This window comes from Klebsiella sp. HMSC16A12, from assembly GCF_001808265.1.
GTDB classification, from domain to species: domain Bacteria; phylum Pseudomonadota; class Gammaproteobacteria; order Enterobacterales; family Enterobacteriaceae; genus Klebsiella; species Klebsiella pneumoniae.
On the sequence record NZ_KV792642.1, the window covers coordinates 168,384 to 223,876 of the forward strand.

Annotated in this window: 57 protein-coding genes, 1 tRNA gene, 1 pseudogene and 1 other annotated feature (2 of these 60 cut by a window edge); of the genes and pseudogenes, 32 read left to right on the forward strand and 27 right to left on the reverse strand. The window is 57.6% G+C overall.

The annotated features are described in order from the left end of the window. Positions 1-166, forward strand: partial view of a mechanosensitive channel MscK gene (gene mscK / locus HMPREF3140_RS22540; RefSeq protein WP_004177234.1) — the 3' end only. 3,182 nt of this gene lie to the left of the window's left edge; 166 of the gene's 3,348 nt are visible here — the last part of the coding sequence; its start codon lies beyond the left edge, outside the window; the stop codon is at positions 164-166. Between the two features lie 35 nt (positions 167-201). Here the strand turns inward: mscK and HMPREF3140_RS22545 are convergent, their stop codons facing one another. The 3 genes from HMPREF3140_RS22545 to priC all read right to left on the reverse strand — a co-directional run bounded on the left by HMPREF3140_RS22545 (position 202) and on the right by priC (position 1,894). Beyond that, positions 202-1,113, reverse strand: a complete 912-nt coding sequence (locus HMPREF3140_RS22545) for an Rpn family recombination-promoting nuclease/putative transposase (protein WP_032410936.1) — start codon at positions 1,111-1,113, stop codon at positions 202-204. Positions 1,114-1,180: 67 nt separating this feature from the next. After that, on the reverse strand, positions 1,181-1,354 hold the full coding sequence (rsmS, locus tag HMPREF3140_RS22550) for a pleiotropic regulatory protein RsmS (RefSeq protein WP_002892136.1): 174 nt from the start codon (positions 1,352-1,354) through the stop codon (positions 1,181-1,183). Between the two features lie 12 nt (positions 1,355-1,366). Next, positions 1,367-1,894 carry a primosomal replication protein N'' gene (priC, locus tag HMPREF3140_RS22555; protein WP_002892142.1) on the reverse strand — a complete coding sequence of 176 codons (528 nt, stop codon included), beginning with the start codon at positions 1,892-1,894 and terminating at the stop codon, positions 1,367-1,369. A 69-nt stretch (positions 1,895-1,963) separates the two neighbouring features. Here priC and HMPREF3140_RS22560 point away from each other — a divergent pair, with 69 nt between their 5' ends. The 9 genes from HMPREF3140_RS22560 to HMPREF3140_RS22600 all read left to right on the forward strand — a co-directional run bounded on the left by HMPREF3140_RS22560 (position 1,964) and on the right by HMPREF3140_RS22600 (position 11,350). Further along, positions 1,964-2,341, forward strand: a complete 378-nt coding sequence (locus HMPREF3140_RS22560) for a DUF454 family protein (RefSeq protein ID WP_002892144.1) — start codon at positions 1,964-1,966, stop codon at positions 2,339-2,341. A gap of 150 nt (positions 2,342-2,491) precedes the next feature. Next, positions 2,492-3,043, forward strand: coding sequence for an adenine phosphoribosyltransferase (apt, locus tag HMPREF3140_RS22565; RefSeq protein ID WP_004177230.1), 552 nt, complete (start codon positions 2,492-2,494; stop codon positions 3,041-3,043). A 92-nt stretch (positions 3,044-3,135) separates the two neighbouring features. Beyond that, on the forward strand, positions 3,136-5,043 hold the full coding sequence (gene dnaX / locus HMPREF3140_RS22570; RefSeq protein WP_004147381.1) for a DNA polymerase III subunit gamma/tau: 1,908 nt from the start codon (positions 3,136-3,138) through the stop codon (positions 5,041-5,043). Next, positions 4,376-4,440: a sequence feature (DnaX frameshifting element), on the forward strand. (Overlaps the previous gene by 65 nt.) A gap of 57 nt (positions 5,044-5,100) precedes the next feature. Then, positions 5,101-5,433, forward strand: a complete 333-nt coding sequence (locus HMPREF3140_RS22575) for a YbaB/EbfC family nucleoid-associated protein (RefSeq protein ID WP_002892173.1) — start codon at positions 5,101-5,103, stop codon at positions 5,431-5,433. After that, the gene (gene recR / locus HMPREF3140_RS22580; RefSeq protein ID WP_002892177.1) at positions 5,433-6,038 is read left to right on the forward strand and encodes a recombination mediator RecR; all 606 of its coding nucleotides are present in this window, start codon (positions 5,433-5,435) and stop codon (positions 6,036-6,038) included. The genes HMPREF3140_RS22575 and recR overlap by 1 nt, the downstream gene beginning before the upstream one ends. A 111-nt stretch (positions 6,039-6,149) precedes the next feature. Next, positions 6,150-8,024 carry a molecular chaperone HtpG gene (htpG, locus tag HMPREF3140_RS22585; protein ID WP_004177228.1) on the forward strand — a complete coding sequence of 625 codons (1,875 nt, stop codon included), beginning with the start codon at positions 6,150-6,152 and terminating at the stop codon, positions 8,022-8,024. 222 nt (positions 8,025-8,246) lie between these two features. Beyond that, positions 8,247-8,891 (forward strand): adenylate kinase, encoded by a 645-nt coding sequence (adk, locus tag HMPREF3140_RS22590; protein WP_002892184.1) that lies wholly within the window; start codon positions 8,247-8,249, stop codon positions 8,889-8,891. Between the two features lie 128 nt (positions 8,892-9,019). Beyond that, positions 9,020-9,982 (forward strand): ferrochelatase, encoded by a 963-nt coding sequence (hemH, locus tag HMPREF3140_RS22595; RefSeq protein WP_002892189.1) that lies wholly within the window; start codon positions 9,020-9,022, stop codon positions 9,980-9,982. A gap of 63 nt (positions 9,983-10,045) precedes the next feature. Beyond that, the gene (locus HMPREF3140_RS22600) at positions 10,046-11,350 is read left to right on the forward strand and encodes an inosine/guanosine kinase (RefSeq protein ID WP_002892192.1); all 1,305 of its coding nucleotides are present in this window, start codon (positions 10,046-10,048) and stop codon (positions 11,348-11,350) included. A gap of 35 nt (positions 11,351-11,385) precedes the next feature. On the opposite strand, the gene ybaL is transcribed toward HMPREF3140_RS22600, so the two are convergent. Together ybaL and HMPREF3140_RS22620 are read right to left on the reverse strand one after the other, a co-directional pair. Further along, a complete protein-coding gene (gene ybaL, locus HMPREF3140_RS22605; protein ID WP_002892195.1) occupies positions 11,386-13,062 on the reverse strand; it encodes a YbaL family putative K(+) efflux transporter in 1,677 nt (558 codons plus the stop codon). 225 nt (positions 13,063-13,287) lie between these two features. Next, a complete protein-coding gene (locus tag HMPREF3140_RS22620; RefSeq protein ID WP_004147385.1) occupies positions 13,288-14,508 on the reverse strand; it encodes an MFS transporter in 1,221 nt (406 codons plus the stop codon). A 269-nt stretch (positions 14,509-14,777) separates the two neighbouring features. On the opposite strand from HMPREF3140_RS22620, the gene ushA reads away from it, so the two are divergent. Then, positions 14,778-16,430: a bifunctional UDP-sugar hydrolase/5'-nucleotidase UshA gene (gene ushA / locus HMPREF3140_RS22625; protein WP_070553118.1), complete on the forward strand. Its 1,653-nt coding sequence runs from the start codon at positions 14,778-14,780 to the stop codon at positions 16,428-16,430. 105 nt (positions 16,431-16,535) lie between these two features. On the opposite strand, the gene ybaK is transcribed toward ushA, so the two are convergent. From ybaK to copA, 3 genes are all read right to left on the reverse strand, one after another. After that, positions 16,536-17,015, reverse strand: coding sequence for a Cys-tRNA(Pro)/Cys-tRNA(Cys) deacylase YbaK (gene ybaK, locus HMPREF3140_RS22630; RefSeq protein WP_002892205.1), 480 nt, complete (start codon positions 17,013-17,015; stop codon positions 16,536-16,538). Positions 17,016-17,216: 201 nt separating this feature from the next. Continuing rightward, on the reverse strand, positions 17,217-18,011 hold the full coding sequence (locus HMPREF3140_RS22635) for a TraB/GumN family protein (RefSeq protein ID WP_004178774.1): 795 nt from the start codon (positions 18,009-18,011) through the stop codon (positions 17,217-17,219). Between the two features lie 131 nt (positions 18,012-18,142). Continuing rightward, positions 18,143-20,644, reverse strand: coding sequence for a copper-exporting P-type ATPase CopA (gene copA / locus HMPREF3140_RS22640; protein WP_004178775.1), 2,502 nt, complete (start codon positions 20,642-20,644; stop codon positions 18,143-18,145). 106 nt (positions 20,645-20,750) lie between these two features. Between copA and cueR the strand changes: the two genes are divergently transcribed. After that, positions 20,751-21,161 carry a Cu(I)-responsive transcriptional regulator gene (cueR, locus tag HMPREF3140_RS22645; RefSeq protein ID WP_002892208.1) on the forward strand — a complete coding sequence of 137 codons (411 nt, stop codon included), beginning with the start codon at positions 20,751-20,753 and terminating at the stop codon, positions 21,159-21,161. Here the strand turns inward: cueR and HMPREF3140_RS22650 are convergent. After that, positions 21,158-21,616 (reverse strand): NfeD family protein, encoded by a 459-nt coding sequence (locus HMPREF3140_RS22650; protein ID WP_032410939.1) that lies wholly within the window; start codon positions 21,614-21,616, stop codon positions 21,158-21,160. The two genes, cueR and HMPREF3140_RS22650, sit on opposite strands and share 4 nt — an antisense overlap. Beyond that, complete coding sequence (locus HMPREF3140_RS22655; protein ID WP_002892258.1) at positions 21,613-22,530, reverse strand: SPFH domain-containing protein; 918 nt, start codon at positions 22,528-22,530, stop codon at positions 21,613-21,615. Before HMPREF3140_RS22655 ends, HMPREF3140_RS22650 begins: the two co-directional genes overlap by 4 nt. A 140-nt stretch (positions 22,531-22,670) precedes the next feature. Between HMPREF3140_RS22655 and fetA the strand changes: the two genes are divergently transcribed. Together fetA and fetB are read left to right on the forward strand one after the other, a co-directional pair. After that, a complete protein-coding gene (gene fetA / locus HMPREF3140_RS22660) occupies positions 22,671-23,348 on the forward strand; it encodes an iron efflux ABC transporter ATP-binding subunit FetA (RefSeq protein WP_004177224.1) in 678 nt (225 codons plus the stop codon). Continuing rightward, positions 23,335-24,117, forward strand: a complete 783-nt coding sequence (fetB, locus tag HMPREF3140_RS22665) for an iron efflux ABC transporter permease subunit FetB (protein ID WP_004177223.1) — start codon at positions 23,335-23,337, stop codon at positions 24,115-24,117. Before fetA ends, fetB begins: the two co-directional genes overlap by 14 nt. Positions 24,118-24,224: 107 nt before the next feature. On the opposite strand, the gene HMPREF3140_RS22670 is transcribed toward fetB, so the two are convergent. Genes HMPREF3140_RS22670 through tesA form a run of 3 tightly spaced genes read right to left on the reverse strand, consistent with a single transcriptional unit; the run spans position 24,225 to position 26,560 of the window. After that, complete coding sequence (locus tag HMPREF3140_RS22670) at positions 24,225-25,079, reverse strand: co-chaperone YbbN (protein WP_032410941.1); 855 nt, start codon at positions 25,077-25,079, stop codon at positions 24,225-24,227. Positions 25,080-25,137: 58 nt separating this feature from the next. Next, entirely contained in the window at positions 25,138-25,947 is an 810-nt protein-coding gene (locus HMPREF3140_RS22675; protein ID WP_004223104.1) for an SDR family oxidoreductase, read from the reverse strand. Continuing rightward, entirely contained in the window at positions 25,937-26,560 is a 624-nt protein-coding gene (tesA, locus tag HMPREF3140_RS22680; RefSeq protein WP_004196998.1) for a multifunctional acyl-CoA thioesterase I/protease I/lysophospholipase L1, read from the reverse strand. Before tesA ends, HMPREF3140_RS22675 begins: the two co-directional genes overlap by 11 nt. Here tesA and ybbA point away from each other — a divergent pair. Together ybbA and ybbP are read left to right on the forward strand one after the other, a co-directional pair. Further along, entirely contained in the window at positions 26,531-27,217 is a 687-nt protein-coding gene (gene ybbA, locus HMPREF3140_RS22685; protein ID WP_004151324.1) for a putative ABC transporter ATP-binding protein YbbA, read from the forward strand. The genes tesA and ybbA overlap by 30 nt on opposite strands. Beyond that, positions 27,214-29,628 carry a putative ABC transporter permease subunit YbbP gene (gene ybbP, locus HMPREF3140_RS22690; RefSeq protein ID WP_064185833.1) on the forward strand — a complete coding sequence of 805 codons (2,415 nt, stop codon included), beginning with the start codon at positions 27,214-27,216 and terminating at the stop codon, positions 29,626-29,628. The genes ybbA and ybbP overlap by 4 nt, the downstream gene beginning before the upstream one ends. On the opposite strand, the gene HMPREF3140_RS28965 is transcribed toward ybbP, so the two are convergent. Beyond that, complete coding sequence (locus HMPREF3140_RS28965; RefSeq protein ID WP_032410945.1) at positions 29,605-29,718, reverse strand: hypothetical protein; 114 nt, start codon at positions 29,716-29,718, stop codon at positions 29,605-29,607. The genes ybbP and HMPREF3140_RS28965 overlap by 24 nt on opposite strands. A 91-nt stretch (positions 29,719-29,809) precedes the next feature. On the opposite strand from HMPREF3140_RS28965, the gene HMPREF3140_RS22700 reads away from it, so the two are divergent. Further along, positions 29,810-30,955 carry a porin gene (locus HMPREF3140_RS22700; protein ID WP_004142997.1) on the forward strand — a complete coding sequence of 382 codons (1,146 nt, stop codon included), beginning with the start codon at positions 29,810-29,812 and terminating at the stop codon, positions 30,953-30,955. A gap of 107 nt (positions 30,956-31,062) precedes the next feature. Here HMPREF3140_RS22700 and mnmH read toward each other — a convergent pair whose 3' ends face one another. The 6 genes from mnmH to ppiB all read right to left on the reverse strand — a co-directional run bounded on the left by mnmH (position 31,063) and on the right by ppiB (position 35,587). Beyond that, positions 31,063-32,139: a tRNA 2-selenouridine(34) synthase MnmH gene (gene mnmH, locus HMPREF3140_RS22705; protein ID WP_032410946.1), complete on the reverse strand. Its 1,077-nt coding sequence runs from the start codon at positions 32,137-32,139 to the stop codon at positions 31,063-31,065. A gap of 111 nt (positions 32,140-32,250) precedes the next feature. Continuing rightward, entirely contained in the window at positions 32,251-33,318 is a 1,068-nt protein-coding gene (gene purK / locus HMPREF3140_RS22710) for a 5-(carboxyamino)imidazole ribonucleotide synthase (RefSeq protein WP_032410948.1), read from the reverse strand. Next, positions 33,315-33,824, reverse strand: coding sequence for a 5-(carboxyamino)imidazole ribonucleotide mutase (purE, locus tag HMPREF3140_RS22715; RefSeq protein WP_020802618.1), 510 nt, complete (start codon positions 33,822-33,824; stop codon positions 33,315-33,317). Before purE ends, purK begins: the two co-directional genes overlap by 4 nt. A 96-nt stretch (positions 33,825-33,920) precedes the next feature. Further along, positions 33,921-34,259, reverse strand: a complete 339-nt coding sequence (locus HMPREF3140_RS22720) for a hypothetical protein (RefSeq protein WP_004893771.1) — start codon at positions 34,257-34,259, stop codon at positions 33,921-33,923. A 107-nt stretch (positions 34,260-34,366) separates the two neighbouring features. Further along, positions 34,367-35,089, reverse strand: coding sequence for a UDP-2,3-diacylglucosamine diphosphatase (gene lpxH, locus HMPREF3140_RS22725; RefSeq protein ID WP_004151320.1), 723 nt, complete (start codon positions 35,087-35,089; stop codon positions 34,367-34,369). Positions 35,090-35,092: 3 nt separating this feature from the next. Next, positions 35,093-35,587: a peptidylprolyl isomerase B gene (gene ppiB / locus HMPREF3140_RS22730; protein WP_004151319.1), complete on the reverse strand. Its 495-nt coding sequence runs from the start codon at positions 35,585-35,587 to the stop codon at positions 35,093-35,095. Positions 35,588-35,762: 175 nt separating this feature from the next. Here ppiB and cysS point away from each other — a divergent pair, with 175 nt between their 5' ends. Beyond that, complete coding sequence (gene cysS / locus HMPREF3140_RS22735) at positions 35,763-37,148, forward strand: cysteine--tRNA ligase (protein WP_004143010.1); 1,386 nt, start codon at positions 35,763-35,765, stop codon at positions 37,146-37,148. 45 nt (positions 37,149-37,193) lie between these two features. Here the strand turns inward: cysS and ybcJ are convergent, their stop codons facing one another. Beyond that, a complete protein-coding gene (ybcJ, locus tag HMPREF3140_RS22740; protein WP_004143016.1) occupies positions 37,194-37,406 on the reverse strand; it encodes a ribosome-associated protein YbcJ in 213 nt (70 codons plus the stop codon). A gap of 1 nt (position 37,407) precedes the next feature. Then, a complete protein-coding gene (gene folD, locus HMPREF3140_RS22745; protein WP_004143017.1) occupies positions 37,408-38,274 on the reverse strand; it encodes a bifunctional methylenetetrahydrofolate dehydrogenase/methenyltetrahydrofolate cyclohydrolase FolD in 867 nt (288 codons plus the stop codon). A 339-nt stretch (positions 38,275-38,613) separates the two neighbouring features. Between folD and HMPREF3140_RS22750 the strand changes: the two genes are divergently transcribed. Next, a tRNA-Arg gene (locus HMPREF3140_RS22750) sits at positions 38,614-38,690 on the forward strand. A gap of 19 nt (positions 38,691-38,709) precedes the next feature. Here the strand turns inward: HMPREF3140_RS22750 and HMPREF3140_RS29420 are convergent. Then, a pseudogene (locus HMPREF3140_RS29420) lies at positions 38,710-38,854 on the reverse strand (integrase); the annotation flags it as partial. Positions 38,855-39,152: 298 nt separating this feature from the next. On the opposite strand from HMPREF3140_RS29420, the gene HMPREF3140_RS22755 reads away from it, so the two are divergent. Together HMPREF3140_RS22755 and uraH are read left to right on the forward strand one after the other, a co-directional pair. Continuing rightward, positions 39,153-39,446 (forward strand): hypothetical protein, encoded by a 294-nt coding sequence (locus tag HMPREF3140_RS22755; protein WP_002892360.1) that lies wholly within the window; start codon positions 39,153-39,155, stop codon positions 39,444-39,446. 393 nt (positions 39,447-39,839) lie between these two features. Beyond that, the gene (gene uraH, locus HMPREF3140_RS22760) at positions 39,840-40,241 is read left to right on the forward strand and encodes a hydroxyisourate hydrolase (protein WP_002892366.1); all 402 of its coding nucleotides are present in this window, start codon (positions 39,840-39,842) and stop codon (positions 40,239-40,241) included. Between the two features lie 78 nt (positions 40,242-40,319). On the opposite strand, the gene HMPREF3140_RS22765 is transcribed toward uraH, so the two are convergent. After that, positions 40,320-40,490 carry a hypothetical protein gene (locus HMPREF3140_RS22765; RefSeq protein ID WP_002892370.1) on the reverse strand — a complete coding sequence of 57 codons (171 nt, stop codon included), beginning with the start codon at positions 40,488-40,490 and terminating at the stop codon, positions 40,320-40,322. Positions 40,491-40,814: 324 nt separating this feature from the next. Between HMPREF3140_RS22765 and HMPREF3140_RS28970 the strand changes: the two genes are divergently transcribed. Next, positions 40,815-40,955, forward strand: coding sequence for a hypothetical protein (locus HMPREF3140_RS28970; protein ID WP_020316410.1), 141 nt, complete (start codon positions 40,815-40,817; stop codon positions 40,953-40,955). Positions 40,956-41,000: 45 nt separating this feature from the next. Beyond that, positions 41,001-42,305, forward strand: coding sequence for a citrate synthase (locus tag HMPREF3140_RS22775; RefSeq protein WP_025368381.1), 1,305 nt, complete (start codon positions 41,001-41,003; stop codon positions 42,303-42,305). Between the two features lie 52 nt (positions 42,306-42,357). Here the strand turns inward: HMPREF3140_RS22775 and HMPREF3140_RS22780 are convergent, their stop codons facing one another. Together HMPREF3140_RS22780 and HMPREF3140_RS22785 are read right to left on the reverse strand one after the other, a co-directional pair. Beyond that, the gene (locus tag HMPREF3140_RS22780; RefSeq protein ID WP_004191501.1) at positions 42,358-42,663 is read right to left on the reverse strand and encodes a hypothetical protein; all 306 of its coding nucleotides are present in this window, start codon (positions 42,661-42,663) and stop codon (positions 42,358-42,360) included. Beyond that, on the reverse strand, positions 42,641-43,303 hold the full coding sequence (locus tag HMPREF3140_RS22785; protein ID WP_002892378.1) for a LuxR C-terminal-related transcriptional regulator: 663 nt from the start codon (positions 43,301-43,303) through the stop codon (positions 42,641-42,643). Before HMPREF3140_RS22785 ends, HMPREF3140_RS22780 begins: the two co-directional genes overlap by 23 nt. A 471-nt stretch (positions 43,304-43,774) precedes the next feature. On the opposite strand from HMPREF3140_RS22785, the gene HMPREF3140_RS22790 reads away from it, so the two are divergent. Genes HMPREF3140_RS22790 through HMPREF3140_RS22805 form a run of 4 tightly spaced genes read left to right on the forward strand, consistent with a single transcriptional unit; the run spans position 43,775 to position 48,562 of the window. Next, positions 43,775-44,335: a fimbrial protein gene (locus tag HMPREF3140_RS22790; RefSeq protein ID WP_009308069.1), complete on the forward strand. Its 561-nt coding sequence runs from the start codon at positions 43,775-43,777 to the stop codon at positions 44,333-44,335. A gap of 58 nt (positions 44,336-44,393) precedes the next feature. Further along, positions 44,394-45,089, forward strand: coding sequence for a fimbrial biogenesis chaperone (locus HMPREF3140_RS22795; RefSeq protein ID WP_004893746.1), 696 nt, complete (start codon positions 44,394-44,396; stop codon positions 45,087-45,089). A 10-nt stretch (positions 45,090-45,099) separates the two neighbouring features. Next, positions 45,100-47,535: a fimbria/pilus outer membrane usher protein gene (locus HMPREF3140_RS22800; RefSeq protein WP_019705340.1), complete on the forward strand. Its 2,436-nt coding sequence runs from the start codon at positions 45,100-45,102 to the stop codon at positions 47,533-47,535. Position 47,536: 1 nt separating this feature from the next. Next, positions 47,537-48,562: a fimbrial protein gene (locus HMPREF3140_RS22805; RefSeq protein ID WP_032410952.1), complete on the forward strand. Its 1,026-nt coding sequence runs from the start codon at positions 47,537-47,539 to the stop codon at positions 48,560-48,562. Positions 48,563-48,584: 22 nt separating this feature from the next. On the opposite strand, the gene HMPREF3140_RS22810 is transcribed toward HMPREF3140_RS22805, so the two are convergent. Next, on the reverse strand, positions 48,585-49,451 hold the full coding sequence (locus tag HMPREF3140_RS22810; protein WP_023286109.1) for a GNAT family N-acetyltransferase: 867 nt from the start codon (positions 49,449-49,451) through the stop codon (positions 48,585-48,587). Between the two features lie 510 nt (positions 49,452-49,961). On the opposite strand from HMPREF3140_RS22810, the gene HMPREF3140_RS22815 reads away from it, so the two are divergent. The 5 genes from HMPREF3140_RS22815 to cadA all read left to right on the forward strand — a co-directional run. Further along, positions 49,962-50,882, forward strand: a complete 921-nt coding sequence (locus HMPREF3140_RS22815; protein WP_002892400.1) for a Kdo(2)-lipid IV(A) acyltransferase — start codon at positions 49,962-49,964, stop codon at positions 50,880-50,882. 100 nt (positions 50,883-50,982) lie between these two features. Beyond that, positions 50,983-51,255, forward strand: coding sequence for a YdgH/BhsA/McbA family protein (locus HMPREF3140_RS22820; protein WP_002892402.1), 273 nt, complete (start codon positions 50,983-50,985; stop codon positions 51,253-51,255). Between the two features lie 292 nt (positions 51,256-51,547). Beyond that, on the forward strand, positions 51,548-53,116 hold the full coding sequence (cadC, locus tag HMPREF3140_RS22825; RefSeq protein WP_004147422.1) for a lysine decarboxylation/transport transcriptional activator CadC: 1,569 nt from the start codon (positions 51,548-51,550) through the stop codon (positions 53,114-53,116). A 365-nt stretch (positions 53,117-53,481) separates the two neighbouring features. Then, positions 53,482-54,816 (forward strand): cadaverine/lysine antiporter, encoded by a 1,335-nt coding sequence (gene cadB, locus HMPREF3140_RS22830; RefSeq protein ID WP_002892484.1) that lies wholly within the window; start codon positions 53,482-53,484, stop codon positions 54,814-54,816. 82 nt (positions 54,817-54,898) lie between these two features. Next, a protein-coding gene (gene cadA / locus HMPREF3140_RS22835) for a lysine decarboxylase CadA (protein WP_002892486.1) crosses the window boundary here: on the forward strand, positions 54,899-55,493 show its beginning. Its footprint extends 1,553 nt past the window's final position; the window shows 595 of its 2,148 coding nt (coding positions 1-595); it begins with the start codon at positions 54,899-54,901; the stop codon falls past the right edge of the window.

The following is a 55,493-nucleotide window of genomic DNA, read 5'->3' on the forward strand; positions in this document are numbered from 1 at the left end:
GGTGGATGAGCTCAACCGCGCCATCGACCGCCTGTGCCGGGAGAATGACATCAACATTGCCTTTAACCAGCTGGAAGTTCATCTGCGCAATGAAAAAGGCGATGAAGTCACCGAAGTGAAACGGGACGGGAAAGGCGACGATCTGGCGCCCACCACCGCGTCCTGATCGAAGAGGGGCGGCGCAAAGCCGCCCCTGCTGTATCAGGGCGCCAGCGCGGCGAGTTCTTCATCGCTCAGCCCGGTGAGCTCCTGCACGGTTTGACGTTCGAGGCCGCGCGCCAGCATTCTGGCGGCGATGCTGCGAGTGGCGGCTTCTCGACCTTCCTGCTCACCCTCTTGCTGTCCCTGTTTACGGCCTTTCTCTTCCAGCCATTCGGCAATGGTCATCATCAGCTCCTTATGCCTGGGCGACTGCGCCGCCAGCGTGCGGATCAGCGCCCCCGGATGTTCCGTGGTTCCCGCCTGCAACATATAGCGCAGCAGCGTATTCATCTGCGCTTCTGTCAGATAGCCTTGCGTCATCAGCGCAATCAGCGGCACCTGCAGCTCGGCCAGATCGCGATGGCGGATATGCTTTTGCAGCAGCTCCAGCATGGCCATCCGCCGATGACGGGCGATCTGATTATCTGGCATTACGGTGAGGTCCACCAGCGGAAAATCATTGCTATAGAGCGCCTTCGCCAGCGCCGGATCGGCGAATAGCTGTTGCCAGTTGCGGGCCCAGGGCCAGGGGCTCACTTTGCCGTGATAAAACAGAATCGGCACCACCAGCGGCAGCTTGTCGTGGCCGGCGTCCAGATGACGCTGCATGGCGGCCAGCGCATAGCGCAGCAGGCGAAACGCCATCAGCTTGTCCGGGGTACTCTGGTGCTCAATCAGCGCGTACACATAGCCCGGTCCATGACGCGTGCGCAGTGAGTAAAGGATATCGGAATAGCTGGCGCGCAGGTCCTCTTCAACAAAGCTACCGGAGACCAGCTGCAGCGAATCCAGTTCGCAGATCGCCAGAAACGGCGCGGGGAGGTACAACTGCAAAAAATCCTTCGCGACCGCCTGATGCATGAGCATCTGGCGAAACACCGCGTCGTGTGGGGTTTGACTGACTTTTTCCATCAATATTGTCTCCAGTGGCGTCATGCGCAGAGGACCAGACTGCCAGCACACTGCCGGAGACAACATCCTACTTCTCTGGGTTTTGCGACCCGCTTTCCGCGTTTTTTAACTTGTTTGCATAATCCCGCCGGACAATTTCCAGCGCGCTCAGCACGGTTTGCGCCGGGATCTGATGCGATTCCAGCAACATGATTAAATCGACGGCCAGTTTGACCTCATCGGATGCATTTTCCAGCGACATCGGGCTCTCCTGTTAGCGCGTCAGCCGCGCCAGTACGTTTTCAATCTTGTCCAGCGCCTGTCGGCAGCGCGCCAACCGGCCGCTGTAGGCTTCAACTTCTTTCCCCAGCCGCTGCTGCTCGTCAAGGCTGGTCGCCTGCGCCAGCTGACGCTGGCGTTGGTCGCGCATCGCCAGCAGGCGGCGCTCATACTCCTGATGCTGCAGGCGACGGCGCTGCCAGCGGCTCAACGTTGGCGACGCGTGGTCCCAACTGCGCAAGGACCAGGTGGCGGTTTCACGGCGCAGCGCGGCGATTTGTGCCGCCAGACGCTCGGCAATCCAGACCACTTGCGGCAGCTGCTGGCGCTCGACGGCCTGGCGGAGCTGGTTAAAGTTGTGTTGGGCTTCCGCCAGATAGGCCTGCATCAGCGTGCTGCGGGTGTGGAAGAGCTGGCGGTCAAAGCGCGGGCTGAGGGTCGCGTGCTCCGCCAGCGGCGCCACCAGCGCGGCCAGCTCACTCAGCTGGTCGTTCAGCGTTTGTAAAAGTTGAGCAGTTTTCACCAACCCCCTCCATTTTCCGTCAGCCAACTGTGCTACAGTAGCCTCATCTGTTTGATAACGATTCGCATTATGCCACCTGTTATTTTAACCATTATCGGCTGGCTGGCGGTAGCGCTGGGTACGCTGGGCGTCTTCTTACCGTTGCTGCCGACGACGCCGTTTATTCTGCTCGCCGCCTGGTGCTTTGCCCGCTCATCGCCGCGCTTTCACCAGTGGCTGCTGTATCGCTCCTGGTTTGGCGGCTATCTTCGCCACTGGCAACAGTACCGCGCCATGCCTCGCGGCGCTAAACCGCGCGCCATTGCGATGATCGTGGTGACTTTTGCTATTTCGCTATGGCTGGTTAAGCTTACGTGGGTGCGCATCATGCTGTTGGTCATTCTGGCCTGTCTGCTGATCTTTATGTGGCGCATTCCGGTGGTTGACGCAAAGCAACAAAAGCACTGATGCGCAATAATGCCTGTTGCAATTGTTGCCGACAGCCAGTAAATTCTGGCGTTTTCGAGCGCGGGCAAGCCTGGTCAAAGGTTAAACAAATGTTTCTTTGGCCCCTTTTGCACGCCCGTGGGTAATACCGTTTCAATCAGGCATACACTTATGACCGCAACTGCACAGCAGCTTGAATATCTGAAGAACAGCATCCAGAGTATCGAGGATTATCCAAAACCTGGCATTCTTTTCCGCGATGTCACCAGCTTACTGGAAGACCCGAAGGCCTACGCGCTTAGCATTGAACTGCTGACCGAGCGCTACAAAGACGCGGGTATTACCAAAGTGGTAGGGACTGAGGCGCGTGGCTTCCTGTTCGGCGCACCGGTCGCGCTGGCGCTGGGCGTGGGCTTTGTTCCGGTACGCAAGCCGCGTAAGTTGCCGCGTGAAACCATTGCCGAGACCTATGAGCTGGAGTATGGCACCGATCAGCTGGAGATCCACGTTGACGCCATTAAACCGGGCGATAAAGTGCTGGTGGTTGACGATCTGCTGGCGACCGGCGGCACTATCGACGCCACGGTCAAACTGATCCGCCGCCTCGGCGGCGAAGTGCACGATGCCGCTTTCATTATCAATCTCTTCGATCTGGGCGGCGAACAGCGCCTGGAGAAGCTGGGGATCCACTGCTACTGTCTGGTGCCGTTCCCGGGCCACTAAGCAAATCCCTCCACATAGCCTCGCCGATCGGGCGGGGCTGTGATAGCATGACCCCTTCGTGATTTCACCTTCCAGCGTTTCAGAGCCAGCCCATGAGTTATCAGGTCTTAGCCCGTAAATGGCGCCCACAAACCTTTGCTGACGTCGTCGGCCAGGAACATGTGCTGACCGCACTGGCGAACGGCTTGTCGTTAGGGCGCATTCATCACGCTTATCTTTTTTCCGGTACCCGCGGGGTCGGGAAGACCTCCATCGCCCGTCTGCTGGCGAAAGGGTTAAACTGTGAAACCGGCATCACCGCCACCCCCTGCGGCGTGTGCGATAACTGCCGGGAAATTGAACAGGGGCGCTTTGTCGATCTGATTGAGATTGACGCCGCCTCGCGAACCAAAGTCGAAGATACCCGCGATCTGCTGGACAACGTCCAGTACGCGCCGGCCCGCGGCCGCTTTAAGGTCTATCTCATCGACGAAGTCCATATGCTGTCGCGTCACAGTTTCAACGCGTTGTTAAAAACGCTGGAGGAGCCGCCGGCGCACGTCAAATTCCTGCTGGCGACGACGGATCCGCAGAAGCTGCCGGTAACGATCTTATCCCGCTGCCTGCAGTTCCACCTGAAGGCGCTGGACGTTGAACAGATCCGCCATCAGCTGGAGCATATTCTTGGCGAAGAGCAGATTGCCTTTGAGCCCCGCGCGCTGCAGCTGTTGTCGCGGGCGGCCGATGGCAGCCTGCGCGATGCCTTAAGCCTGACCGATCAGGCGATTGCCAGTGGGGAAGGGCAGCTGACGGCCGCATCGGTGAGCACCATGCTCGGCACCCTTGATGACGATCAGGCGCTGTCGCTGATTGAAGCGCTGGTTGCTGCCGACGGCGAGCGGGTCATGGCGGGCGTCAATGACGCCGCCGCACGCGGCGTCGAGTGGGAGGCGCTGCTGGTCGAGATGCAGAGCCTGCTGCACCGCATCGCCATGGTTCAGCTGTCGCCTTCGGCGCTGGGCGCCGACATGGCCGCGGTCGAAGTGCGGATGCGCGAACTGGCGCGAACCGTACCGCCCGGCGACGTTCAGCTCTACTACCAAACGCTGCTGATTGGCCGCAAAGAGCTGCCTTACGCCCCGGACCGGCGGATGGGCGTCGAAATGACGCTGCTGCGCGCCCTGGCGTTTCATCCGCGTAAGCCGCTGCCGGAGCCGGAGGTGCAGCCGGCACAGGCCGCCGCGCCCGCGCCGCGTCAGCCGGTTGCCCCCGCCGCGCCGCCGCCACAGTCGCCGCAGAGTTTGCCGCCGACCACCAGCCAGGTGCTGGCGGCCCGCAGCCACCTGCAGCGCAGTCAGGGAGCAACCACCCCAAAAAAGAGTGAACCGGCAGCCGCTTCCCGCGCGCGGCCGGTGAATAACGCTGCGCTGGAGCGACTGAGTTCGATTACCGAGCGCGTCCAGGCTCGTCCGGCCGCGGCCGCGCTGGAGCAGGCCCCGGCGAAGAAAGAGGCCTATCGCTGGAAGGCGACGACGGTGGTGGAAGAGAGCAAAGTCGAAGTCGCCACGCCCAAAGCGCTGAAAAAGGCGCTGGAGCATGAGAAGACGCCGGAGCTGGCGGCCAAGCTCGCCGAAGAAGCGGTCGAGCGCGACAGCTGGGCGGCGGAAGTGAGCCAGCTGGCGGTACCGAAGCTGGTCGAGCAGGTGGCGCTCAACGCGTGGAAAGAGCAGGAGGGCAGCCGCGTCTGTCTGCATCTGCGTCCCAGCCAGCGCCACCTCAATTCCGCCAGCGCGCAGCAAAAGCTGGCTGAAGCGCTGGGGGTGTTGTACGGTACGCCGGTTGAATTGACCATCGTGGAAGACGATAATCCCGCGATGCGTACGCCGCTGGAGTGGCGGCAGGCTATTTATGAAGAGAAGCTCGCGCAGGCGCGCGAAGCCATTATCGCGGATAATAACATTCAGACCCTGCGTCGTTTCTTCGACGCCGATCTGGATGAAGAGAGTATTCGCCCCATTTGAATGCCAGTCTGACTGGCATTCAGTACCTTTAACGATGACTGACTGAGAGAGAAGCCTATGTTTGGTGGAAAAGGCGGCCTGGGTAACCTGATGAAGCAGGCCCAGCAGATGCAAGAGAAAATGCAGAAGATGCAGGAAGAGATCGCTCAGCTGGAAGTAACCGGCGAATCCGGCGCGGGTCTGGTGAAAGTGACCATTAACGGCGCGCACAACTGCCGCCGTGTGGAGATCGACCCAAGCCTGCTGGAAGACGACAAAGAGATGCTCGAAGATCTGGTGGCTGCCGCGTTCAACGACGCCGCGCGCCGTATCGAAGAGACCCAGAAAGAGAAGATGGCTTCCGTTTCTGCCGGTATGCAACTGCCGCCAGGCTTCAAGATGCCGTTCTGATGCAAACCAGCCCGCTGTTAACTCAGCTTATGGAAGCGCTGCGCTGTCTGCCGGGCGTCGGCCCGAAGTCAGCGCAGCGCATGGCGTTTACCCTGCTGCAGCGCGATCGCAGCGGCGGGATGCGCCTGGCGCAGGCGCTGACGCGTGCGATGTCGGAGATCGGCCACTGCGCCGATTGCCGCACCTTCACCGAGCAGGAGGTGTGCAATATCTGCAGCAACCCGCGTCGCCAGGAAAACGGCCAGATCTGTGTGGTAGAGAGTCCGGCGGACATCTATGCCATTGAGCAGACCGGGCAGTATTCCGGCCGCTACTTCGTGCTGATGGGGCACCTGTCGCCGCTCGACGGCATCGGGCCTGATGACATCGGGCTCGATCGCCTGGAGCAACGGCTGGAGGCGGAGTCGATCACCGAGGTGATCCTCGCCACCAACCCGACCGTTGAGGGCGAGGCGACGGCCAACTACATCGCAGAGCTGTGCGCGCAGTATGGCGTCGACGCCAGCCGAATCGCCCACGGCGTGCCGGTGGGCGGCGAGCTGGAGATGGTCGACGGCACCACGCTGTCCCACTCCCTGGCCGGTCGCCACAAGATTACTTTCTGAACAAATGGAGGCGGCCTTCGCCGCCTCCGCTTGAAAAATTTCCCCGCTGTCCCCATCTCCCACTCAACGGTTTTTTACCCATTTAAAATGGCATTGTTGAGGTTGAATCAGATGAAAGGACAAGAAACTCGTGGTTTTCAGTCAGAAGTAAAGCAGCTTCTGCACCTGATGATCCATTCCCTCTATTCCAACAAAGAAATCTTTCTGCGTGAGCTGATTTCCAACGCCTCTGATGCGGCCGATAAGCTGCGTTTCCGCGCGCTGTCGCAGCCGGATTTGTATGAGGGAGACGGCGAGCTGCGCGTGCGGGTTTCGTTTGATAAAGACAACCGCACCCTGACCATCGCCGATAACGGTATCGGAATGAACCGGGAAGAGGTTATCGACCATCTCGGCACCATCGCCAAATCCGGCACCAAAGCGTTCCTCGAATCGATGGGTTCCGACCAGGCGAAGGATAGCCAGCTGATCGGTCAGTTCGGCGTCGGCTTCTATTCGGCCTTCATCGTGGCGGACAAAGTGACCGTGCGTACCCGTGCGGCGGGCGACAAGCCGGAAAACGGCGTGTTCTGGGAATCCGCCGGCGAAGGCGAATATACCGTAGCTGATATCACCAAAGCCGATCGCGGCACCGAAATCACCCTGCATCTGCGCGAAGGCGAAGATGATTTCCTCAACGACTGGCGCGTGCGCTCTATCATCAGCAAGTATTCCGACCATATCGCGCTGCCGGTTGAGATTGAAAAACGGGAAGAGAAAGACGGCGAAACCGTGATTTCGTGGGAAAAAATCAACAAGGCGCAGGCCCTGTGGACCCGCAGCAAATCCGAAGTTAACGACGACGAATACAAAGAGTTTTATAAGCATATCGCTCACGACTACAGCGACCCGCTGACCTGGAGCCACAACCGCGTGGAAGGTAAGCAGGAGTACACCAGCCTGCTGTATATCCCGTCGCAGGCGCCGTGGGATATGTGGAACCGCGATCATAAACACGGCCTGAAGCTGTACGTCCAGCGTGTGTTCATCATGGACGACGCCGAGCAGTTTATGCCGAACTATCTGCGCTTCGTGCGCGGCCTGATCGATTCCAACGATCTGCCGCTGAACGTCTCCCGTGAAATCCTGCAGGACAGCAGCGTGACCCGCAACCTGCGCACCGCGCTGACCAAACGCGCGCTGCAGATGCTGGATAAGCTGGCGAAAGACGACGCTGAAAAATACCAAACCTTCTGGAAACAGTTCGGCCTGGTGCTGAAAGAGGGCCCGGCGGAAGATCCGAGCAACCAGGAAGCGATCGCCAAACTGCTGCGTTTCGCAACCACCCATACCGACTCCTCCGCGCAGACCGTGTCGCTGGAAGAGTATGTCTCGCGCATGAAAGAAGGCCAGGAGAAGATCTACTACATCACTGCCGACAGCTATGCGGCGGCGAAGAGCAGCCCGCACCTCGAACTGCTGCGTAAGAAAGGGATTGAAGTTCTGCTGCTCTCCGATCGCATCGACGAGTGGATGATGAGCTACCTGACCGAGTTCGACGGCAAAGCGTTCCAGTCTGTCGCTAAAGCCGACGAGTCGCTGGACAAGCTGGCGGATGAAGTGGACGAGTCCACCAAAGAAGCTGAAAAAGCGCTGGAGCCGTTCGTTGAGCGGGTGAAAAACCTGCTTGGCGACCGGGTGAAAGAGGTGCGTCTGACCCATCGTCTGACCGACACCCCGGCGATTGTCACTACCGATGCCGATGAGATGAGCACTCAGATGGCGAAGCTGTTCGCGGCAGCGGGCCAGGCGGCGCCGGAAGTGAAATACATCTTCGAACTGAACCCGGCGCATCAGCTGGTGAAACGCGCGGCCGATACCCAGGACGACGCGCAGTTCGGCGAATGGGTGGAACTGCTGCTGGATCAGGCGCTGCTGGCCGAGCGCGGCACGCTGGAAGATCCGAACCAGTTTATCCGCCGTATGAACCAGCTGCTGGCTTCCTGACGCGAACCTGAACGAGTAGCCCGGCCGAGCGACGCGACGCCGGGAACGGGATAAATGCCCCGTCTGAGCGATGTGCTCAGGCGGGGCATTTCACATTGGATTGCATAAAATATCTCACCATTAACCGTTTCAGCCGCACCGCCTTCCTTGAGCCATCGCCGTTCTGGTGGTATGGTTTAGCGTTTTTGAAAAATTGAATCGACTTTTGAGGGGATTTTCGTAATGCGTATTATTCTGCTTGGCGCTCCGGGCGCGGGTAAAGGAACTCAGGCTCAGTTCATCATGGAGAAATACGGTATTCCGCAAATCTCCACCGGCGATATGCTGCGCGCGGCGGTAAAATCCGGCTCTGAGCTCGGTAAGCAAGCGAAAGACATTATGGACGCAGGCAAGCTGGTGACCGATGAGCTGGTCATCGCGCTGGTGAAAGAGCGTATCGCCCAGGAAGATTGCCGTAACGGCTTCCTGCTGGACGGCTTCCCGCGGACCATTCCGCAGGCTGACGCCATGAAAGAGGCGGGCATTACCGTTGATTACGTGCTGGAATTCGACGTGCCGGACGAACTGATCGTCGACCGCATCGTTGGCCGTCGCGTCCACGCGGCATCCGGTCGCGTATACCACATCAAATTCAATCCGCCGAAGGTGGAAGGCAAAGACGACGTGACCGGCGAAGAGCTGACCACCCGTAAAGACGATCAGGAAGAGACCGTGCGTAAGCGTCTGGTAGAATACCATCAGATGACAGCGCCGCTGATCGGCTACTACACCAAAGAAGCGCAGGCGGGCAACACCAAATACGCCAAAGTCGACGGCACCAAAGCGGTAGCTGACGTGCGCGCCGAACTGGAAAAAATCCTCGGCTGATAAAGCCTTTTCTCATCCTGCTGCGGCAGGATGAGAACTCCTCTCATTTCTACCTTTTGCTATGATTGGTTCCGTTTAGCGCCATTTCAGCTACAATTGGCTGCGATTCAAATGGTTAAGAGGCGGTAATGCATCAGACGAAAACAGGTATCTTGCTGGCCAATTTAGGCACTCCCGATGCGCCCACCCCCGGGGCGGTGAAGCGCTATCTGCGACAATTCCTCAGCGACAAACGGGTGGTGGATACGTCTCGTCTGCTATGGTGGCCGCTGCTGCGCGGCGTCATACTGCCGATTCGCTCCCCGCGCGTGGCGAAGCTCTATCAGTCCGTGTGGATGGAAGAGGGATCGCCGCTGATGGTGTATAGTCGTCGCCAGCAGCAGGCGCTGGCTGCCAGGCTGCCGGATACCCCGGTGGCGCTGGGCATGAGCTATGGTTCACCGTCATTGGCCAGCGCGGTGGATGACTTACTGGCGCAGGGGGTGGAGCACATCGTGGTGCTGCCGCTGTATCCGCAATATTCCTGCTCGACGGTGGCCGCCGTCTGGGACGAACTGGCGCGGATTCTGGCGAAAAAGCGCGCCATTCCGGGTATCTCGTTTATTCGCGACTATGCCGAACATCCGGACTATATCCATGCGCTGGCGGCCAGCGTGCGCGCTTCCTTCGCGGTCCATGGGGAACCGGATCTGCTGCTGCTCTCCTATCATGGGATCCCGCAGCGCTATGCCAACCAGGGCGATGATTATCCTCAGCGCTGTCGCGATACGACGCGGGAACTGGTTTCCGCGCTGGGGCTGCCGCCGGAGCGGGTGATGATGACTTTCCAGTCGCGCTTTGGCCGGGAACCCTGGCTGACGCCGTACACCGATGAAACGCTAAAGATGCTCGGCGAGAAAGGGACGAAGCATATTCAGGTGCTGTGCCCGGGGTTTGCCGCCGACTGTCTCGAAACGCTGGAAGAAATCGCCGTCCAGAACCGGGAAATATTCCTCGAAGCAGGCGGCAAGCAATATGAATATATTCCGGCGCTTAATGCAGACGCAGCGCATATTGAGATGATGGTCAATCTGACGGCGCCTTATCGCTGATCGCGCGCAGGGCGGGGAATATGCTACTATTTCCCGCTTGTTCCCTGTTATTTAAGCGCCACTATGAAATTTCCCGGTAAACGCAAATCTAAACACTATTTTCCCGTTAACGCCCGCGATCCGCTGCTGCAGCAAATTCAGCCGGAGAATGAATCCAGCGTCTCCTGGGTGGTCGGTATCGACCAGACGCTGGTGGATATCGAAGCGAAAGTGGATGAGGCGTTTATCGTGCGCTACGGCCTGAGCGCGGGCCATTCGCTGGTGATTGAAGATGACGTCGCCGAGGCGCTGTACCAGGAGCTGGTGCGCAACAATCTCATTACCCATCAGTTTGCCGGCGGCACCATCGGCAATACCATGCACAACTACTCGGTGCTGGCGGACGATCGCTCGGTGCTGCTTGGCGTGATGTGCAGCAATATCGAAATCGGCGGCTATGCCTATCGTTACCTGTGCAATACCTCCAGCCGCACCGATCTGAACTATCTGCAGGGCGTCGACGGCGCCATTGGCCGCTGCTTTACCCTGATCGGTGACAGCGGCGAGCGCACCTTCGCCATCAGCCCGGGCCACATGAACAAGCTGCGTCCGGAAAGCATTCCGGAAGCGGTGATCGCCGGCGCCTCGGCGCTGGTGCTGACCTCTTACCTGGTCCGCTGCAAGCCGGGCGAGCCGATGCCGGACGCCACGATGAAGGCTATTGAGTATGCCAAAAAGCACGATGTGCCGGTGGTGTTAACCCTCGGAACCAAATACGTGATTGCCGATAACCCGGCGTGGTGGCAGGAGTTCCTGCAGGAGCATGTCTCTATTCTGGCAATGAACGAAGAGGAAGGGGAAGCGCTGACCGGCTTTGCCGATCCGCTGTCAGCGGCGAATAAGGCGCTGGACTGGGTCGACCTGGTGCTGTGCACCGCCGGCCCGGCGGGCCTGTATATGGCGGGCTTCACTGAAGAAGAGGCGAAGCGTAAAACCCAGCATCCGCTGCTGCCGGGGGCGATACCGGAGTTTAACCAGTTTGAATTCAGCCGCGCGATGCGTCACCAGGATTGCGTTAATCCGCTGCGCATATATTCCCATATCGCTCCCTATATGGGCGGCCCCGAGAAGATCATGAACACCAACGGCGCAGGCGACGGCGCGCTGGCGGCGCTGCTGCATGACATCACCGCCAATAACTACCACCGCAATAACGTCCCCAACTCCAGCAAGCACAAATGCAAATGGCTGACCTACTCCTCGCTGGCGCAGGTGTGTAAATATGCCAACCGCGTGAGCTATCAGGTGCTGAACCAGCACTCGCCGCGTTTAACCCGCGGCCTGCCGGAGCGTGAGGACAGCCTGGAAGAGGCGTACTGGGATCGGTAAGCGCGTCCCTCTCCCGGCGGGGAGAGGGCAGTACATCAGCCGGTGACCACTTCGCCGGCCGGTGGCGTTTCCAGAAGCCGCAGCATGGCGCGGGCAATTTCCCGTTCGCCCATCACCACCTGATTGGCTCCGCGATCGATAATGTAGTCCACTTCGTCATCATAATGGGCGCGGGCGATAATCTCGATATTCGGACATTTTTCCCGTGCGGAAGCGACAATCTCTCCGGCCTCGTAGCCGTTAGGGATTGTCAGCAGCAGCCAGCGGGCGCAATCGAGATGCGCCAGCTCCATGATCTCTTCATTGGCGGCATTGCCGAGCACCGCGCTGATCCCGCGCTCGCGTAGCTCATCCACGCGGGTGCGCGAGGTTTCAACCACCACCAGCGGGATCCCCTGGGCCATCAGCTTCTCGCCCAGCAGGCTGCCGACGCGGCCGAAGCCGACCAACAGCGCGTGGTTGCAGATATCGACCGGCACCTGCTTCTCGTCTTCCAGGACCTCTTCCAGCGTCTGCTCGTCGAGGGTTTCGGTTTTATCGAGATATTTTTCCAGCAGGGTAAACAGCACCGGGTTGAGCATAATTGAGATGATCGCCCCGGCCAGCACCAGATTTTGTCCGGCCTGCGGCAGCAGGTTAAGCGCCATTCCCAGGCCGGCGAGAATAAAGGCAAACTCGCCAATCTGCGCCAGGCTGGCGGCGATGGTCAGCGCGGTGCGCGGCGAGTGACCAAACATCCGCACAAGGAAAAAGGCGGCTGCGGATTTACCAAAGATAATAATCGCCAGCGTCGCCAGCACCGCCAGCGGCTGCTGGACCAGCACCATCGGGTCAAACAGCATGCCGACGGAGACGAAGAACAGCACCGCGAAGGCGTCGCGCAGCGGCAGGGTGTCATGGGCGGCGCGGTGGCTGAGCTCGGATTCGTTAAGCACCATGCCGGCAAAGAAGGCGCCGAGGGCAAAAGAGACATCAAACAGCTCCACGGCGCCGAAGGCGATGCCCAGCGCCAGGGCCAGCACCGACAGAGTGAACAGCTCGCGTGAGCCGGTGGCGGCGCTGCGCGACATGATCCACGGCACCAGCCGGCGGCCGACCAGCATCATAATGGCGATAAAGGCCACCACTTTGCCAATGGTGATCCCGAGGTCGAGGGCCAGGGACGCGAAGCCGACGTTGCCTTTCTCCGCCATACCGGCAATCGCCGGCAGTAGGACCAGCGTCAGGACCATCACCAGGTCTTCCACAATCAGCCAGCCGATGGCGATTTGCCCGCGCTGGCTGTCAATCAGTTGTCGTTCCTCCAGCGCGCGCAGCAGCACTACGGTACTGGCGGTGGAGAGGCACAGGCCAAAGACGATGCCGGTCATCAGCGACCAGCCGAGGGCGGCGGAGAGCGCCATACCCAGCAGCGTCGCCACGGCTATCTGGGCGATAGCCCCGGGGATGGCGATCGATTTTACCGCCATCAGGTCTTTAAGTGAGAAATGCAGCCCGACGCCGAACATCAGCAGAATGACGCCAAGTTCCGCCAGTTCCGGAGCCAGTTTGGTGTCAGCAACAAAGCCAGGGGTGAAAGGTCCGGCCAGCACGCCCGCTAAGAGATATCCCACCAGAGGAGAAATACGTAGCTTATTGGCAATCATGCCGAGAATAAAGGCGAGCACGAGGCCGCCGACAATGGTGGTGATAAGCGGTGTTGCGTGGTGCATTCCGTCTCCTTTCCAGTGGTGTATCGGTCCATTTTGCTACCCTGTCCGGGTAATAGTTTATGACAAAAACGTTCACTTTGTTTATGAATAATTCTTGAGTTGTGCAAAAAAATGCAATTAGCCGATGAAAAGGCACAGAAGGGAAAATGGCGGGGGGAAATCGTGGAACAGGCTGATGACACAAGGGTTAACGGCGGCCAGGGTTGCACTTTGGCCGCCGATTAATCAGGCTTTTTGCCGGTTATCAGGAAGGAATATCGTCAGGAATCCCAGCAGCGGCAGGAAGGCGCAGATTTTATAAACCAGATCGATGCTGGTATGGTCCGCCAGCAGGCCTAACACCGCGGCGCCAAGGCCGCCCATGCCAAAGGCGAAGCCGAAAAACAGGCCAGAAACCATGCCGATGCGTCCCGGCAGCAGTTCCTGCGCATAGACCAGAATAGCGGAAAAGGCCGAGGCGAGGATAAAACCAATGATCACCGTTAAAATCCCCGTCCATTCAAGGCTGGCGTAGGGTAAAACAAGGGTGAAAGGCGCTACGCCGAGGATAGAACCCCAAATCACATATTTACGCCCAATTTTATCGCCAACAGGCCCGCCAATTACCGTCCCGGCAGCCACTGCGAACAGGAAGGCAAACAGATGAAGCTGGGCGTTTTGCACCGTTAAGCCGAATTTATGCATCAGATAAAAGGTGTAATAGCTGCTAATGCTCGCCATATAGAAATATTTCGAGAAAATCAGCATCAGCAGAATGCCTACCGCCAGAATAACCTTCTTGCGCGGCAGCGGATTAACGATGGCCGGTTTCGGTTTGCCCTTATTCATTCGATGCTGCGCGGCATACCAGCGGCTGATTTGCGACAGCACGACAATAGCCAACAGAGCGGCCAGCACGAACCAGGCGACGTTGCCTTTGCCGTACGGGGCGATGATCACCGCCGCCAGCAATGGGCCAAGCGAGCTGCCGAAGTTGCCGCCCACCTGGAACAGCGACTGGGCCAGGCCGTGACGGCCGCCGGAGGCCATTCGCGCTACGCGGGACGATTCCGGATGGAAAACCGAGGATCCGGTACCCACCAGCGCGGCGGCCAGCAGCACCATGCCGAAGCTACCGGCCAGCGCGAGGAGAATCAAACCGCAGAGGGTGAAGCACATGCCCACCGGCAGCGACCACGGCATCGAGCGTTTATCGGTGATGTAGCCAATCACCGGCTGGAATAGCGATGAGGTGAGCTGGAAGGTCAGGGTGATCATGCCGATCTGCACGAAGGTAAGGGAGAACTCCGCCTGCAGCAGCGGGTAGATAGCGAGAATAAGCGACTGGATCATATCGTTAAGCAAATGGGACAGGCTGATCGCGCCTAAGATGCCAAACGAGGTGCGTGCTTTTTGCGGCGGCGCAGCGGGGCCGGACAAGGGTTGAGCGGTCTGATTGATTGCCATAGGTTCACGTCACTTTTTTATATAGCTTTCGTCTTTTGTCCGCCATGGCGACTGCCCTGATTTTCCCGGCTACTGCATGGGAAATATGACGAACGGGCTGACGCAATGCCATACAACGCGAAGGCGTATAGAGGATGCAGGTAGAATTATTATCCGACTAACATACCTGCTGATAAGGTTTGAAGGAAGTCGCAATTCTGAAAACATATTTGTCAACGCGACTAACTCGCTATACTTTCGGCACTTGGGATTAAGTCAGGGAGTGAAGCATGCATTATTTCAAACACAGCGTAGCGCTGGCGTTATTCGCCGCCTTATCGCTGGGCAGCCTGTCGGCACAGGCCTATGAGCAGGATAAAACCTATAAAATTACCATCCTGCACACCAACGATCACCACGGCCATTTCTGGCGCAATGACTACGGCGAATATGGCCTGGCGGCGCAGAAAACGCTGGTCGATGGCATCCGGAAAGAGGTGGCGGCGGAAGGGGGAAGCGTCCTGCTGTTATCCGGCGGCGATATTAATACCGGCGTACCGGAGTCTGATTTACAGGATGCAGAGCCCGATTTTCGCGGCATGAACCTGATCGGCTACGACGCGATGGCGGTGGGTAACCATGAATTCGATAATCCGCTGAGCGTACTGCGCCAGCAGGAAAAGTGGGCTAAGTTCCCGTTCCTGTCGGCCAATATTTATCAGAAAAGCACCGGCGAACGGCTGTTCAAACCCTGGGCGTTGTTTAAGCGCGGTGGGCTGAAAATCGCGGTGATTGGCTTAACCACCGACGATACGGCCAAGATTGGCAATCCGGAATATTTCACCGATATCGAATTCCGCAAACCGGCGGAAGAAGCGAAGCTGGTTATCCAGGAGCTGCAGCAGAATGAAAAGCCGGACGTGATCCTGGCCACCACCCATATGGGCCATTACGACAATGGCAACCACGGCTCTAACGCGCCGGGCGACGTTGAAATGGCGCGGAGTTTACCTGCGGGATCGCTGGCGATGATCGTCGGCGGTCATTCGCAGGATCCGGTATGCATGGCGGCGGAAAATAAAAAGCAGGTCGATTATGTGCCAGGCACCCCGTGCGCTCCGGATCGTCAGAACGGCATCTGGATCGTCCAGGCGCATGAGTGGGGCAAATACGTCGGCCGCGCCGATTTTGAGTTCCGCAACGGCGAGATGAAGCTGGTGCACTATCAGCTGATCCCGGTCAACCTGAAGAAAAAAGTGACTTACGATAACGGCCAAAGCGAGCGGGTGCTGTATACGCCGCAGATCGCCGAGAACCCGCAGATGATGTCGCTGCTGACGCCGTTCCAGAACAAAGGCAAGGCGCAGCTGCAGGTCAAAATCGGCAGCGTGAATGGTCATCTGGAGGGCGACCGCAGTAAAGTGCGCTTTGTGCAGACCAATATGGGCCACCTGCTGCTGGCGGCGCAAATGGCGCGCAGCAACGCGGATTTCGCGGTGATGAGCGGCGGCGGGATCCGCGACTCCATTGAGGCGGGGGATATCACCTACAAAGATGTGATGAAGGTCCAGCCGTTCGGCAATGTGCTGACCTATGTCGATATGAGCGGCAAGGAGGTAGTGGATTACCTGACCGCCGTCGCGCAGATGAAGCCGGATTCCGGCGCTTATCCGCAGTTTGCCAACGTCAGTTTCGTGGCCAAAGACGGTAAGCTGAACGATCTGAAAATCAAAGGCGAACCGGTGGATCCGGCGAAGACCTATCGGATGGCGACGCTGAGCTTTAACGCCACCGGCGGCGATGGCTATCCGAACATCGCCGATAAAACCGGGTATGTGAATACCGGCTTTATCGATGCCGAAGTGCTGAAAGAGTATATCGAGAAGAACTCGCCGCTGGATGCCGCCGCCTATGAGCCGAAAGGCGAGGTGAGCTGGCAGTAAGCCTGGGCTTCAGGTTGGCTATTTCCCCGGTGGCGCTACGCTTACCGGGGCTAGGAGTTGGGTATCCCGGATAAGGCGCGTGCGCCGCTATCCGGGATCGTTTTATCAATCGCGGCGGGCGATATCGGCGAACTTCGCATCGAGAAGCTGCGCCAGATCGCTGGCCGCCAGCTCAATATCCAGCCCGCGTTTGCCGCCGGAAATATAGATGGTGGCAAATTCCTGCGCCGGGGCGTCAATCACCGTCGGCAGGCGCTTCTTCTGCCCCAGCGGACTGATGCCGCCCACCAGATAGCCGGTGATACGCTGCGCCACCATCGGGTCGGCCATGTCGACTTTCTTAGCGCCCAGCGCTTTCGCCACTTTCTTCAAATCCAGCTGCCCGGCGACCGGAGTGACGGCCACCGCCAGATGCTTCATATCGCCGTTCACGGCGACCAGCAAGGTCTTGTAAACCTGGTCGGCATTGAGGCCGAGCTTGCGCACCACTTCATCTCCGAAGTTGGTCTCATTGGGATCGTGATCGTAACTGTGGATCTGAAAGGAAATTTTGTTTTTTTCGAGTAATTTAACGGCGGGAGTCATAGCTATCCTTCTTACCAACCGGTTTTGCGTGACGTCAGAATACGCCCGCAGGTTGTCTAAAAAATAGTACCATCTTGCGCAATAGTGTTGGCAGTGATGGTCACTTTGAGCGACAATCAGACGATCCGGGATGCAAATCCCGGGATAATAATAATGATGAAATTCCTCTTTGACGGGCCAATAGCAATATTGGCCATTTTTTTATGTCAGCATATCCGGCAGATTCCCTTCGCCATACAGGTGCAGCGCGCCGACGGCAACCACGTAGCGCCCCGGCGGCAAGGCCAGCAGCGTCTCGCGCCAGGCGAGGTTGCGCTGGTGCATCAGCACATCATATAAAGACTGGCTAAAGGTCGTCGGCAGCGATACCGCGCCGCGCGACGGCGGTTGCTCCAGCCACCAGCCGATCATGACCTGCAGTAAACGGGCGTTGGTGCGCCAGTGGGTCAGCGTATCCTCCAGCAGCGCCATCCCCCCGTCGGGCAGATCGCGCAGCAGCGCGATTTGGCTGTCGGCGCCTTCCAGCTCCATCACCGCTATGTTGCTCTCGCGGGCGGCCATCAGCAACTGATAATCGATGCCGTAATCTGGTCGCAGCCCCAGCTTCTGCGCCTGGGTGGCCTGCAGGACCATCGCCACCTGCCACAGCGGCTGGCTGTCGAACAGCCCGACCGACAGGCCCAGCTCGCCGGTTCGCGCCTCTAGCTCGCTCAGCTGCGCATCGCTCAGGCGTTCCGCCAGCGGTGGGTAAGTGGGGAGATCGCTAAACGGTGTTTCATTGCCGCTGATATCGGCCTCGACGATTAACGCATCGGCCTGGCGTATTTTTTTCAGAAGCTTCGCCGGCGGCGGCGCCATGTCGCGGGTGCCCATATGGATACTGCCGACGAGGTGCAAATAGCGTTCGCCGGGCAGGACGATATCCATCGCAGGCCAGGAATAAGACGAGCCGACGGCGGCTCGCCACAGCATTTTTATCCGGTTTAACAGGCCCATACGCGCTCCGAAGTGTGAGGACTTCATGCTAGCGCATATGGTGATACACGTCACCCTTCCGGCGGGCTTTTCTTGTCCCGGCAAAAAAACGGGCGCCGAACAACGTCGGCGCCCGTTTCATCTGACAGCGTTTACTCTTTTGGTTTAAAGCGCAGCAGGCGGTTGGCGTTACTCACCACGGTGATCGACGACAGCGCCATCGCCGCGCCGGCGACCACCGGGTTGAGCAGGGTGCCGGTCAGCGGCCAGAGGATCCCGGCGGCAATCGGGATACCCAGCGAGTTGTAGACAAACGCGCCCAGCAGGTTCTGCTTCATATTGCGTAACGTTGCTTTCGAAATCGCCAGCGCATCGGCCACGCCGTGAAGACTATGGCGCATCAGGGTGATCGCCGCGGTTTCAATAGCGACATCGCTGCCGCCGCCCATGGCGATCCCGACATCCGCCTGGGCCAGCGCCGGGGCGTCGTTAATCCCATCGCCAACCATCGCCACTTTGTGCCCCTGGCTCTGCAGACGCTTAATGGCATCGGCTTTACCGTCCGGCAGCACGCCGGCGATCACTTCATCAATGCCGGCTTCTTTGGCGATAGCCTTCGCGGTGGTGGGGTTATCCCCGGTAAGCATCACCAGCCGGTAGCCCTGCCGATGCAAACGCGCCAGGGCGTCGACGCTGTCTTCGCGCAGCGGGTCGCGGATGGCGAACAGCGCGGCGGCCTGACCATCCACCGCCAGCAGCACCGGCGTGGCGCCGCGTGAGGCCTGGGCTGTCATCTCGCTTTCCACCTCGGCGGTATTGATATGCTGCTCGTTGAGCAGCGCCTGGTTACCGAGCAGCAGACGATGACCTTCCGCCTCGCCGCTGACGCCAAGGCCGCGCAGGGTGCGGAAGCCGCTGACTTCCGGCAATGGGCCGTCGGCAGCTTTATCAAGGATCGCTCGCGCCAGCGGATGGCTTGAGCCCTGCTCCAGCGCGGCGGCAAGACGCAGCGCGGTATGCTCATCAACGCCAGCGAAAGTTTTCACCGCCACCACTTGCGGCTTGCCTTCGGTCAGGGTGCCGGTTTTATCGAACACCAGGGTGTCGAGTTCACTGGCGCGCTGCAGCGCATCGGCATCGCGGACCAGCACGCCATACTCCGCCGCCCGGCCAACGCCGGAGATAATCGACATCGGCGTCGCCAGGCCTAAGGCGCACGGACAGGCGATAATCAGTACCGTGGTGGCAATGACCAGGGTATAGACGATCTGCGGCGCCGGGCCGAAGAAGTACCAGATCGCAGCGCTGATCAGCGCAATGACGACCACCGCCGGAACAAATACGGCGGAGATTTTATCCGCCAGCTGGCCGATCTCCGGTTTGCTGCTCTGCGCCTGGCGCACCATGCGGATAATTCTTGCCAGCGTGGTCTGGCTGCCGACGGCGCTGGCGGTAAACAGCACGCTGCCATCCTGCACCACGGTCCCGGCGTGAATGGCGTCGCCATCGCCTTTTTGCTGCGGCACCGGTTCGCCGGTGAGCATCGCTTCATCAAACCAGGCTTCGCCCTGGCTTATCATGCCGTCGACCGGGACGCGGTCGCCGGTAGTCAGGCGCAGGGTCATGCCGGCCTGAACTTCCGCGAGCGGCAGATCTTTCTCGCCCTCGGGCGTGACGACCCGCGCCGAAGGCGGCGTCAGGTCGAGCAGTTTTTCCAGCGCTTTCGAGGAGCGCTGACGCGCTCGGGCCTCCAGCATATGGCCGAGGTTAATCAGGCCGATAATCATCGCGCTGGCTTCGTAATAGAGATGGCGGGCTTCCATCGGGAACCACTGCGGCCACAGGTTGACGCTCATCGAGTACAGCCAGGCGACGCCGGTGCCGAGCGCCACCAGCGTATCCATGGTGGCGGTGCCGTTTTTCAGGCTTTTCCACGCGCTGCGGTAGAAGTGGCCGCCGGCGAAGACCATGACGGCGAGGGTGACAAGGCCGATAACCAGCCACAGCGAACGGTTGTCGTCACTGACCATCATGTTATCGCCGATCATGCCCCAGACCATCACCGGCACGCCGACCAGCAGGGCGACAATCGCCTGCCAGCGAAAACGTTTCATCGTCGCGAGGGCGGTTTCCTGCTGGCGTTCGCGGCGTTGCAGATCGTCTTCGATCGCCTCCGCGCCATAGCCGGCTTTCTCCACCGCCTGCACTAATTCTGCGGCGGACGCACTGCCCATCACCAGCGCCGTGCGTTCCGCCAGGTTAACCCGCGCCTGTGAGACGCCCGGCACCGCGGCAAGCGCGTTTTGTACCCGGGAGACGCAGCTGGCGCAGCTCATGCCGTTGATCAGCAGCTGTTGACTGTCATCTTCGTCATGGGCTGCCGGAAGCTCAGGAGTGGCCGCTGTCAGTGCTTCCGACGGGATTGATGATTCTGCCAGCGGTTTAGCCTTTGGGTGGCTGAGCTCCGCGCCGTATCCGGCTTGTTTAACGGTATCAATCAGCGCTTGCGCGCTGGCGCTGCCCGTCACATGGGCTTCAGTGAGGGTGACTTCCGCTTGCTCAACGTCAGGACGCTGCTCCAGACTCTCTTTCACGCGTTTGACGCAGTGGCCGCAGGAGAGGCCATCCAGCGTCAGGTCGATAGTGTTAGACATAAATAACTCCTGAATAATTTTCCGGTCAACGATTGACCAGAACCACTCTTTCATCGAGTATTAAGAAGGTTAAACCTTCCAGCAAGGGGAAGGTCAAGGAGAAAAAATGAATATCAGCGATGTGGCGAAAAAAACCGGCTTAACCAGCAAAGCGATTCGTTTTTATGAAGAGAAGGGGCTGGTGACGCCGCCGTTGCGGAGCGAAAACGGCTACCGCACCTATAGTCAGCAGCATCTCGATGAGCTGACGCTGCTGCGCCAGGCGCGGCAGGTGGGGTTTAACCTGGAAGAGTGCCGCGAGCTGGTGGCCCTGTTCAACGACCCGTCGCGGCACAGCGCCGATGTGAAAAAACGCACGCTGGAGAAAGTGGCGGATATCGAGAACCATATCCGCGAGCTGCAAAATATGCGCGCGCACCTGCTGGCGCTGGCCGAATCCTGCCCCGGCGACGACAGCGCGGAGTGCCCGATTATCGATAATCTTTCCGGCTGCTGCCATCGCAAGGCGCAGGCTTAACGGACGGCGGGTCTGATTCGTAGCGTAATCCCTTCTACGGCAATCACTTCAACCTTGCTGCCCGCCGCGAAGTCTTCATCGGCAATCACCGGCCAGGAGCTGTCGCCCACGCGGACGTGGCCGCGGCCGTTCACCAGCGGGGCATCCAGCGTCAGGCGGCGGCCCACCAGTTGCTGCCCGCGCTGGTTGAGCTGGGCATCGGCCGGGCGCTGCGTTTTGACGCGCTTGCGCAGCCATTTCGACCACAGCCACGCCACCAGCAGGGTGAGAACGGCAAACAGCGTGCCTTGCCATTCCCAGCTCAGCGGCAGGAGCCAGGTCAGGGCGCCGGTCACCACGCCGGCGACGCCGCTCCACAGCAGGTATCCGCTGCCGCCCAGCATCTCGGCCGCCAGCAGCAGCCCGCCGAGGCTTAGCCAGAACAGATGGGGGTGTGCGAGGATCATGCCGATCATGATTTTTTCCGATCGCCAGCGCCTTCTTTGATCAGCTCGCTGATCCCGGCGATCGATCCCATCAGGCTGCTGGCATCCAGCGGCATCAATACCACTTTGCTGTTGTTAGCGGCGCCAATCTGCTGCAGCGCATCGGTGTATTTCTGCGCCACGAAGTAGTTGATCGCCTGAATATCGCCCGAGGCGATCGCCGAGGAGACCATTTGGGTGGCGCGGGCTTCCGCTTCGGCGGACCGTTCGCGAGCCTCCGCCTGCAGGAACGCGGACTGCCGTTCGCCCTCGGCCTTGAGGATCTGCGACTGCTTTTCCCCTTCCGCTTTCAGAATTTCCGCCTGTCGCACCCCTTCGGCCTCAAGGATGTACGCGCGTTTGGTACGTTCGGCTTTCATCTGGGCGTTCATCGAGGCGATAAGCTCCGCCGGCGGGCGAACGTCGCGAATTTCGACGCGGGTGATTTTCACCCCCCACGGGTTGGTGGCGTCGTCAACGATATGCAGCAGGCGGGTGTTAATGCTGTCGCGCTGGGAGAGCATTTCGTCCAGCTCCATTGAGCCGAGCACGGTACGGATGTTGGTCATCGTCAGGTTGACGATCGCCTGCTCAAGATTGCTGACCTCGTAGGCGGCCTTTGGCGCGTCGATCACCTGAATAAAGCAGACCGCGTCGATGGTGACGTTGGCGTTATCCCGGGAGATAACCTCCTGCGAGGGGATATCGAGCACCTGCTCCATCATGTTCACTTTGCGGCCGATACGGTCCATAAACGGCACGACTAAGCTTAATCCCGGCTGCAGCGTCTGGGTAAAACGCCCGAAGCGCTCCACCGTCCACTGGTAACCCTGCGGGACAATTTTCACCGCCGCGGCCACAATAACCAGCGCGACGAAAATAAGGATAGGAATAAAAATCAGCATCAAAAACCTCCTGTCTTGTTGCCTGGCGGGGCGCTACAAGGAAATAGCGCATGTTTAAACTGAGTATATCTTTCTCCTCATCCTGGAGAAAGGAAAGTGCGGTAAACTAGCGGTGTTTCAGAAAATAATCAGGAAGACTCATGAAGGAAAATAACGCGCTTTTGCGTCTCGACGGTGTGGGGTTTAAGACCGACGACGCCGTTATTTTACACAATATCAATTTTCAGCTTCGCGCCGGAGAATTCAAGTTGATTACCGGCCCTTCCGGCTGCGGGAAAAGTACCTTGCTGAAGATTATCGCCTCGCTGCTCAGCCCAACCTCCGGGCGCCTGTTCTTCGACGATGCGGATGTCGCGACGCTGTCGCCGGAAAGGTATCGCCAACAGGTCTCTTACTGCGCGCAGACGCCGGCCCTGTTCGGTGATTCGGTTTACGATAATCTGATTTTTCCGTGGCAGATCCGCAATAAACAACCGGATCCGCAGGCGCTGCTGGCCGACCTGCAGCGCTTTGGCCTTGACGAAAATATGCTGGAAAAATCCATTAACGAACTCTCCGGCGGGGAAAAGCAGCGCGTATCGCTGATCCGCAATCTACAATTTCTGCCGCGCGTGCTGCTGCTGGACGAAATTACCAGCGCGCTGGATGAAAGTAATAAACAGAATGTGAATGAAATTATTCATGGCTACGCAACGGAAAAACAGGTCGCTGTTCTGTGGGTCACCCACGATCGCAATGAAATTTCGCATGCCGATGAAGTGATTACGCTGCAACCTGCCGGCGGAAATATGCAGGAGGTACAGCATGAACGGGCATAACATTACGAACGAATCGCTGGCGCTGTCGATGGTGCTGGTGCTGATCGCTATTCTGGTCAGCTATCGGGAAAAGCTGGCGCTGGAAAAAGATATTATCTGGAGTATTTGCCGGGCGATCGTGCAGCTGATAATCGTCGGCTATGTGCTGAAATATATCTTTAACGTCAATCATGCGGTTCTGACGCTGTTGATGGTGCTGTTTATCTGCTTTAACGCGGCGTGGAATGCGAAGAAGCGCAGTAAATATATCGACAAAGCTTTTATCTCGTCGTTTATCGCCATCACTACTGGCGCTGGACTAACGCTGGCGGTACTGGTGTTTTCTGGCTCGATCGCCTTCGTGCCGATGCAGGTGATCCCGATTGCCGGGATGGTGGCCGGGAACGCCATGGTGGCGGTGGGGCTGTGCTACAACAATATGGGCCAGCGCTTCAGCAGCGAGCAGCAGCAGATTCAGGAGAAACTGAGCCTCGGCGCGACGCCGAAGATGGCCTCAGCGCGGCTGATTCGCGAGAGCATTCGCGCGTCATTGATTCCCACCGTCGATTCGGCGAAAACGGTCGGTCTGGTGAGCTTGCCTGGGATGATGTCGGGGCTGATTTTTGCCGGTATTGACCCGGTGAAGGCGATTAAGTACCAGATCATGGTGACCTTTATGCTGCTGTCGACCGCCAGCCTGTCGACGATTATCGCCGGCTATCTGACCTACCGGAAGTTCTTCAACGCCCGCCATCAGCTGGTTGTGACGCAGCTGAAAAAGCGCCCGTGAACGATCCCGGGTTGCGGCGTTCACGCCTTACCCGGGCTACTTAGGCTACGTTCCGCATAGTTCGCGTAGCCCGGATAAGCGCAGCGCTATCCGGGGAAGGCAACGGATTAGTACAGCAGCGAATAGAGCTGACGACGATATTTGGCGGCCAGCGCATCGCCGGTACCGAGGGCGGCGAGGATCTCCTGCAGCATCTTGCGCGCCTGGCCATCGCCGGCGCCTAAATCTTTCTGCAGATGGCTGAACAGCAGGGCCAGCGCTTCTTCATTACGCCCGACCTGATGCAGCTGCAGCGCCAGCTGGGAGGCCAACTGCGCATCCTCCGGATTCTGTTCCACCTGCTGCTGCAGCTGCTGGATTTCCGGGGTGTCGGCGGCCTGTTTGAGCAGCTCAATCTGCGCCACCAGACCCTGATAGTGGGTATCCTGATCCTGCAGAGGAATGGTTTTCAGCACGCTTTCCGCTTCATCGGAACGGTGCAGAGCAATCAGCGTTTCCGCCAGCAGCAGGCCAATCTGGCTTTCCTGATTCGACAGCTGCCAGGCTTCCTTCAGCAGCGGCAGGGCATCGGCGTATTTTTCTTCCTGCATCAGGGCCAGCGCCTGCTGAGCTTTCAGCTCCTCTTCACGGGGCAGTACTTTATCCAGCAGGGCGCGGATCGCTTCTTCCGGCTGCGGGCCTTCAAAACCATCCACTGGCTGGCCGTTCTGGAACAGATAAACCGTAGGGATGGCGCGCAGACCAAACTGTGAAGCGAGCATCTGCTCGGCGTCGCAATCGACCTTCGCCAGCGTGAACTGGCCGTTGTATTGGGCTGCCAGGCGCTCGAGCACCGGGGTCAGCTGTTCGCAGTGCTGGCTGCGGGCAGACCAGAAATAAAACAGCACCGGAACGTTCATGGACTGCTGTAGCGTCTGCTGCAGGTTCGCTTCGCTAATGTTGACAACATTCTGTTCGGACATGGGCATTTCTCGTTAGTCGATTTCTGTTTTACATGGGGGCGGCATTCCGCGCTTCAACTCAGCCGTGGATAATTTTGTCCATCGCGCGGGCAGGCAGCAGGCGCTTAAGCAGCGCCACCGCGTGGGTGACCAGGGTGACCGGATAGCGCAGCTTTGGTTTATCGCTGGTAAAAGCATGGCGCACTTTTTCCACCACCGCCTCCGGCCCGAGGGTAAAGCGGGCGGCGATACCCGGATTTTCTACGGGCTTATCGCTTTGCGTCTGGTTGACGTTATCGGTAAAGCGGGTGCGGATCGGGCCCGGTTCAATCAGGCTGACCTGAATACCGCTGTGGCGCAGCTCCATGCGCAGCGCGTCGGACCACGCCTCGAGGGCATATTTACTGGCGGCATAGGCTCCGCGGCCGGGACTGGCGATAAGCCCCATCACCGAGGAGGTCATCACGATGCGCCCTTCGCCGTGCGGCGTCATCGCCGGCAGTAGCAGCATGGTGAGCTGATGCGCGCCGAAAAAGTTAGCGGAAAATTGCTGTTCCATCTGCTGGCGGCTGATGGTGTTCAGCGGGCCATAGACGCCATACCCGGCGTTATTGAACAGGCCGTAGAGACGATTATCGGTCAGCGCAATCACCTCCGCTGCCGCGCGCTCCACGCTCTGCGGGTCATCCAGATCGAGCAAAATACCGGTTAGCCCCAGATCCTGCATCCGCGCGATATCCTCTGCTTTGCGGCAGGCCGCCAGCACGCGAAAGCCCTGGCGGGTTAAATCCAGCGCGCTTTCCAGACCAATTCCGCTGGAACAGCCTGTCACTAAAACCGTTTTTTGCATAACTTTACCTGTCAGCGACCCCTGGCGTTCAGGAGTCATGATTAACTAAGGGAGCCAGCCGCTTCGCCATCCAGTCGGCGATAAACGGCTGCGCGTCGCGATTTGGATGAATGCCGTCGTCCTGCATCCATTGCGGCTTGAGATAGACCTCCTCCATAAAAAAGGGCAGGAGAGGAATAGCGAACTCTTTGGCCAGGGCCGGGTAAATCGCGCCGAAGGCTTCATTATAGCGGCGGCCATAGTTCGCCGGCAGGTGAATTTGCATCAGCAGCGGCTCGGCGTTGGCCGCTTTGATATCTTTAATAATGGTGCGCAGCGTCTGCTCGGTCTGCTGCGGCGGAAAACCGCGCAGTCCGTCATTGCCGCCGAGCTCAACCAGCACCCAGCGCGGCTGGTGCTGCTTAAGCAGCGCTGGCAGGCGAGCCAACCCCTGCTGCGAGGTATCGCCGCTGATGCTGGCGTTCACCACCGGCGTTTTCGCCTGCCACTGCTCATTGAGCAGCGCAGGCCAGGCGGCGTTGGCCGCCATCCGATAGCCAGCGCTCAGGCTGTCGCCGAGGATCAGCAGCGTGTCCGCCGCCATCGCGCGGCAGGTAAACAGGAACAACAACAGGAAAGGCACATGCCAGCGGAAAACATACTTGAAGTTCATCATCTTAAGAAGTCCGTCGGTCAGGGGGAGCATCAGCTCTCCATCCTTACCGGAGTTGAGCTGGTTGTCAAACCGCGGCAGACCATCGCCCTGATCGGCGAGTCGGGTTCCGGTAAATCGACCCTGCTGGCGATCCTCGCCGGCCTCGACGATGGCAGCAGCGGGGAAGTATCGATGCTGGGCAAACCGCTGCACCGGATGGATGAAGAGGCGCGGGCGGCGCTGCGGGCGCAGCACGTTGGTTTTGTTTTTCAGTCGTTTATGCTGATCCCGACGCTCAACGCCCTGGAGAACGTCGAGCTGCCGGCGCTGTTGCGCGGCGCCAGCGATAGCCAGAGCCGGGGCGATGCCCGCGCGCTGCTTGAGCAGCTGGGACTTGGCAGACGCCTGCACCACCTGCCGGCGCAGCTCTCCGGCGGCGAACAGCAGCGGGTGGCGCTGGCCCGGGCCTTTAACGGGCGCCCGGCCATTCTGTTCGCCGATGAGCCCACCGGCAACCTCGATCGCCAGACCGGGGACAAAATTGCCGATCTGCTGTTCTCGCTTAATCGCGAACACGGCACCACCCTGATCCTCGTCACTCACGATCCGCTGCTGGCGGCGCGCTGCGATCGCCGTCTGCGCCTGGTGGATGGCCAGCTGCGGGAGGAAGCATGATCGCCCGCTGGTTCTGGCGCGAATGGCGCTCGCCGTCGCTGCTGATCGTCTGGCTGGCGTTAAGCCTCGCCGTGGCCTGCGTGCTGGCCCTGGGGTCGATAAGCGATCGGATGGAGAAAGGCCTTAGCCAGCAAAGCCGTGAGTTTATGGCCGGCGACCGTACGCTGCGCAGTTCGCGCGAGGTACCCGCCGAGTGGATCGCACAGGCGCGGAAGTCAGGGCTGACCGTCGGCGAGCAGCTGAGCTTTGCCACCATGACGTTCGCCGGGGATACGCCGCAGCTGGCGGACGTTAAGGCGGTGGACGACCGCTATCCGCTGTATGGCACCCTCGAGACGCAGCCGCCGGGGCTGAAGCCGCAGGCGGGGAGCGTGCTGCTGGCGCCAAGGCTGATGGCGCTCCTGAACCTGAAAACCGGCGATACGATTGACGTTGGCGATGCCACGCTGCGCATTGCCGGGGAGGTGATTCAGGAGCCGGATGCAGGGTTTAACCCCTTCCAGATGGCGCCGCGACTGATGATGAATATGGCCGACGTGGCAAAAACCGGGGCCGTGCAGCCCGGCAGTCGCGTCGCATGGCGCTATAAGTTCGCCGGCGACGCTGAACAGCTGGCCAATTATGAGCAGTGGCTGCTGCCGAAGCTCGGCCCGGAGCATCGCTGGATTGGCCTTGACCAGGACGACAGCGCGCTGGGCAAATCCCTCGAACGCTCGCAGCAATTCCTGTTGTTATCCGCGCTGTTGACGCTGCTGCTGGCCGTCGCCGCAGTGGCGGTAGCGATGAGCCACTACTGCCGCAGCCGCTATGATCTGGTCGCCATACTCAAGACGCTGGGCGCCGGACGGTCGCAGCTGCGCAAGCTTATCGTCGGCCAATGGCTGCTGCAGTTGACGCTGTCGGTGATAACTGGCGGGGTGGCGGGCCTGGCGCTGGAGCGTCTGCTGCTGCTGGTGCTCAAACCGGTGCTGCCCGCCGCGTTACCCGCTGCCAGCGGTTGGCCGTGGCTGTGGGCTATCGGGGCGACAGGCGTCATTTCCCTGCTGGTGGGCCTGCGACCCTATCGACTGCTGCTGGCGACCCTGCCGCTGCGAGTGCTGCGTCAGGATGTGGTGGCTAACGTCTGGCCGTTGAAAATCTGGATCCCGGCGGTTAGCGTCGTGGTGGTGGGCCTGTTGGCCTGGCTGCTGGGCGGCAGCCCGCTGCTGTGGTCGGTGCTGGCCGGGGCGGTAGTGCTGGCGCTGCTGTGCGGCCTGGTGGGCTGGGGATTGCTGTGGCTGCTCAAACGCCTGACGCTCAAAGCCTTGCCGCTGCGTCTGGCGGTGAACCGCCTGCTGCGCCAGCCGTGGTCGACCCTCAGCCAGCTGGCGGCGTTTTCCCTGTCGTTTATGCTGCTGGCGCTCCTGTTGGTGCTGCGCGGCGATCTGCTTGACCGCTGGCAGCAGCAGTTGCCCCCGCAGAGCCCGAACTACTTTCTGATCAATATCGCCCCTGAGCAGATAGTGCCGGTGAAGACCTTCCTCGCCGAACACCAGACGCGGGCGGCGGAATTCTATCCGATCGTCCGGGCCCGTCTGACGCAGATCAACGGTCAGTCCACGGACGGGAACAAAGACGAAGCGCTGAATCGCGAGCTTAATCTCACCTGGAGCGAACAGCGTCCGGATCATAATCCGCTGGTGGCCGGCGGCTGGCCGCCGAAGCCGGGCGAGGTATCGATTGAGGAGGGGCTGGCGCAGCGGCTGGGGATAAAGATCGGCGATACAGTGACCTTTACCGGCGATACCCAGGAGTTCAGCGCGAAGGTCAGCAGCGTGCGCAAAGTAGACTGGGAGAGCCTGCGGCCAAACTTCTTCTTTATTTTCCCCGCCGGGGCGCTGGACGGGCAGCCGCAGAGCTGGCTCACCAGCTTCCGCTGGGATAACGGTCCCGCGATGTTGACCCAGCTGAACCGCGAGTTTCCCACCGTCAGTCTGCTGGATATCGGCGCCATCCTGCGTCAGGTCGGCCAGGTGCTCTCCCAGGTCAGCCGGGCGCTGGAGGTGATGGTAGGCCTGGTGACAGCCTGCGGCGTGCTGCTGTTGCTGGCGCAGGTGCAGGTCGGTATGCGTCAACGCCATCAGGAGCTGGTGGTCTGGCGCACGCTGGGGGCAGGAAAATCGCTGCTGCGCGCTACGCTGTGGGCGGAGTTTGCCCTGCTGGGGCTGGTTTCCGGCCTGGTGGCGGCGACAGGCGCGGAAGTGGCGCTGGCGATGCTGCAGACGAAAGTCTTTGATTTTCCCTGGGCGCCGGACTGGCGCCTGTGGGTGTTGCTGCCGCTGACGGGAGCGGTGTTGTTATCCCTGTGCGGCGGCGGGCTGGGGCTGCGTCTGTTAAAAGGGAAAGCGCTATTCCGCCAGTTTAGCCAGTAAGAATATTGCATTTTGACGATGCGCCGCCGTTTTTGGCGGCGCTTTTATTTTAAACGCACAAATTGATAAATCATTGATTTTTAAGAGCACAAAACATTAAAAACCCAACAACACGCTATGCTGATTCGCGGTTAATATTCAACTGGAAAATATAAGGTGGCTTATTAATCAAGGAAAAACTATGGCACACACAATAAAAGCGCTGGCGATCTCGATCGGCGCAGCATTAGCGTTAACGTCATTGCCTTCCCACGCGGAGATTACGCTGCTGAAACAAGATCCGCAGGCGGGCGATCCGTTAAGCCGGCTTAACTTTACCGTCGGCGGCAGTATCCGGCCGCAGTTCAACATGATGACCGGCGATGGCGACAAAGGCTCCTATAAGCGTAACGGTTTTGACGGCGGCACCCGCTTCCGCTTCGCGGCGGATTACTACCTGTTCGATGATATTAGCTGGATCAGCTACTATGAGCTGGGCGTGAACATTCCGGCGCTGTTTGACTGGGATAACCACTACGCGGAAGGCGCGAACAATACCACCCGCCGCATGCTGTATACCGGCCTGAAAAGCGATACCTGGGGTACGTTAACCTACGGGCAGCAGAACAGCATTTACTATGATGTGGTGGGGGTGAAAACCGATATCTGGGACTACGATATGATCGGTCAGGCCCCGGGGAACGGTATTAATGGCGATTACGATGGCTCCTATCGTTCACGTAATATGCTGAAATATAAGAAAACTGTAGGTGATGTCGATCTTTACGGATCTTATCTGTTCGAAGACAGCGAATACCTGCCGGGTAACGGCCTGCGCTACAAGCGTAAAGGCGGTGGTTCTGTTGGCGCGGACTACCACATCATGAAGGATCTGACCTGGGGTACCGCGTGGAACTACACCCGCGCCGAAATGCGCGACCCGTCAAGCGCCGACAGCAAAACCTATGACCAGAATATCGTCGGTACCGCGCTGAGCTGGACCCCGGATAACTGGACCTTCTCCTTCGGCGGCGGCTGGTATCAGAACTTCCTCACCACCAAGAAAACCGATGTGCATAATTACTTTGCCGGTGACGCCTGGGGGATTGAATATTTTGCGGGCTATAAATTCCCGATCAATCAATACGCTGTTAAATCTATTCAGCCGTACTTTATGGGCGACCGTCTGGAATATGTGAACGGCCGCAACTATCAGCGTATCGATAACGGTCTGGGGATTAGCTTCCAGCTGGATTACGGTTTCCGCGTTGACTACGAACACGTGTTTACCTCCAGCACCGACAACCTTGGCGATATGAACCTGGTCCGTCTGCGCTACGACTTCTAAGCGGTCACAACTCCCCGGTCGCGCGCGCTTACCGTGGCTACAAATCGCGCCGACCGGTAGCCCGGCTAAGGCGTTTACGCCGCAAGCCGGGACAATAGAGCATGCGATTACTTCGCCAGCCAGGCTGCGACCTCCTGCCAGCTGCCGCGAAAGAGAATTTTCCCGGCTTTTTTCCCCAACTGATAGCGATACATCGGGTCGTAGTATTCTTCCAGCAGCGGTACCAGCCAGGCAAAGTGCGCCTCGGTGCTGGCGGTGCGCTGCTGCTGCACCAGCGCCTCATCGAGCCGTTCAGTGAGCTGAGCAAAACGCTGCAGCCCCAGGCGACGGCGGATGGCAAACAGGCCGTGATGCAGATACTCGCCGTATGCCTGCCAGCCTTTCTCTTCGCCATACGCGGCGATAAAGTCGCGATACATGCGATCGAAATACTCTTCGCGCAGCCGTTCGAGGCGAACGTCAAACGGATCTTCCACCACCGCCAGCGGCGACTGCGCCATGCGGAGGCGCAGGCTCTCCGGTAGATGATTGGCGCCGATCATATGGCCTTCATCTTCCAGCACCCAGCGGGTCTGCTGTTCGGCTTTTTTAAGCAGGCTGACCGCCAGGTGGTTTTCAAAGGTGGCCTGCGGATGCTGATCCTGCAGGGTTCGACCGAATGAAGAACCGCGGTGATGAGCAAGCCCTTCCAGGTCGATACCGTCCGGGTGCGAGCAGACCAGTTGAGTTTTGCCGTTGCCGGTACAGCCGCCAATCAGCACGATCGGCCGCTGCACCAGGTCGTCGGTGGCCTGGATCGCCGCCTGGCGTAGCGCCTTATAGCCGCCGACGATCAGGGGGTAATCCACGCCAGCTTCTTTCAGCCACTGCTGGACGATATGCGAGCGCTGGCCGCCGCGGGCGCAGCACAGGTAACCGTGCGGGTAACGGGCGCACGCTTCCAGCCACGCCTGAGTACGGCTGGCGCGCAGGTCACCCTGGACCAGTTTATGGCCGAGCGCCAGCGCCGCTTCCGGCCCCTGGCGCTTGTAGCAGGTGCCGACCGCGGCGCGTTCTTCATCATTCATCAGCGGCAGGTTGATCGCCGCCGGCATCGCGCTTTGGCTAAACTCCACCGGGGCGCGTACGTCAATCAGTGGCGTATCGCTGGCGAGAATGGCGCGATAATCCGTCCCATTGGTCATGGGGTATCCTCTGAAGTCAAAACAGAAATGAGCTTTACAGCAAGGGGGGGATTGTACGCGCCTCAAGGTGTGCCGGGGAAGGGGATAGATCAAATCCCCGGCACGAAGGGCTTAGCTGAGCTGCGATTGCGCCCAGACCAGGCCGCTGGTGTACTCCGGCGGCAGCAGCGGCTTGATCGCTTCCAGCGTCGCGCTCAGGCGATCGGTATCGCTGTCGGTGAGGTTCAGGTGGCCGACTTTACGACCCGGGCGCACCTCTTTGTCATACCAGTGCAGGTGCACCAGCGGCAGCTTCAGCCAGTCGTAGTTAAGATCGGTGCCGATCAGGTTGATCATCACCGACGGGTTGTTGACCACCGGTGGCGGCAGCGGCAGGCCGGTAATCGCCCGCAGATGCAGCTCGAACTGGCTGATAGACGCCCCGTTCTGCGTCCAGTGGCCGCTGTTGTGCACCCGCGGCGCCAGCTCGTTAATCAGCAGCCCCTCGGCGGTAACGAAGCACTCCATCGCCATCACGCCGACATAGTTCAGCTCGTTCATGATCGCCGTCAGCATGCTTTCCGCCTGTTCCTGCTGGCGAGCGTTGGCCTGCGGGAAGGCGACGCTGGCGCGCAGAATACCGTCCTGATGCAGGTTACGGGTCAGCGGGTAGAAGACGGTGCTACCGTCATGAGCGCGGGCGCCCACCAGCGATACCTCGCCGGAGAAGTTAATCCCCTGCTCGACGATGCACTCGCCGTAGTTATCGGCCGGTAGCTGATCGATCTCGTTTTCCCGCAGACGCCACTGGCCGCGGCCGTCGTAACCGCCAACGCGACGCTTAACGATCGCCAGTTCGCCAAGGCGAGCAAACACCGCCGGCCACTCGCTTTTATCCGCCAGCAGCTGCCACGGGGCGGTGGCGAGGCCAAGCTTGTCAAACAGCTGCTTTTGCGTCAGGCGGTCGGCGATAATCGGGAAGACATCGCGGTTGACGAACGCCGGGTGGCGGGCCAGCTCGCGGGTGAGGGCGGTTTCCGGCCAGCGTTCAATTTCTGCCGTGATGACGCTCTGCTGGAACGGCACCGCTTCCGGGTCGGCTTCCAGCCCCACCGGCCAGACGGCGATGCCCAGCGGCTCGCCGGCCTGGCGCAGCATACGGCCTAACTGGCCGTTACCGAGCACGCATACCTGTTTCATGCCGCACCCCGCGGATCCGGATTATCCAGCACTTCATCGGTTTGCGCCTGACGCCAGGCGCTCAGGCGCTGGTGCAGTACTGTATCATGCTGGGCAAGGATCTGCGCGGCGAGCAGGCCGGCGTTCGCAGCGCCAGCTTTGCCGATGGCCAGGGTACCGACCGGAATGCCGCGCGGCATCTGCACAATGGAGTAGAGGCTGTCGACACCGCTTAAGGCTGCGCTCTGAACCGGTACGCCGAGCACCGGCACCAGGGTTTTCGCCGCAATCATGCCCGGCAGATGCGCCGCGCCGCCTGCTCCTGCAATAATCACCTGATAACCGTGGCTTTCGGCGCTTTCAGCAAAGCTGAACAGCTTATCGGGCGTGCGGTGGGCGGAGACCACTTCGACATGGTACGGAACGTTCAGGGCATCAAGGATTTCTGCGGTAAATTGCATGGTAGCCCAGTCGCTTTTGGACCCCATCACGATGGCGATACGCGCCGAATTATTGCGGGAAGACATGCGTCTTAAAACTCCTGTGGGTGTGTTTCACACTGCTTTAGAGGCCACAGAGAATAGCATGAACTGCCAGCAAGGAAAACGGTTGCGTGCGCATGGTTAGCCGTCTTTTGTCTCGCCTGGAGGTGATGGCGTGGGTGCCTGATTGACCTTTATCTCCCTCATGATACAGGTGATAAGCAGCACTAACCCCCACGGGAGCATCAGGGTGCCCATAAGCAGTAAATAGATTTGTACCAGCCGGCTATCGTGAGGGCGGGTGCAGAGCAAATAAATGGCATAAAAATAGATAGCCCACGCCAGCATCGCACACCAGACAAACGTCAGCGTGTTGCCGATAACGACGCCGATTAAGGCGATATAACTTACCCCTAACGGGTTGAGGATCGCGATGATCATTCCCCACATCAGCGGCTGACTCCACTTTTTCCTGCTCATGCTCGTTCCTTGAGAGTGACGTTGTGGAAGACTAGCATGCAGGGCGGGGGGAAGCGCGCACCTTCGCCCGGGCAAAAGGCGCTTTCGGAATTGTACTCGCGCAGGAATTAGAACGGAAAGTGGATTAGTTCGACGTCGTCCGGCGTCACCTTGACCATCGAACCTTCGCTGTGCCAGGCGCCAAGTACCACACGCCATGCGGGTTGGCCGTTGGCCTGCAGTTCATGAACCGCCGGGCGATGGGTATGGCCGTGGATCAGCCACTGCACGTGATGCCGCTCCATCGCGTCAACTACCGCCTGTGGATTTACATCCATAATTTCCATTGATTTACTGCTGTTGGCGGCTTTGCTGTCGGCGCGCATGCGGGCGGCGATGCGACGGCGAATAAACAGCGGCAGGGCCAGGAACAAACGCTGGATCCACGGGGTGTGGACTTTGGCGCGAAACGCCAGATAGCCTTGGTCATCGGTGCACAGCGTGTCGCCATGCATGATCAAGACTTCACGGCCATAGAGGTCCAGTCGCTCTTCTTCGGCGAGCAGGATCATCCCGCTCTGGCGGGCAAAGCGCTGGCCGACGAGAAAATCGCGGTTGCCATGGATGAAGTAGCACGGCACGCCGGCGTCGACGACGGCTTTGATTGCCGAGGCAATTTGTTGGTGCAGCGGGTTAGGATCGTCATCGCCGATCCATGCCTCAAACAGATCGCCAAGGATATACAGAGCGTCTGCCTGGCGGGCTTCGCCCTGTAAAAAACGCAGAAAACCGGCGGTGATCGCCGGTTCTTCTGTTTGCAGGTGCAAATCTGCAATAAAAAGTGTCGCCACGAATTACTCGCTGACGGTGACGCTTTTGATGATCACATCATCTTTCGGCACATCCTGGTGCATGCCGCTGCGGCCGGTGGCAACCGCTTTGATTTTGTCAACCACGTCCATGCCTTCAACCACTTCCGCGAAGACGCAGTAGCCCCAACCCTGCAGGCTTTCGCCGGAGAAGTTCAGGAAGTCGTTGTCAACCACGTTGATGAAGAACTGCGCGGTGGCAGAGTGCGGCGCCTGAGTACGGGCCATCGCCAGCGTGCCGCGGGTGTTTTTCAGACCGTTGTTCGCTTCGTTCTGAATCGGAGATTTGGTCGCTTTTTGTTTCATGCCAGGTTCAAAACCGCCGCCCTGAATCATGAAGCCGTTGATAACACGGTGGAAAATGGTGTTGTCGTAGAAACCTTCGCGGCAGTAGTCCAGGAAGTTTTTAACTGTTTCCGGCGCTTTGTCGTCAAACGTTTTGATTACGATATCGCCATGATTGGTGTGGAAAGTAACCATTTTTGCATCCTGTTCCGATGAGTGTGGTGCCAGCACCCGGTGTCGGGTGAGATATAGGGGGGTGTTATAGCATAACCGCGGGGGTCGATGCACCTTGCAATGTGTGCTGCGTCCGGTCTGAATTATGGGTATTATAGAGACTTCATTACCCACACACGTCTACACGGAATCTTCGATGTTAAAAATTTTTAATACACTGACGCGCCAGAAAGAGGAATTTAAACCTATCCATGCCGGGGAAGTCGGCATGTACGTGTGTGGTATTACCGTTTACGATCTCTGTCATATCGGCCATGGACGTACCTTCGTCTCCTTTGACGTCGTGGCGCGCTATCTGCGTTTTCTTGGCTATAAGCTGAAGTACGTGCGCAATATCACCGATATCGACGACAAAATCATTAAGCGCGCTAATGAAAACGGCGAAAGCTTTGTCGCGCTGGTCGATCGCATGATTGCCGAAATGCACAAAGATTTTGACGCGCTGAATATTCTGCGTCCCGACAGCGAGCCGCGCGCAACGCACCATATTGCGGAGATCATTGAGATCACCGAGCAGCTGATCGCCAAAGGCCATGCTTACGTGGCAGATAACGGCGACGTGATGTTCGACGTGCCGACGGACCCGAACTACGGTTTGCTGTCACGCCAGGATCTCGATCAACTGCAGGCGGGGGCGCGCGTCGACGTGGTTGACGTCAAGCGTAACCCGATGGACTTCGTCCTGTGGAAAATGTCGAAAGAGGGCGAGCCGAGCTGGCCGTCGCCGTGGGGCGCGGGCCGTCCGGGCTGGCATATCGAGTGCTCGGCGATGAACTGCAAGCAGCTTGGCAACCACTTCGATATTCACGGCGGCGGTTCGGATCTGATGTTCCCGCACCATGAAAACGAAATCGCCCAGTCCACCTGCGCCCACGACGGCGAATACGTCAACTACTGGATGCACTCCGGCATGGTGATGGTTGACCGCGAGAAGATGTCGAAATCGCTGGGTAATTTCTTTACCGTCCGCGACGTGCTGAAGTATTACGATGCGGAGACGATTCGCTACTTCCTGATGTCCGGCCACTATCGCAGCCAGCTGAACTACAGCGAAGAGAACCTCAAGCAGGCGCGTTCGGCGCTGGAGCGTCTGTACACCGCGCTGCGCGGGACGGACAAATCCGTCGACGCGGCGGGGGGCGAAGCCTTCGAAGCACGCTTTATCGAGGCGATGGACGACGACTTCAACACCCCGGAAGCCTATTCGGTGCTGTTCGATATGGCGCGTGAAGTAAACCGCCTGAAAACCGAGGACGCGGCCGCGGCGAACGCCATGGCGGCCCACCTGCGTAAGCTTGCTGCGGTGCTGGGTCTGCTGGAGCAGGAGCCGGAGGCGTTCCTGCAGAGCGGCGCGCAGGTTGACGACGCGGAAGTGGCGGAGATCGAATCGCTCATCCAGCAGCGTCTGGACGCACGCAAAGCGAAAGACTGGGCGGCGGCGGATGCGGCGCGCGACCGTCTCAACGAGATGGGCATTGTGCTGGAAGATGGCCCGCAGGGCACCACCTGGCGCCGGAAGTAAGCCATAAAAAAACGCCCGCAAAAGCGGGCGTTTTTATTTTCGTTGTCAGGCCGTGACGGTCACGCTCTGGCCTTCAAAGCTCACCGTCTGACCAGCGACGATTTTGCAGCGTTTGCGGGTTTCCACCGCGCCGTCGACTTTTACCAGCCCGTCGGCGATGGCGATCTTCGCCTGGGCGCCGCTTTCGCTCCAGCCTTCCAGCTTCAGCAGATCGCACAGCTCAACGTGCGGGTGTTTACCTAAGGAAAATGTCGCCATCTCAGGCCTCCTCAACGTCGTGATACTCTTCGCACGCCTGCAGCGTGTTCTGAATCAGGGTAGCGACGGTCATCGGGCCAACGCCGCCGGGAACCGGGGTGATGTAGGACGCGCGTTCGGCGGCATCTTCATACACCACGTCGCCGACCACTTTGCCGCTTTCCAGACGGTTGATGCCGACATCGACCACAATCGCCCCTTCTTTAATCCACTCGCCAGGAATAAAGCCCGGTTTGCCCACCGCGACGATCAGCAGGTCGGCGTTTTCGACATGATGGCGCAGGTTTTTTGTAAAGCGGTGGGTGACGGTGGTGGTGCAGCCGGCCAGCAGCAGCTCCATGCTCATCGGGCGACCGACGATATTGGAGGCGCCAATGACCACCGCATTGAGGCCGTAGGTGTCGATATTGTAGCGTTCCAGCAAGGTCACGATACCGCGCGGAGTGCACGGACGCAGGCGCGGCGCGCGCTGGCACAGGCGGCCAACGTTGTAAGGATGGAAGCCGTCGACGTCTTTATCCGGCGCGATGCGCTCGAGAACTTTGACGTTATCGATCCCTGCCGGCAGGGGCAGCTGAACCAGAATACCGTCGATGGTCTTATCGGCATTCAGAGTGTCGATAAGCTCCAGCAGCTCGGCTTCGCTGGTGGTTTCCGGGAGATCGTAAGAGCGGGAGACGAAGCCCACTTCTTCACATGCTTTGCGCTTGCTGCCGACATAAATCTGCGAGGCCGGGTTGCTGCCGACCAGCACGACGGCCAGCCCAGGGGCGCGTTTTCCGGCCGCAACGCGAGCCTTCACTTTTTCCGCAACCTCAGAGCGTACCTGCTGCGCAATCGTTTTACCGTCAATAATTTTTGCTGCCATCAGAGAGAGGATTCCATCTGTATCTTTACGAAAGGGGGATGAGGATATTTTGTCAGAAGCGGGCCTCGCTGTCAGTCCTCGTTTGCTGTTTTATCCTGTCTGAGGCTAATTTAGCCTGTTATGACCATGGTTATTACATGGTTATTGGTGCGTTGCGCCTGGCCTCTGAGTCGATTTACGCGCGCATTAGGCCCGGCGGTATGCTTCTTGTACAGTTGGTGGAGGATATTTCGCCAGCGTCGTATAAGCCCCGCAGTTTCCTGGCAAAATGGATTGACTCAACCGACGTGGACCGTATAATTCCACGCGTTTCACTCCGCGAAGCACTCGCTTCTCAGGGCGCCCTTAGCTCAGCTGGATAGAGCAACGGCCTTCTAAGCCGTAGGTCACAGGTTCGAATCCTGTAGGGCGTGCCATTTAATAATCAATCACTTATCAACTTCCTCCAGTCGCTGATTTTTCCTTGTGGGACATATTTGGGACATCTTCTGCAAAAATTTGCAAAAATTGAGTCAATTTGACGTGCGTGCTCAGTTAAATGGTTAGGTGCCAGGTGAGCATATCGACGGACCATTTCGATGATTCTAATGTCTTGTAGTATCTGTCGGACGATGGCCAGTCAGAGTACAGCATTACTGCTCTGTAATATCGAACAGAATGGTTAATGCTGGTTATAGCTGAGTGCAGAATAAGCGCTCTGCAGGAATGTGAAAATATGTTGCCGGTAACAGGCTAATAGTCATTATAGCTTTAGGTTCTGTCTGACTGGGTTAAATATCGCATTTTAAGCTGGCGTGAAGTACAGTTGTTATAGATCAATATTGAACACTATTTGAAAGCATACCCTCGATGTTCATCCACTGCCTGGAAAGATCCGAATGAACATCAAATTCGTCGCCATCTCCGTATTCGCTGTTGTGTGCGTCTTTGCATCAGATATTTCCATCGCCAAATCGAATTCCTTAAGCGATGATCAGGTCAGTCAAAGGATTATTGATGACTCTGTCGCATCCTACCCCGGTACTTGTGCCTGTCCCTTCAATACCGCCCGGAACGGCAGCTCGTGCGGTGGCCGCAGTGCCTGGAGCAAAGCTGGTGGGTACTCACCTATTTGCTACAAGAAAGAGGTAACAAAGGAGATGGTTAAGGCGTGGCGACAAGAGAATCAATGATAACGATCAATATCTGAACCAGGTGATTACTTACGCTGGAATAGTAGTTTAAATAATATTAAATGATTATTTCGAATACTGCAGCCCATTTGCAGTAAGCACTGTTCTGGTAGAGGCGGCAGAGGCCACGGCGTATCTTTTTACCTTGTGATATTTGAACCCAGCAAATCTATTTCCCCTGCCTGATAGACTTAGTGCCACCGTATCCTGTTACTAAGAGCACGGGGCTACCTACTCATAAGACACTTCCTCTTCTTACGAGGAAACCGGTTCAGCGTGTTGTGTGTGGAGACAGTACCCATCAACTCAAACTGATAACAAAAAGTTTAATTTTTTTCCCCGCCGCGCTGACTATAGTTAGGGCACTTTCACTTGCCCAATAAGGTCACGATTATGAAATTAGTTATCGCCTCCGTAATTTCTCTGCTCAGCTTCAGCGCGCTGGCGGCGCCAGAGGGGACGCTCAGCGTACACATTCTTAATCAGCAAACCGGGCTCCCTTCACCGGGGGTGCAGATTGAGCTGGATAAACAGCAGGGGGAGAGCTGGCAGCATATCGCCACCGGTAAAACGGATGCCGATGGGCGGATTAAATCGCTCTATCCGCAGGCGGAGAATATGGAGCCGGGGGTGTATAAAGTGACGTTTAAAACCGGTGACTATTTTAAAAGCCAAAATATGAATACGTTCTTCCCGGTGATTCCGGTTATTTTCAATGTCACAAAGCAAAATCAAAAACTGCATATCCCGCTGCTGCTCAGTCAGTACGGATACTCTACCTACCGCGGCAGCTGATGACCCAAGCCGCTATCCAGCCAACGCCTGCGCGGCTTCCGCAGGCGTCACGCTTTCCTCGCACCACGATGTCCACGCCTAACGCTCGGTCTCTTTCTCTTTAAAGTGTTTAACGGCTTCGTCGTACATCGCCAGCAGGCCGGAAATTTCGCCTTCATATTGCGGCACGCGCTGGGCGCGAACGAGCTCAATCAGCAGCGCATAGGCTGCTTCTTCCGGGGCCGCATGTGGATTGATCAGTCCAGACATATCACCTCCTTAACAGTGGGCCTTTAGCCTACCCCTCGGCGGGAAAACGCAACAGCCTGATATGCAACCAGTACTTCTTATATGGCTCTTATGAAACCTCAGAGGCGAAGACCACGGCGGAAATCAATTGAAGGAGGGGTTATCCAGACCACTGGCGTGGCGGTTAGCGGTGCATCTACACCGGCAGGAGGCTCATCATCAGCCAGGCGATGGCGATGCAGATAAGGGTCATCGACAGCACAAAATTCATGGTAGCTCCTCTTCATCCTTTCTTTACTCAACGTAAATTTTGACAGCGATGATCGCCTTTATCCTTGGCGATTTGTGCCGCTATCCGGCGGTGGGCTGGGGAAAGACGGCCTGTTTCCCCGTGAAGGCCAGCAAAATATCCTCTTTGCCAGGGTTATAGTGATGACATCAATGAATAAGCTGCATCACATTGGTTATGTTGGTCTTTCCGCCTGAAGAATGACTTCGGGTCGCTGATAAGCTTGCTGGGGGACTAACAGGATGAGCACTACACCGTTAACGCTTTCTTTTGCTGGACAACAACCGCCCATCGCCCTGCCGCAGGTGCCGGGAACGCGGGGGCCGGTGGGAGTTGACATGCGCGGGCTAAATCAGTCCGGATTCTGCAGCTATGACCCCGGCTTCGCCAACACCGCCGGATGCCAGTCGGCGATCTCGTGGATCGATACGGAAAACAGCGTGCTATTGCACCGCGGCTATCCGGTGGATCAGCTGGCTCGCCAGTGCGATTTTCTCGAAGTGGCCTACATCATGCTGAACGGTGACGCGCCGGATGAGGCCTGCTATCAAACCTTTCGCGAGACCATCACCCGCCATACTCTGGTCCATGAGCAGATAGCCCGCATGTGCAGCGGCTTTCGTCGCGACTCGCACCCGATGGCGCTGATGTGCGCCCTGGTGGGGGCGCTGGCGGCGTTTTATCATGACGTCCTGGACGTGGAAAATCTGCAGCACCGGGCGCTGGCCGCCACCCGGTTGCTGTCGAAAATGCCCACTATCGCCGCCATGAGCTACAAGTACACCATTGAGCAACCCGCGGCGTATCCGCGCAACGATCTCTCCTATGCCGGTAATTTCCTGCAGATGCTGTTTGCTATCCCGGCGGAAAAATACGTTCTCAATCCGGTTATCGAGCAGGCGATGAACCAGATCCTGGTGCTGCATGCCGATCACGGGCAGTGCGCCTCGACCACTACGGTGCGCGCGGCGGGCTCCTCCGGGGCGAACTTATTCGCCTGCGTCGCCGCCGGGCTGGCGTCGCTGTGGGGGCCGATGCATGGCGGAGCAAATGAATCGAGCATGCGAATGCTGGAGGAGATTGAAAGCGTCGATCAGGTTCCGGCGTTTCTGCGCCAGGCGAAGCGCGATCCGCAGGCATTTCGCCGGCTGGGTTTTGGCAACTCGCGCTACCGTCACCGTGACCCGCGCGCCGATATCCTGCGTGAAACCAGCCATCGGGTGCTGGCGGAGGTAGGCATGTCCGACCGCCTGCTGCAGGTGGCGATGGCCCTTGAGGACGTGGCGCTGACCGACCCCTATTTTGTGGACAATGGCCTGTCGCCAAGCGTGGATTTCTATACCGCGGTGATCCTTAAAGCGATGAATCTGCCTTCGTCGATGTTTGCGGTGGTCACCGCGGTCGGTCGGACGGTCGGTTGGGTGGCGCACTGGAACGAGATGCACCAGGCGCCGCTGACCATCTACCGGCCACGGCAGATTTACGTTGGCGAGGGCTATCGGGATTACGTCTCCCGACGCGGCGAGCGGTCTGCTGAGCTAAGGTAATGCCTTACAGGCAGGAGGCGCGCGGCGTCTTCCTGCCCAGGCGGGTTACTACTCAGAGATGCCGGGAGAGCAGATAGTGCTCGACGGCGGTATATTCGGTTAACCGGGTATACAGCGCCAACAGGGCGCTGAGAAAAGCGCCTACCTCACAGGCCTGCGGCCTGGGCGTGGCGAGTAATGGCTGTAGCGTAGCTCTCAGTTGATCAAGGTCGGGCTTCAGCACATACGGTATATGCAGGGTGCTGAGGATGGTTTCAGTCTGCTGGAAATCATGACGAGATGGCAACGCCTCGTCTGCGCTTAGCCAGCTCAGGATAATCAACATGAGGCGATTTTTAGCGTAGAGATACGATTTCATGGCCTGTCTCCTGTCGGTAGTGGCGCAACACCATCCCCTGAACTTTGTTCATCAGTTCCACGTTATTTTTCACCGCCAGCTTGCTAAGGACGCGTGAACGGTAGTAGTAGACCCGTTTGATCGTGAGCTGCATGGTGCTGGCCACGTGACACAACGGCATTCCCCCCATCAGCAGGCTGATTAAAAAAGTTTCCTTACGGGTCAGGTTATAGCTGTCAGGTATGGCGATATAGAGCTTGTCGGCGGGGGGCGATGTCAAGCGCGGACCGCGGGCAAGGGCAGCGCTGAGCCCGGCAAAACTGGTGATGAACTCTGCGCCGAGCACAATGGCGAGGCTGCGTTCGAGCTCGCTCAACGGGTAGCCTGATTTGGCAAAAATAAAGATCCGGATCAGGGGATTAAACGATTTTAAACTGAGCGCGACCTGCAGTACTTCGATGCTGACGCTGCTGTAATCAATAAGGATGGTGCTTAGCCGGGCTCCGGCATCGGTCGCAAAAAAAGTATAGAACATCTCACTCTGTCCACTAAACGGGTAACAGAGTATTTCTTTAATATCCAGAGGCTTGCTGTTTGGTTCATTAATATACGCTTTCAGGGCAATATTAAAATATTCTGAATCCGCAATGCAGATCAACATAATGACCTCCTGGCATAAATACGCTGTGCATGCTGTCCTGCCTGATTCGACAATTTACTGTAGAGAATACCCGCCATAAATAACATACTCCCTGCGCTTTCAATCCAGGGGGGAGAACGTGGGAGGAGGTGGTTAATAATGAGGGTGAGATAGTTAGATCGCATTTCTCGAATGTTTTTTAGAAAATAAAAAATAAAAATTACCTTTTATTTACAATTAGTTATGTTTTTATTGTGCGTTTGTTGTATTTCTTTTTCAGAGTGGTGTTAAGACTTTTCTATAAAAAGTAGAAATGGTCCTGGTGGCGAATTTGAATAATAAATAATGAAGTGAGTAGGATGTCAGTGCAGGGAAGGGGTTAAAAGATAACAGGCTAATCCAATGGACTGAGTATTAATAAATTGTACGTATAAAGTACGCCAGGGGTATTTCCTGAACGATTCTCCATAAGCGTGGTGATGAGGAGTGAATATGAAAAAATACAGCAAAGGAATGGCATCTTTCGTGGTGATGATGATGCTTTCTCCGGTAGCGGCGCAGGCTGCTGATGGCAAAGTCACCTTTAATGGTGAAGTCATCGACAATACCTGTACGGTAAAGAATAAAGACAAGACGGTAACCCTGCCGACGGTCCAGCGCTCGGCGCTCAGCAGCGCGGGCGAGACGGCGGGCGTGGTTCCCTTCACTATCGATCTGACGAGCTGTTCCCCGGGGACCAATGTCTCGGTGTACTTCGAGAAGGATCAAAACGTTTCCACGGAGGGCCGACTAAAAAACACTCTGACTGACGGCACGGAAGCAGAAAACGTCGATGTGGAGCTGCTGAACACCCGGTTTACGCCGATTAACCTCGCGGAGACCCCGGCGGTCGCTGCAGACGGCAAAGTTGCTCGCCTGGAAGCGATCCCGGTGGCGGTGGCTGAGCAGGATGGTTCCGCCTCGCTGCCTTTCTATGCCCGCTACTATGCGACTGATGCCGCCAAGGCTGGAAAAGTCGCAGCCTACGTCAACTTTACGGTGGTCTATCCGTAACCCCTGTCCACGGCCCCGCTCAGGGGCCGTTTATCCCCCCGACAAGGAGGAGGTGAATATGCGGCGTATGGTTCTGGCACTGCTGCTGTCCAGCTATTTACCCTCGGCGGACGCCAGCATGGTTATTGACGGCACACGGATTATTTTTCCCGGCGACAAAAAAGAGATCGCCGTCCGGGCCACCAATATGGGGGAGACCCCCTCTCTGACGCAGGTCTGGGTCGACGATGGCCGCGTGCAAAATCAACCGGAAAAGGATGCGGCGCCGTTTATTGTGCTGCCGCCGATTGTGCGCATCGAACCGGGAAAAGGCCAGAGCTGGCGCCTGGTGTTTAACGGCAGCCGCCTGCCGCAGGATCGGGAATCGCTGTTCTGGTTCAATCTTCTGGATATCCCACCTGAGCCGAAAAATGGCAAGACTGACAATTACCTGCAGCTCGCGATACGGTCGCGTATCAAGCTGTTTTACCGTCCGGCAGGCGTGGCGGCGGAAAAAATAGCCGCGGAAAAAGCCCTGAGCTGGGCGCTGGCTCCTACGGGCAACGGGTTGCGGGTGAGCAATGCCTCAGCGCGCTATATCACCATCGACAGCATCACCCTTAACGGACAAAAACACGCTGCCGGCATGGTCGCCCCGTTTTCCTCGCTGGAGATCGCGCCTAAAGGGGTCGCGCTGCGCACGCTGCCAGCCAAATTCAGCTTCACCACCATCAATGATTACGGCGCGGTAGTGAATCATAATTATCCTCAGTAAGGACATTATTATGAAACTCAGGGAGATCAAGGTTGGGTTGATGCTGCTCCTTCCCTGGCAGGAGGCATGGGCGGCAGAGGCGTTTAGTTTTAACCGCGCCCATTTGCACGGCGCCGCGCAGGTTGATCTCCAGAAATATCAATACGGTAATCCACTACACGCCGGACAGTACCGCAGCACGCTCTCGGTGAATGGCCGGGACCTGGGGGAAGAAACGTTTGTTATCCAGGAACACGATGGCCAGCTTGAGCCCTGCATCTCACCCTCGCTGTTCGACGCTCTGCAGCTGAAGGATGCCCAGTGGCCAACCGCGGCCACCTGCCTGCGTTTTTCGCAGATCGATAAGGCGATCGGCTGGGAGTATGACAGCGGGGAAAACGTCCTGCGGGTAAATATGCCCCAGGCGCTGCTGCAACCCCATTATCGGGGGGCGGTGAACCTGAAAAAGGTGGATAGCGGCGTGCCCGCCGCGGTGCTGCGCTACCAGGCCAATAGCTATCAGAGCATCGTCGACGGGGACACCAGCAGCCATCATTATCTCGGGCTGGATGCCAGCCTGCGCGCCTTTGGCTGGCGGTTACATCACCAGTCCAGCTACCAGGCGCAGGAAGGGAATACGCACTGGGATAGCATTGCCACCTGGGCTGAGAGAAGTGTAGTGAACTGGGCGTCCACGTTACGGCTGGGTCAGGGATGGACCGACGGAACCTTCTTTGACAGCGTCAGTTTTATCGGCGGCAGGCTGGCTACCGATGTGCGCATGCTGCCGGGCTCTCGCCGCGGTTTTGCGCCGTCGGTCAGCGGCGTGGCGCGCACCAACGCCCGCGTAACGGTCACCCAGAACGGCGCTCTGTTGTACGAGGCAACGGTTCCGCCGGGCAAATTCACCTTCGACGATCTCTATCCCACCAACGCCGGCGGCGATTTACAGGTGACGATCCACGAGGCGGATGGCAGTCAGGACACCTTTACCGTGCCGTACGCCACGCTGCCTGGCCTGGTGCGGGCAGGCGCGGTCTATTATGATCTGTCGCTGGGCTATCTGGATGAGGACGGGATCGCCGGGCGGCCGGGATTTGGCGAAGCCACGCTGCAGTACGGCTTCAATGACTATATCAGCGGCTATACCGGCGCTAACGCGACGACAGATTATTACTCGACGCTGGTCGGCAGCGCCTTCAATACCTACTGGGGCGCGCTGGCGGTCGATCTTTCCCGTTCTGCGGCGAAGGGCAGGGAGCACGGCTGGCAGGAGGGCTACCGCTGGCGGGTGTCCGCATCAAAATCGTTTACATCCGATACGCGAATGCTGCTCTCGATGAGCCACAGCAACGACGGCAATTATCGCTCCATTCGCGATGCCGCCTGGGAGCACGACCGGCACCCCAACGACTGGCGGGAGATGACCCGCTACAGCGCGACGTTGTCTCAGCAGGCCGGCAGCGGCAGTCTGTCATTTAACGGAATCTGGAGTGAGGATGTCCGCCACCACCGCTGGCGCTCATATCAGCTGGGCTATGCCAACCGCTATGGTCAGCTCAATTATTATCTGTATGCCCAGCAGAGCCAGGATATCCATCACCGCAATAATCAGGTGGTGGGCGTCTCCTTTTCGCTGCCGTTCGGGCAGGCGGGCAGCCTGACCACCCGCTTTAACCACGATAAAAACTACGGCAGCCAGCTGCAGTCCAGCTATACCGGCAGCGCAGGCGAGAAAAACGCCTTCAGCTACGGTTTGACCGCCAGCTACGACATGCCGCGGGAGAACCCAAATGAAGCCAGCGTTGCGGCCAACGGTAGCCTGCGGACGGATTATGCGTACCTGAACGCCAGCGCCAGCGCCGGTCGCCATCAGCAGCAGTACTCGCTGGGGGCATCGGGCGCCCTGGTAGCGCATCAGGGCGGCATGACCGCCACCCCCGAACTGGGGGAAACCTTCGCCATTGTGGAAGCGCCCGGCGCGGTGGGGGCCCGGGTGGCTAACCGCCTTGGACAGCCGATTAACCGCCAGGGTTTTACGATCATCCCTTACCTCGATCCCTTTACCGCTAACTGGCTGGATCTCGATCCGCAGGGTCTGAACGACCATGTGGAGATTGTCTCCAGCAGCACGACGGTGGTGCCCGATTCGGGCGCGGCGGTGAAGGTCAAATTTGTCACGCGTACCGGCTATCCCTGGTTTGCCCATGTCACGCTGCCGGATGGCGCGGCGCCCCCGCTGGGCGCGGAGGTGTTCGACGACAACGGTCGGGCGGTTGGCGCCGTCGGTCAGGGCGGGCTGCTGTATGCCCGAGTGCCGCAAGACCACGGCAGCGTCTCGGTAGTATGGGGCGAACGCAGCGGGCAACGCTGCCGGTTGGCCTATGCCATCCGCGACGACGCGGTGCAGCAGGTTAGCAGCGGCACGCCGCATCAGGTCTGCCGGCCGGGAATAAAGGAGAAGTAATATGAAAAAAATCATCGCATCAGGGGTACCTCTTCTGCTGGCCGGCGGGTACTGCACTTCGCTGTCGGCAGCGTGCCAGATGGTCAGTGGCAAAACTATCGAGTATTCAGTGAACGTCAGCCAGGCCAGTATCAACCTTGACGTCAGCAATCGCCCCATCGGCTCCCTGCTATACAGCTACGGAGGGATGATTATCACTAATAACGAACGCTGGGAGATCGCCTGCAGCGGCAGCGAGCCCGGCGGGTTTCAGAGCATTGGCGGTTCCCGGGTCGGCCCGGCGGGAGACGGCAAGCCGGGGGATATCTACAGCATCGACCGCCTGCCGGGCATCGGCTACAGCTTTCAGATGGGGGAACAGGATGGCATTAATTTCGATCCCCTGTTCACGGCCTGGCCTTCCGCGCCGGTATTTTCCGGCCAGCGCGCATTTCAGGCGGAAAATAAAAAACCGACCATCTATTTCTGGCGAATTGCCGATAACGGCGGTCTACCGCCGCCGGGCGAATATTGCCTTAATGATTACCTTGGCGATATTTATCTTGGCGGAGTACAGGCGATGCGCTTCAGCGTCAGCGGGCTCTGTATTCAGGTCAAATCACCCACCTGCAAGATTACTGACGACAGTAAAAACATTAACGTCTTCCTCGGACGGCATAACAAAACCGCATTTACCGGGCTCAACAGCACCACCGCCCCGGTTCCTTTTAACATCAACCTGACGAACTGTGAAAATGTCGGCAGCGTGTTTATGCAGTTTAACGCGACGGTGGACAGCGCTGTCGCCGCCAACGAAGTGATTAAAATCGATGACCAACCTGAAGGGGCATCCGGACTTGGCGTGCAGATCCTCAGTGCCGGCGGCTCGCTGGTGCCGCTAAACCAGGTGAGCCAGGTCTGGTCCGGGAAAAAAGGCAGTCAGACGAACTATCGTTTATCCTATCAGGCCCGCTATATCCAGACGCAGCCCGCAGTGACTGCGGGCGAAGCGAACGCCAGCGTGACCTTCGTGGTGACTTATAACTGATCTGCCTGGCGGCACAGCGCCGTCAGGCATGCGCCAGTAAAGGAAACATCAACTTCCTGTCTTTAAACAGGTTTTCCTTCTGGTCATAGACGAAGAGGATATCTTCTCCCTCTATCTTCTCATACTCGCCGAGCCGGTCTTCACTGGGGGTAAAACCGAGGATGGCCTGGTAAACGTGGTCATCGGCCAGTTCGTTGACCAGCGTCGACAGGCTCTTACCCACGTCGCAGAACAGATCAAAGCAGATCAGCACCGGACCGTTTTGCATGGCGATGACCACCGCCTCATTTTTTGCCGAGTAATAGACAAAATGCTTCATAAAGGCTGAGCAGTAAAACATCAGCAGGCCAAAGTTATGCTCCACCCGCAGCGGTGAGAACGGGTTGGATTTTTCATAGTAATGGCGGAGCAGGGCGACATCGTCAGGGCTGTCCATATCCAGTTTACGAAAATCACCGGCTCGCGGGGAGACCGGCATAATATATTGATACTCTTCGCTGCGGGTGAAGCCAAATTTGGGGTAAAAATCCACCGTGGTGGGATTGGCGAATAAAAAGAAGGCGTCCGCCTCCTGCTGCCAGTCCTGCAGGATGTGATGGATAAGCTGGCCGGCTAATCCCTTATTACGGTGGTCCGGTTCGGTCATCACGGTGCCAATCTGAATATAACGCCGGGGCTCGCCCTGCCAGCGCAGGTCGATGATGTTGGCCGAAGCGTTAGCGATAACTTTATTGCGTTCGACAAAAGCATAGGGGATATAGGCGTCGGTCCAGTAACCTTGCTGATACCACTCTTCAAAAGACAGGTCAAAAGTCTTAACGGCAAGGTCAATGAAGCTTTTTCTTAATGGGGTATTTTCTCTGACTTGCTTCACTAATTGATAATTCATTGTCATAGTTCCTTCTCACTATGGCTTCTGAAAGCGGCGACGTCGGCAAAGGCACTTGCGTCGAATGAGCGCTGTAAACGTAGCATATCTGGGAAAAGGATCCGCAATGTCGATGCTTAACCTTTGCCCCAGTCACAAATAACCGCATGCTGGCCGTGTCAAACCGGGCGAAACGGACTGTTTGCGTTCGCTACCGCCATAATAAAGCGTGAGTAAAAGAGGTATTGGTCGAGAGGCTGAGGCAAATGTACTGGCTATTTTATCGACAATCGGCCGAGCCGTAGAGGTTAGGTTTATTTATTTATGCATTAAACAGGAAATTTTACGCGTTGCGTCTAATAATAGAGTAGTCCCCAGCGTAAGGGCTGAATTTATCCTGGAATCGGCTTATAATAACGCGCTTTGTGATTGAGTATTACCGCACGAATTGGAAAAATACTACGTGCAGGATCCGCTACTTTATTTCGCGGTTTTTGCTCAGCTATTATTGAGTGAATTAACAGGATTACTATGTCAAATTTACCCAAATTTTCCCGCGCGCTGTTGCACCCGCGTTACTGGCTGTTGTGGCTGGGAATTGGCTTTTTGTGGCTGCTGGTGCAATTACCGTATCCGGTGATCTACCGTCTGGGAACGGCGCTTGGGCGGCTGGCAATGCGGGTGATGAAAAGCCGCGCGCGGATTGCCAGACGTAATCTCGAACTCTGCTTTCCCGAGATGAGCGCCGCCGACCGCGAGGCGCTGCTGGTGAAAAACTTTGAATCGCTGGGCATGGGGCTGATGGAGACCGGCATGGCCTGGTTCTGGCCGACGCACCGGGTAGCGCGCTGGACCGAGACCAGCGGCGTTAACGAGGTGGTGGAGCTTCTGGAAGAAAAGCAGGGCATTTTACTGATCGGTATCCATTTTCTGACCCTCGAAATGGGTGCGCGAATGTACGGCATGTTTACCCCAGGCATTGGCGTCTACCGGCCCAACGATAACCCGCTGATTGACTGGCTGCAAACCTGGGGACGCTTGCGCTCTAACAAGACCATGCTGGATCGAAAAAATCTGAAAGGGATGGTCAGGGCGCTAAAAGAGGGGGAAATTCTCTGGTACGCGCCGGATCATGACTACGGTCCGGCCAGCAGCGTCTTCGCCCCGCTGTTTGCCGTCGAACAGGCGGCGACCACCACCGGTACCTGGATGCTGGCGAAAATGTCCGGGGCGACGATTGTGCCGTTTGTTCCGCGGCGCAAGCCCAACGGCATGGGGTATGAATTGATCTCCCTGACGCCGGAGCGCACGCCGCCGCTGGCGAGCGCCGAGGTTACGGCGGCCTGGATGAATCAGATTATCGAACAGTGCATCCTGATGGCGCCCGAGCAATACATGTGGCTGCACCGGCGCTTTAAGACCCGCCCGGAAGGAGTACCGCCGCGTTACTGAACGCCTCGGCCAAAAAATAAGCGCATCGGTAGCACGCTTAGTAAATCGCCGTCTATACTGAAAGGGCCTGACTGAAGGCTAATTCCAAGGAGATTGCAGGATGAAAAAAGTGATAGTCGCGTTAGCCCTTTCCGCCGTTGCATTTGGCGCCTCCGCCGCGCAGTTGATTACCAAAGAAGAAGTGAAACACTTCAAACTGACCAAAGTCGGGCCGATCTCGGTGGGGCCGTCCGGTGGCGAATTCTCTTCGCCTTCCGATCTGCACGATCAGCTCTCCAAGCTGGCCGATGAGAAAGGCGGAAAGTACTACGTGATCACCGCTGCGCGTGAGCATGGCCCTAACTTTGAAGCCACAGCGGAAGTGTATAAATAACCTTTTTTAAAGCGTGCCGTATCGGCGCGCAACGCATTGAGCCTGGAGCGCGTTAAGCCTCCGGGCTTATTTTTTTCTGCTATCGGAATTGCCTTAGGCAATAGCGGCAGCGGAAATGCGTTTTTATCGCTATATATAGATTTCATGATCACGATGTTAATGAATTATTGCTTTTTATTGTTAATAAAGAGCCAATTCCGGCCTAATGCCTGAGGGAGTGACCCCTGGCAAAAATAGGTAGGACAAATGTGTTATCATCGCGCCTTTCCCTTTTTGTCTGGGGCTTTCTTGTATGCTACAACCTGTTGTTCGCGTCGGTGAATGGCTGGTAACCCCCTCTGTAAACCAAATCAGCAGGAAGGGGCGCCAGCTTACCCTTGAACCGCGTTTAATCGATCTTCTGGTCTTTTTTGCCCGCCATCCGGGGGAAGTGCTTAGCCGGGACGAGCTTATCGAAAACGTCTGGACCCGGAACGTTGTGACCAGCCACGTCGTCACGCAGAGTATTTCTGAACTGCGCAAGTCGCTCAAAGACGGCGACGACGTTAGCCTTGAGTACATCGCGACGGTACCCAAACGGGGGTATAAGCTCACGGTGCCGGTGATCTGGTGCACCGAAGAGGGGGAGGAGCTAGCCCCGTCGATGGAGGCGCTGACGCCTTCGCCGTCGACCGCCGTTCCTGCGCCGCCGGCCGCCGGTGCGCCATCCGACGTCTCTGTCCCTCTCCCTGATGCCGCCGCGCCGCCACCGGCTCCTACCGTGGCCAGCGCGCCGTCAGGCCGCAAGCGCCTCACTACCGCCCTGGTGTGGGGGCTGTTCCTGTTGGCGCTGGGCACCTGCGTGGCGCTGGTGGCGCTGTCGAGCATGGAATCGCGGCCGCCGGTCAACAAGGCGCGTCTGCTGCTCAATCCGCGCGATATCGATATCCACCTGGTGAATGGCAACTCCTGCGCTAACTGGTCGTCGCAGCACTCCTACGCCGTAGGACTGGCCAGCCTGATCACCACCTCGCTGAACACCTTCTCGACCTTTATGGTGCATGACAAAACGGACTACAACATCAATGAACCAAGCAGTTCCGGCAAAACGCTGACCATTGAGTTCGTTAATCAGCGCCATTATCGGGCGCAGCAGTGCTTTATGTCGGTCCAGCTGGTGGACAACGCCGACAGCTCGACGATGCTGGATAAGCGCTACTTTGTGACCAACGATAACCAGCTGACCATCCAGAACGATCTGATGAACAGCCTGTCGGATGCCCTGGCGCAGCCGTGGCCGGCGCGAATGCAGGCGATGCTCAGGCAATATCAGCCCTCGCAAAGCGTGGCGTTAACCTATTTCTACCAGTCGCATCAGCTGTTAATGAAGGGCGATGTCGATTCATTAAGTAAGGCCAGTAGCCTGCTGGATGATGTGATTAAGCGGGCGCCGGATTTTATTTACGCCTATGCCGAAAAAACGCTGGTGGATGTATTGCGCCATTCACAACAGCCGCTTGACGATAAACAGCTGGCCGCCCTCTACAGTGAAGTCGAGCGGGTAGGGGCGATGCCGGGTATAAAAGACATGGCGATTTATTATCAAATAAAAGCGGTGGATTCATTGGGGAAGGGCAAAGTCGACGAAGCAAATACCGCAATTAATAGTGCGATTGATTTAGAGATGTCATGGCTAAATTATGTGCTGTTAGGCAAAGTCTATGAGATGAAAGGTGAGAACCGTCTGGCTGCCGATTCTTACATCACGGCGTTTAATTTACGTCCTGGCGAAGATACCCTGTACTGGATTGAAAATGGGGTTTTCCAGACGTCGGTTAACCGAGTCGTTCCATATCTCGACAACTTTCTCTCTTCAGAATAAGTAAACCCTCATCATGTGCAAGGTTTTGGGCATGGTGAGGTTAAATTTATGTTTCTCATGAAGCCTCTTGTTGTTATTTTTATTTAGCATTCAGGAGGCTTTAAATAACAGTCAGGTAACACGCTCCGCTTCTCTTAAGTCTCTGTAATACAACGATGTTTATCTTTTTCTGACACCCTGTTGTCATGTTTATATGTTAAGCGAAAAAGGTCAAAATATCATTTGTCTGATGTTTGTTTTTATATCACTTTATCTTTAGGACTTATCTCGTACAAATCAGTAATCTTGTTGGCAGTTGGTCGGGTCAATTAATGGTTCTGTATCATGATCTGTACCTCCCAAATAAACTTAGGAGAAAAACAACCATGAGTTCTGCCAAGAAGATCGGGCTATTTGCCTGTACCGGTGTCGTCGCCGGTAATATGATGGGGAGCGGGATTGCATTATTACCTGCGAACCTGGCCAGCATCGGTGGTATTGCCATTTGGGGCTGGGTAATTTCAATTATTGGTGCGATGTCTCTGGCTTATGTTTATGCCCGACTGGCCACTAAAAACCCGCAGCAGGGCGGTCCTATTGCCTACGCTGGCGAAATATCTCCGGCGTTCGGTTTCCAGACCGGTGTCCTTTATTATCATGCAAACTGGATTGGTAACCTGGCCATCGGGATTACCGCAGTTTCTTATCTCTCTACGTTCTTCCCAATTTTAAATAACCCGGTGCCAGCAGGTATTGCCTGTATTGCCATCGTGTGGATCTTTACTTTCGTTAATATGCTCGGCGGGACCTGGGTCAGCCGTCTGACCACCATTGGTCTGGTACTGGTGCTTATTCCGGTAGTCATGACCGCGGTCGTCGGCTGGCACTGGTTTGATGTCGCTACCTATCAGGCGAACTGGAATACCTCCAGCACCACTGATAGCCACGCGGTTATTAAAAGTATCCTGCTCTGCCTGTGGGCCTTCGTTGGCGTAGAATCCGCCGCCGTGAGTACCGGGATGGTGAAAAACCCGAAACGTACCGTGCCGCTGGCAACCATGCTGGGTACCGCGATGGCCGGTATCGTCTACATCGCCGCGACTCAGGTTATCGCCGGTATGTATCCTGCTTCTCAGATGGCCGCGTCCGGTGCGCCGTTCGCAATTAGCGCCTCTACCATCCTCGGCGGCTGGGCTGCACCGATGGTATCCGCTTTCACCGCCTTTGCCTGCCTGACTTCTCTGGGCTCGTGGATGATGCTGGTTGGCCAGGCCGGTGTGCGTGCCGCCAACGACGGTAACTTCCCGAAAGTGTATGGCGAAGTTGATAACAACGGTATTCCGAAAAAAGGCCTGCTGCTGGCCGCAGTGAAAATGACCGCGCTGATGGTGCTGATTACCCTGATGAACTCCGCCGGTGGTAAAGCCTCTGACCTGTTCGGCGAACTGACCGGTATCGCGGTACTGCTGACCATGCTGCCTTACTTCTACTCCTGTGTTGACCTGATTCGTTTCGAAGGCATCAACATCCGTAACTTCGTTAGCCTGATTTGTTCGGTACTGGGTTGCGTGTTCTGCTTCATCGCGCTGATGGGCGCAAGCTCCTTCGAACTGGCCGGCACCTTCATCGTTAGCCTGATTATCCTGATGTTCTACGGTCGCAAAATGCACCAGCGCCAGAACAACGCATCGGATAACAACACCACCGCTAACGCGCACTAATCAGTAACCCGTTTTCCTGAGGCTCCTTCCATCACCTGTCATCACGCGACGGGAGGGGCTTTCTACATCTGGAGATTTGACTATGAACGTTATTGCAATCATGAATCACATGGGGGTTTACTTCAAAGAAGAACCCATCCGTGAACTGCATCGTGCTCTCGAACGCCTGGACTTCCGTATTGTCTACCCGAACGACCGTGACGACTTATTAAAACTTATTGAAAACAACTCTCGTCTGTGCGGCGTGATCTTCGACTGGGATAAATACAATCTCGAACTGTGCGAAGAAATCAGCAAAATGAACGAGTACATGCCGCTGTATGCGTTCGCTAACACCTACTCCACTCTGGACGTTAGCCTGAACGATCTGCGCATGCAGGTTCGCTTCTTCGAATATGCGCTGGGCGCTGCGGAAGATATCGCGAACAAAATCAAACAGAACACTGACGAATACATCGACACCATTCTGCCGCCGCTGACCAAAGCGCTGTTCAAATATGTCCGTGAAGGTAAATATACCTTCTGTACCCCAGGCCACATGGGCGGTACCGCGTTCCAGAAAAGCCCGGTAGGCAGCATCTTCTACGATTTCTTTGGCTCCAACACCATGAAATCCGATATCTCCATTTCGGTTTCTGAACTGGGTTCCCTGCTGGACCACAGCGGCCCGCACAAAG

Coding starts and splice junctions, on each gene's coding strand:
- HMPREF3140_RS22545 (WP_032410936.1), bottom strand. CDS start 1,113: ATGGAAAAAGTCAGTCAAACCCCACACGACGCGGTGTTTCGCCAGATG.
- rsmS (WP_002892136.1), bottom strand. CDS start 1,354: ATGTCGCTGGAAAATGCATCCGATGAGGTCAAACTGGCCGTCGATTTA.
- HMPREF3140_RS22560 (WP_002892144.1), top strand. CDS start 1,964: ATGCCACCTGTTATTTTAACCATTATCGGCTGGCTGGCGGTAGCGCTG.
- apt (WP_004177230.1), top strand. CDS start 2,492: ATGACCGCAACTGCACAGCAGCTTGAATATCTGAAGAACAGCATCCAG.
- dnaX (WP_004147381.1), top strand. CDS start 3,136: ATGAGTTATCAGGTCTTAGCCCGTAAATGGCGCCCACAAACCTTTGCT.
- HMPREF3140_RS22575 (WP_002892173.1), top strand. CDS start 5,101: ATGTTTGGTGGAAAAGGCGGCCTGGGTAACCTGATGAAGCAGGCCCAG.
- recR (WP_002892177.1), top strand. CDS start 5,433: ATGCAAACCAGCCCGCTGTTAACTCAGCTTATGGAAGCGCTGCGCTGT.
- htpG (WP_004177228.1), top strand. CDS start 6,150: ATGAAAGGACAAGAAACTCGTGGTTTTCAGTCAGAAGTAAAGCAGCTT.
- adk (WP_002892184.1), top strand. CDS start 8,247: ATGCGTATTATTCTGCTTGGCGCTCCGGGCGCGGGTAAAGGAACTCAG.
- hemH (WP_002892189.1), top strand. CDS start 9,020: ATGCATCAGACGAAAACAGGTATCTTGCTGGCCAATTTAGGCACTCCC.
- HMPREF3140_RS22600 (WP_002892192.1), top strand. CDS start 10,046: ATGAAATTTCCCGGTAAACGCAAATCTAAACACTATTTTCCCGTTAAC.
- ybaL (WP_002892195.1), bottom strand. CDS start 13,062: ATGCACCACGCAACACCGCTTATCACCACCATTGTCGGCGGCCTCGTG.
- HMPREF3140_RS22620 (WP_004147385.1), bottom strand. CDS start 14,508: ATGGCAATCAATCAGACCGCTCAACCCTTGTCCGGCCCCGCTGCGCCG.
- ushA (WP_070553118.1), top strand. CDS start 14,778: ATGCATTATTTCAAACACAGCGTAGCGCTGGCGTTATTCGCCGCCTTA.
- ybaK (WP_002892205.1), bottom strand. CDS start 17,015: ATGACTCCCGCCGTTAAATTACTCGAAAAAAACAAAATTTCCTTTCAG.
- HMPREF3140_RS22635 (WP_004178774.1), bottom strand. CDS start 18,011: ATGGGCCTGTTAAACCGGATAAAAATGCTGTGGCGAGCCGCCGTCGGC.
- copA (WP_004178775.1), bottom strand. CDS start 20,644: ATGTCTAACACTATCGACCTGACGCTGGATGGCCTCTCCTGCGGCCAC.
- cueR (WP_002892208.1), top strand. CDS start 20,751: ATGAATATCAGCGATGTGGCGAAAAAAACCGGCTTAACCAGCAAAGCG.
- HMPREF3140_RS22650 (WP_032410939.1), bottom strand. CDS start 21,616: ATGATCGGCATGATCCTCGCACACCCCCATCTGTTCTGGCTAAGCCTC.
- HMPREF3140_RS22655 (WP_002892258.1), bottom strand. CDS start 22,530: ATGCTGATTTTTATTCCTATCCTTATTTTCGTCGCGCTGGTTATTGTG.
- fetA (WP_004177224.1), top strand. CDS start 22,671: ATGAAGGAAAATAACGCGCTTTTGCGTCTCGACGGTGTGGGGTTTAAG.
- fetB (WP_004177223.1), top strand. CDS start 23,335: ATGAACGGGCATAACATTACGAACGAATCGCTGGCGCTGTCGATGGTG.
- HMPREF3140_RS22670 (WP_032410941.1), bottom strand. CDS start 25,079: ATGTCCGAACAGAATGTTGTCAACATTAGCGAAGCGAACCTGCAGCAG.
- HMPREF3140_RS22675 (WP_004223104.1), bottom strand. CDS start 25,947: ATGACTCCTGAACGCCAGGGGTCGCTGACAGGTAAAGTTATGCAAAAA.
- ybbA (WP_004151324.1), top strand. CDS start 26,531: ATGCCAGCGGAAAACATACTTGAAGTTCATCATCTTAAGAAGTCCGTC.
- tesA (WP_004196998.1), bottom strand. CDS start 26,560: ATGAACTTCAAGTATGTTTTCCGCTGGCATGTGCCTTTCCTGTTGTTG.
- ybbP (WP_064185833.1), top strand. CDS start 27,214: ATGATCGCCCGCTGGTTCTGGCGCGAATGGCGCTCGCCGTCGCTGCTG.
- HMPREF3140_RS22700 (WP_004142997.1), top strand. CDS start 29,810: ATGGCACACACAATAAAAGCGCTGGCGATCTCGATCGGCGCAGCATTA.
- mnmH (WP_032410946.1), bottom strand. CDS start 32,139: ATGACCAATGGGACGGATTATCGCGCCATTCTCGCCAGCGATACGCCA.
- purK (WP_032410948.1), bottom strand. CDS start 33,318: ATGAAACAGGTATGCGTGCTCGGTAACGGCCAGTTAGGCCGTATGCTG.
- purE (WP_020802618.1), bottom strand. CDS start 33,824: ATGTCTTCCCGCAATAATTCGGCGCGTATCGCCATCGTGATGGGGTCC.
- HMPREF3140_RS22720 (WP_004893771.1), bottom strand. CDS start 34,259: ATGAGCAGGAAAAAGTGGAGTCAGCCGCTGATGTGGGGAATGATCATC.
- ppiB (WP_004151319.1), bottom strand. CDS start 35,587: ATGGTTACTTTCCACACCAATCATGGCGATATCGTAATCAAAACGTTT.
- cysS (WP_004143010.1), top strand. CDS start 35,763: ATGTTAAAAATTTTTAATACACTGACGCGCCAGAAAGAGGAATTTAAA.
- ybcJ (WP_004143016.1), bottom strand. CDS start 37,406: ATGGCGACATTTTCCTTAGGTAAACACCCGCACGTTGAGCTGTGCGAT.
- folD (WP_004143017.1), bottom strand. CDS start 38,274: ATGGCAGCAAAAATTATTGACGGTAAAACGATTGCGCAGCAGGTACGC.
- HMPREF3140_RS22755 (WP_002892360.1), top strand. CDS start 39,153: ATGAACATCAAATTCGTCGCCATCTCCGTATTCGCTGTTGTGTGCGTC.
- uraH (WP_002892366.1), top strand. CDS start 39,840: ATGAAATTAGTTATCGCCTCCGTAATTTCTCTGCTCAGCTTCAGCGCG.
- HMPREF3140_RS22765 (WP_002892370.1), bottom strand. CDS start 40,490: ATGTCTGGACTGATCAATCCACATGCGGCCCCGGAAGAAGCAGCCTAT.
- HMPREF3140_RS22775 (WP_025368381.1), top strand. CDS start 41,001: ATGAGCACTACACCGTTAACGCTTTCTTTTGCTGGACAACAACCGCCC.
- HMPREF3140_RS22780 (WP_004191501.1), bottom strand. CDS start 42,663: ATGAAATCGTATCTCTACGCTAAAAATCGCCTCATGTTGATTATCCTG.
- HMPREF3140_RS22785 (WP_002892378.1), bottom strand. CDS start 43,303: ATGTTGATCTGCATTGCGGATTCAGAATATTTTAATATTGCCCTGAAA.
- HMPREF3140_RS22790 (WP_009308069.1), top strand. CDS start 43,775: ATGAAAAAATACAGCAAAGGAATGGCATCTTTCGTGGTGATGATGATG.
- HMPREF3140_RS22795 (WP_004893746.1), top strand. CDS start 44,394: ATGCGGCGTATGGTTCTGGCACTGCTGCTGTCCAGCTATTTACCCTCG.
- HMPREF3140_RS22800 (WP_019705340.1), top strand. CDS start 45,100: ATGAAACTCAGGGAGATCAAGGTTGGGTTGATGCTGCTCCTTCCCTGG.
- HMPREF3140_RS22805 (WP_032410952.1), top strand. CDS start 47,537: ATGAAAAAAATCATCGCATCAGGGGTACCTCTTCTGCTGGCCGGCGGG.
- HMPREF3140_RS22810 (WP_023286109.1), bottom strand. CDS start 49,451: ATGAATTATCAATTAGTGAAGCAAGTCAGAGAAAATACCCCATTAAGA.
- HMPREF3140_RS22815 (WP_002892400.1), top strand. CDS start 49,962: ATGTCAAATTTACCCAAATTTTCCCGCGCGCTGTTGCACCCGCGTTAC.
- HMPREF3140_RS22820 (WP_002892402.1), top strand. CDS start 50,983: ATGAAAAAAGTGATAGTCGCGTTAGCCCTTTCCGCCGTTGCATTTGGC.
- cadC (WP_004147422.1), top strand. CDS start 51,548: ATGCTACAACCTGTTGTTCGCGTCGGTGAATGGCTGGTAACCCCCTCT.
- cadB (WP_002892484.1), top strand. CDS start 53,482: ATGAGTTCTGCCAAGAAGATCGGGCTATTTGCCTGTACCGGTGTCGTC.